Genomic DNA, 57671 nt, shown 5'->3' with positions numbered 1-57671 from the left:
AGAGTAGGGCAAATGAGAAAGGGTGGCGGAGAAAAGTGGTGAAAACTTGACGCCGTCGGGGGTGACGGCGTCCAGTGATTATTCAGGAGTGCCGGAGCGGTAGTTGCGGCGCCATCCTTCCAGCAGCACCAACGCCGCGCCAATGGCCCCGGCAACAAAATGTAGATAATTCGGGGAATTGGGGAACAGCTGAACCAGGGTCGGGTCGGTTATCATCATTGAACCGGCAATCCAGCCAATCAGCGCGCCGCCCAGTAATACGACCGAGGGAAAGCGAGTCAGGATTGCCAACACCAGCTTACTACCGGCGACAATAATCGGAATGCTGATTAATACCCCCAGCGCCACCAGTAACAGATGGCCTTTACCGGCGGCGGCCACGGCCAGTACGTTATCCAGCGACATGATGACATCGGCGACGGTGATGGTGACGGCGGTGCGCCACAGGCTGCTTGAGCTGCTGATATCGCTCTCTTCTTCTTCGTTGGCGACCAGCTTAATGCCAATCCACAGTAGCAGTAACGCGCCGACGATTTTTAGCCACGGCAACGACAACAAATAAATCGCCACCGCCAGCAGCGCGACCCGGGCGATAATCGCGCCGAGAGTACCGATAACAATGGCTTTGGTGCGCAGATGCGCCGGCAGCTTGCGGCAGGCCATGGCGATGACCACCGCGTTATCGCCGCCTAATAACAAATCGATGGCGATGATTTGTAGCAAAATAACGGCGAAGTCCCACTGACTCAATATTTCGTTCATGCCTGGCTCGTATTGCAAATAATGTCGATCAAAAAAAGATGGGCGCAGGGTACTCCCGTTCTTCGCCCCTGACCACCCTTCAAGCCGTAGGGAGAATAGTGGCGTCTGACAAATAAAGTTACGAATCAATGCATAGACTGACAATGATTCGCCGCCAAAGGATGATATTTTGTTCGATTAGGCTCACCTGCCGTCTACTTTTTCGTAAGGACTTTTCAATATGTCTGGCATCAAGAATTTACTTATTCTCGCCCTGGCGGGCGCTTCCCTGCTGCCGGCGCTGGCCAGCGCCGCTGACGCGCCGGCCGCGACTTTCACCGCGGAGCAGGAAGCGCGCATCGGCAAAATCGCCGCTGACTACCTGGTCGCCCATCCGGAAGTGCTATTGCAGGCCAGCCAAAAGCTGCAGCAAATTCAGGCGGAGCAGCAGGCCAGCGCCGCTACTCAGGCGGTAATCAAGAATGCCGACAAGCTGACGCAGGATAAGGCCACGCCAACCTACGGCCCGGCTAACGGTAAAGTCACCGTTATCGAGTTCTTCGATTATCAATGCATCTACTGTAGCCGCCTTGCACCGGTTATGGAGCAGGTGATTAAAGATCATCCGCAAACCCGTTTTGCCTTTAAAGAGTGGCCGATTTTCGGCAGCCGCTGGGCAACCTCGCTGGACGCGGCGAAAACCGGCCTGCAGATTTATCAGCAGAAAGGGGCTGAGGCCTATCTGACTTACCACAACGGCGTTTACGCTACCGGGCATAACGAAGGCAAACTGACGGCGGCGGACATCCAGCAGCAGGCGAAAAAGGTGAACTTTGACGCCAAAAAAGCGGCGGATGTCGAACCGGCGCTGGAAAACATTAACCAGCTGGCGCAGGAGATTGGCTTAAGCGGTACGCCTGGCGTGATTGTCATGCCGACTACCGGCGCGACCGAAGCGACCATTACCGTCTTCCCGGGACTGGCCGACAAAGCCTCGCTGGATGCGGCGATTAAGAAAGCCGGCGGTCAGTAATCTCACCGGGCTGAAAGAGGAAAGGCCGCGCGTGATGCGGCCTTTTTTGGGGGGCCGTTACCGTTCGACCTCCTCGTTCTGGTTGATTTTCAAATCAATAATTCTGCCAATCTGATCATGGTATACCGTCAGCAGGTTATATTGGCTCATCTCGGAAATGATCTGCGGCGCGATATTAAAGCTCTCCGCCAGCTCTTCATGGCGCAGCGAGGCCATGCTGCCGTGCCGCCGGGCGTTATAACGGCGCAGATTGTACTGATACCACAAAATCAGCAGCCAGCCGTTAATTGCCGCCACCAATAAATAGACCAGCACGGTATTAAACGACGCCATAATTGCGTCCCAGCTGTCGTTACCGCGCTCGGTAAACTGCATCAGCAGGTTGGCATACAGAAAAAAGGCGAAGCCGGCCCACGCGATGGCGGTTAACACGCCGTCAAAGATCCGCGGCAACATGCGATGCTCGGTTAATATCAGAGTTTGTTCGTTCATGACATTCTTCCTTTACCTCTATCAGGGCTGACCCAGCGAGCCCTGGCGCGTTTACGTTTCAACATGACTTTGGGGAAGGCGACGATGGTGGTTAACAGGCCGATCATCCAGTACACCATCGGAAACCAGATCACCCAGAACAGCGAGCCGGCGACGCCGCGTTCATAGCGCCTTTCGATGTACAGGCTGGCGATAAACTGCAGCAGACACATCACCCCCAGCAGTAGCCCGGTAAATTCCGGCGGAAAAAGGCTGCGGACGGTCAGGTTCTCCGGCAGCGGGGCAAAATGGCTGGCGATGAACAGAAAAATGGTGACCGCATAGGCGAAGGCCCACAGCGTGGAGAGCGCATATTCGAGGAACAGCGGCCACATCCGGTGGTGTTCCCAGCGAAACAGGCGGCGCAGATTGACCAGGAAAACCTCGGCGCCGCCCTGCGCCCAGCGTAAACGCTGTTTCCACAGTCCCTTCAGCGTTTCCGGCATCAGGATCCAGCACAGCGCCCGCGGCTCGAAGAAAATCGCCCAATGACGTAGCTGCAGCTTCCAGCTGATATCGATATCTTCGGTGATCATATCCGGGCTCCAGTAGCCAACGTCCGCCAGCGCCTGGCGACGAAAAGCGGCAATCACTCCGGAGACGGTAAACACCCGGCCGTAAATACGCTGGGTGCGCTTGATCAGCCCGATTATCGAAGAGAACTCGCCGACCTGAATGCGGCCAATCAGCGTCGAGCGGGTACGAATACGCGGATTACCGGTCACCGCGCCGACGTGGGGGTATTGGATCAGCGGCGCCACAAGGTAGGCGGCGGTATCGCGGTCGAGCAGGGCATCGCCGTCGATACACACCAGTAAGTCCCCGCGCGCGGCGGCAGCGCCGGCTTTCAGCGCTACCGCTTTCCCCTGATTTTCAGCCAGGTGAATCACCCGCAGCAGAGCGTACTCTTCCGCCAGTTGATTAAGCACCCTGGCGGTATCGTCGGAGGAACCGTCGTTGATGGCGATCACCTCAATGTTGCGATAGCGCTGCGCCAGCGCGGCTTCGATGGTCTCGCGGGCATTTTTCTCCTCGTTAAAACAGGGAATCAAAATGGAGATCAACGGATCGCCCGCAAGCTCCGGCGGCGGCGTCTCTTTACCCCATGGCCAGTGGCGCTCCAGTTGAAACCAGAAGTAGAGCCCGCCGGTTATCCACAGCACCGACATAAACAGCGGCCAGAAGAAGACGAAATCCAGTATCAACTCGCCGGTGAAAACGGCGGCCACGCCCAGCGGTAGCCCGAAAACCAGGCATAAAATCGAAAATGCGATAATGCGATCAGTCATTGTTGGGATACCAGTACGATGAAAACAGGGGCCTGATTTTTGAGATATCAGGCTGATTATTAAGAAAATCGTCGGGGTAGTAGCCGTAATTGTTGACGCCGTTGAGCTGTAACGTCCGCATCCAGTCAACCAGCTGTTGGTCAGGGATGGCGTTCTGCTGCGGGAGAGTCCAGTCTTTAGCCTGCAGCTCAAAAATGGTTTTCTTCAATGCGCCCGGTCTGGCGCTGACGGCGCGCACCAGACGCGCCAGCCACGCATCGCTTTCCGCAACCGGAACCGATTCCATCAGCGGCATCGCCATCGGCACCGTCCAGTCGTAGGCCGTCAGAAAATCATCGAGATTCTGCGCGAACCAGGCCTCGCTTTCCGGCTGCAGGATCGGCAGGGCAAAGATATTGCGCGCGGTTCTCACCTGCGGGCCGCGGATCTCTTTTACGCTCTGGCTGAGCGTGCGGGTGAAGTCGATAAGCGCCTGGCTTTTAAACCGCGTCCAGGCATGCAGCGTGGCGGGATTTTGGCGGATCTGCGCGATATCCTCCCAATGGCCCGCCGCCCGCCAGGCGGCCATCGCCCCGGCGCCGGCATCTTCATAATCCGTCAGCACCGCGTCGTCGTGGAACAGCACGCCGTCAAAGGTCGCGTAGCGGGCAAGGTCTTGATAAATATCGCGGATCTGATCGCGCACCTGGCTATTCCATGGCGATAGCCGTACATAGGGGCGAGTGGCCTGGCGCAGCGTGTTGCTCTGCGCATCCCAGCGCTGTACGCGCGGTAGCGAACCGTTCAGATCGAACGCCAGCACCGGCATCCACGCATACACTTTGGCGCCGCCGCGCGTTTGTAATTGCCAGGCGACGAAGTTGAAGAGATCGGCGCGCATCGGCAGGCGGCGGTTGGGGAAGTAGAGCGCTTTCACCGTGCCGTCGCCGAGCGGATCGGAAAAGGCCTGCAGGAAAACGTGAGTGATTTTCATGTCGTAGACACGCTGGATCAGCTTATCGATATTTTTGCGCTGCTGAACCGGGTCTTTATCGTAGACATAATCGAGATCGACGTGCATCACCCGAACCGGCTCACGCTCCTGGATTTGCGTCACCTGGCTGGCGAAGGCCTTGATCGACGGATTGCCGGAGATAAGCAGACGGGGAATGTTATCCAAATCCCGCACATCGCCCAGACCATCGCCGAGGGTAAACGCCAGTTGATAGCCGCGGCTTTTCGCGATAGCCAGCGATGTGCCGTTGGCGGCGCCGTAGGGCCATACCCAGGCGCGCGGCGCTTTGCCGGTGACGTCGGCGATTTTGTCGCTCACTTTGCGCACGTCGGTATCGATGCGCTGGTGAAACTGCTGGTCGCTTTCGTAGCGTCCGCTGGCCTTATCATAAAAACGGTTGGCAACCGCCGGTTCGCGGCTACCTTGCGGATTGGCCTGAATACCGTAGTGCGAAGCCCAGGTATGCGCGCCGATTTCAACCAGCGGCGATTGCGCGAGCTCGCGCACCATCTCCCAGGTGGCGAAACGCTCGCGCGGAGTCATCAGACCGCCGAAATCGACTTTTTTCTGCTCCGGCGTATCGACCCAACTGCCTACCGGCGCCCATAGTGCCGGGACGTTCCAGGCTTTTAACAGCGGCCAGACCCGGGTGTAAAAACTGCTGTAGCCATCATCGAAACTCAGCAGAAATGCCTTTGGCGGCAGCGTGATTAACCCCGCGTTGGCGTCGAGAATATTTTGCACGCTGACGGCCTTATAACCATTGTGCAGCAGCCAGCCGATTTGATCGTTGAGCGCGCTGGTACGCACCGCCAGATAACGCTGATCGGCGGCATCGTCTTCTACATCGTGATAGGCCAATACCAGAAACTTATTCTGTGGCCAGGGCTTATTCGCCTCAGGCTGCGGCCGCGCGTCCGGCGGCAGAAAAGGAATCGTTTCTGCGCGAAGCGCGCAGGTCATCAGGAGCCAGCCGATAACCATCAGGCTGATGCGGATACTTTTGTTGACCATGTTTATCCTTAAAACCGTAAATTCGCATCAAGGGCAATGGAGAGATTGCTTTCGCGTTTGCCGTCGTAGGGACGCTTGTCCCAGTTCAGCATCACGCCGGTGTCGATCACGTTGTTCCAGCGAATACGCTGGCCGTAGCCGAGCATGGCGATAGCGCCGGTCGAATACGCTTTTTGCCAGTAGGCGCCGCCGCCTGCCGCAAGCTGCTGGCTCCAGACGGTATCGTAGTGCTGATACATGACGTGATCGGCGACCAGCGCCGAGGTGGCGGCGAAGTCGCGTTTCGGGTTGTAGTACAGGGTATCCGCCCGGCTGTTGACGCTGGCGGAGAGCCCAGGTTCCAGATCGAGCGTGATGGTTGGCGATTGCCAGAGCCGCTCTTTGCCGGAGATTGTATATTCCTGACGACGGTTGTGGTCGGAGAAGCGGGTGGCGGCGGCGCTGAAGCGATATTCGCGTCGTTCGTTTTGATACCAGCGAACCCAGCCCTCGCCGCGGTTGGCGCTGATACCGTTACGCAGCGCGCGCAGCGGCGTCTGCCGCGACAGACGTTCGACCTCGCCGCCAATTTGCCAGTTGTCGTTGAAGCTTTGCCAGGCGGAAAGTCGGGCGCCGGGTTTGTTGTCGCCGGCGAAATTGTTGTTGGAGATTTCCAGTTCAGCCCAGGCATCGCGCGGGCGCCATTCGATGCCGCCAAATAGCTGGCGGCTGGAGCCTTTTCCTTCATCAAAATTCCCTTTGGCGAAGCGATTACCGGCGAAAAGTCGCCAGTTATCCGCGATTGGCGGGCCGTAAATCGCCGCATCCCAGCTAAAGTCGTGGCTACCGCTGACCGGGTTATCCGAGTGGATCCCTTGCGTGCTGTTAAGGCGCAGTTCCGACATATGGTGCACCTCGCGAGCGCGAGCTAATTTTTGCGTGCTCAGGTCTTCGGGGCTGCGCGCCAGCAGGTCATCGGTTAATAGCTCCATCTGCCGCCACTCCTGAAGATCCATCGCCACGTAGGCCTGCTGACGTTCGAGGGGGATGTTCGAAGGCTCCAACGCTTCCGCCGCTTTCAGTTCCCGTTCGGCGGCGCGGGGTAAACCACGCGCCTGTAGTATCGCCGCGTAGTCAATGCGCAGCCCCTGATTACCGGGCGCGGTGGTGGCCAGTCGGTCGGAGAGCCGTTCGGCTTCCGGCAGCGCGTTAGTACTCAGTAGATACTGTACCTTCAGCGATTGAGCGTTCAGCCACGGGTCGTTTGGCTGCGGCGTCGGCGAGCCGTAAAGGCGGCGGGTGTAGGGAACGCCATTCGTCACTTTAGCGAGATACTCGCGGGCGGCCTGATACTGGCCGCTATCCAGCAGCGCATAAAATAATTCATGCTGATCATCTTGCGGGTCCGGCCGGTAAAGTGGATGTTGGCGGGCGATCGCCAGCGCGGCCTCGACGTTTTGTTGTGCAAGATAAGAGGAGATAACCCAGCCGATGGCCCAGTCAGGGACGGGCTGTTGAGCGGCGGTCAGCGACTGATATTCCTTAATGACTTGGGCGTAATAGCCGCGGGTGTATAGCGCGCCGAGGCGGTCAATACGCGCGCGGGCAAGATCCTCTGCGGCCTGCGGCTCCTGACGCCAACGGGCGAACAGCGCGTCGTAGCGGTTGAGCGCCGTTTGCGCGAGGCGAAAGCGCTCCTGTTCACCGCGGGCCGGGGTGTGCGCCAGCCGTACCCACTCCGCCGCCGCGTCCATTTCTAGCTTTCGCTGCTGCGCGGGCGTTAAGGTGGTTTTCGCTGACCATTGCAGCGCAGGCGAATTGATGCGATTGCTGCTCAGGCTATCAATCAGGCTATTGAGCGTTTCTCTGTTTTGCGGCGCGAGTTCCTGCGCGCGCATATCGGTGAGCAGCTGGTCCCAGCTTTTTCCCTGACGTAAATAGACGTAGGAGAGCGTCTGCAGGTGAGCGGCGCTGGGGGTGGTGGCGACCAAGCGGCGGGCTTCACTTAGCGCCTGCCCGTCATGGCGCGCATCGGCCAGCGTTTTAATCCGACCAATAAGATAATCGTCGTTCATCGGCTGCTGGCCAATTGCCTGATCCCAGAGCGCCAGCGCTGAAGACCACCGTTTTTGATTACGGAAAGCCTGTGCCGCTGCCGCCGTACCGCGTGCCGGTAGCGCCATATAAACCTGATAACGCTGCCAGACCTGGATTACTTCCTCATCACGTCCAGCCCAGGAGGCAATTTGAAGCCAGTCGGCGACTTGCTCAGGCGTCAAAGCATGTTGTTGTTGATATTGCTGAAGATAATCGAGAAAAGGGGAGTAATTACCTTCACGCGCCTGTAGCACATGCCGATCATATATCGACTCAGCCCCCTGAGCCAGAATAGGCGTTAACAACAATAAACTAATTGAAAGCGAGAATGTCGTGCGGCGATAAAAGAATAACTTATTGAAACGAGTTGATCTTCCCATAACTATTTACCATATGTCCATCAAGAATCCATTGCACAACACGTCGGCCTTTTAGCTGAATGCAAAAGGATGGGGTAATGAGTTTTTACCTGACGGTACGCGACTGCGATTACTTATTTAAGGTAATAAAATATCTCCTCGCGATAACGGGGTGGCGATTAATGTACACCTGATATGTTTGCCTGAAAATATGCCAAATAATAGGCCTGTAGTTTTAAGATAAATCTGGAAATTGACCTTTAATGAATTAATTAATTGTCTTATGTTACGCATAACTTACTGAATTGAAAAAAGTTAAATGGTGTCCGAAATTCTGTTTTAATGTTTTTGGTTGGCTTTTTCATGCATAATGTCAGGCGGTTGCTGTAGATATTTAAGACGATTTTTGACAAAAATTCTCAATAGTAGAAAAGCTTCTTTTTTGTGCGAGTTTTTTATTTATAATTAGCCTGAGCACAGATAATTAAGAAATGACGTAAGGATAGTGGAGTGGAGCGTTCACTATAGATGGAGAGATTGGGGGATTACTAAAAGACAATCACATGCTTTATTTGGCTCGCCATAGTCAGCACGCTACCAGGCGCTGTGCATATTCTCCCTGGAGGGGTTTTGTTGCTTTATTGTTAAAGGGATGATTTGTGGCAACGACAATGTTTTTAGTAACTCAGGATCACTATCTCTTTGAAGGGGTGAGGATTTTCTTTCCAGATATCATCCAGTTACATTCGATAGAGCGTAAGCTTTTTGAGAGTGATGCCGAGGAGTTTTCGGTGCTGGTGGATAGTCGGGCGCCGCTTTGTTTTTACGATTATCTTATTCCTGGCGCAGCGGAAGCGGGTAAACGTATCTGCTGTATTATGCTTGATATGCGCCATCGGGAAGAGCATTTGCTGAGCTTAAAGTGGTTTCTCAACATGTCTTTGACGCCGACGGATATGGCTAATTTATTTAGCCTGTTTCTTGACGTGAAGAGTAAGCGATTGACCCGAGAATGGCTCAAGAATTTCAGCCTGAAACCGCAGGAACATATGACGTTGACTTTACTCAGAGCGGGGATGACCATGGAGCAAATAGCTGGGGTACTTAATACTTCGGTGAAAAGCCTGTATCGCAAGCGCATTGAGCTTTATGAACGTCTGGGGCTGGCTAACTTTAATGAAGCCTGTCTGTTTATTTTTAAAAATAGACTGCTCGAGTGTCCCGCGCCGAAGCGATAAAAAGGGAAATGAATGCAGAGTAAGCTATCTACATACAAGCCACTAAACAACGGTATTATTTTAATTTAATCAATCATTGATAGGTATAACCGTAGTTCAGGAATGACTCAGATGATAACCCGCGGTATATGATAAAAATGCTCTTTGGAAGTACTTACTGCTTCGGCAGTTTTAATGCACACAGCAATTAATATTATAAATGCTCTCAATATTGAGTTGGCATAGATTTATCGTGGATCAAATTACCGGGGTTTTCTTTCATTATTTCTTCGAATGGCGTGGTTATATTTATATACGCAAATTAGCTAGCATACGTGAGAGAAATTATCGAATGATCAAGGACAGTATCGCCGAATCTCTGGAAGCTCGCGGATTGTATCGCCGGGCTGCTTCGCGCTGGGTGGATGTGATGCAGACGTGCGTCGATGACAACGATCGCGAATGGATAAGGATGCACCGCAATAAATGCCTGAAAAAAGCGAAGCTGCCGCCGGCGCGTAAAGAGGAGTTTGCTGATATCCATAAGGCTGCCAGAGAGACGCAGTACCGTATGGGGATTGCCAAGCCGAATGGCGAAGTGTTCCGCCTTCCTGCTAAAAAGAAAGCGACGCGGCGCTAGCGTTTTCGGCGACATCTCGCTGAATCAGATCAAACCGATAGTGTGGTAAGGAAGCCGCGGGTTACTGACGGCCTGTCGGCTCCGCCTCATTCAGGGAATGACTAATTCTATCTCTTACCCGTTTCAGGAAGCTAAGGGCATCTGTTCCCCACAGGTGAGGATCAAAGTCTGAACCATAGCGCATCCTGAATTCCTCTTCCGGGTTATCTGCTTCCTTCAGCAGAAGGTCAATGTCTGCGATAAGGCCATACTTTATGGCGAGATGACTATCGGCGATAAATGCGTCAATTTTGGGGTCGATCTCATCACTATCATCGATAAGGTCATAATCCTGCCCGAAGTAAACCGTGATAAAGCCGTTAAGTTCATTCAGGTTCATTTTTGTCATGTACAAACCGTGTTCAGGGTAGAGGAAAGGCTGTCAATACAAAATAGGGTTTTCCATGCCAGTGCGCAAACTCGATGACCACCCGGACTTTGTAGCAAGTAGTTACTTCTTTCGCACCTTTGAATAATAATATTCCCGTCTGGTTCGCAAATATGCGATCCAACTGCATTTTTGCATTCATCCCAGGTGGTAGATGTCTTACCCACATCTCTATCTGAGTTTTATTGTCCTGAATAACGGCTGATACTAAGCGCTCAGCTTCACTGGTACTTTTGAAACTACTGACAGACTTTAATCGGGGAGTAGTATCCAGTCTCATTCTCAGCCCTTCTGGCGTTTTGCCAACATGATTTTGGAGAGTATGGCCACCTGATGAGCGACTCCTCAAAAATTCATGTTCAGCCAGTTTTATCCGTCCTCCACGTATAGAAGCAACGCGGATAGCACCCATTGTCAGCGCAAATCCCATAGGAATTGCAAGATCCAGAGTCATTCCAACGTTCACGGCAGTTTGGTGATCGGAACCCAGACTTTCGGCCAGAGATACTACAGAATTGTATGTATCGGTACTGACCTGCCTACCGGTCCATACCTGACGAAAGGAAGCCTGTATCGTATCCAGGCTGTGGGTTCCCACGATGACACACCCGATTTTAGTGATCATTGTTGGTTCGGGGGCTATGCACATGACTCCGGCACCAAACATTTCAACCAGACCGTTGGCCAATCCTAGACCTCCCCAGAGGCGATTACTAAGTGTTTCCCCCTCACTGACGGATTTATCGGCCAGAACGGCGGCTAGTTGTACGGGAGAAAGAGCCATTCTTATTCCGTTATTCTCTTGCATATCACAGACTTCCTGTTGTGATTAAATATTCGACACAATCATAACAGTCATTAGCATGAATTTTCATTACCGGATAAGCTACTATTGCTCTTATTTTCTCAAATACGTTCTGATTAGAGTGGGTTGAAGATAAATTGGCACTATTATTTTGCGTAAGTGGCTTATAAAGAGGGGCGGCTGAAACGAAGATTCATCTTAACGTTTTTATGTGACTCAATGCAGTATGTCACATCCGAACTGAAGGCCTGCGTTAGTGATGAATAACCGATGGCTGAAGTTAAAGGTAAAAACGATGGGCATTGAATGCCTAATGGCGCTGTGCTTATCAGGCATACGGTTCGCGGTAGGCCGTAGAAAAGCAAAAACCCAGCCATAGGCTGGGTTCTCTGAATAAGTGGTGCCCGGACTCGGAATCGAACCAAGGACACGGGGATTTTCAATCCCCTGCTCTACCGACTGAGCTATCCGGGCAACGGGGCGCATTAAACCGTAATCCGCCCACTGCGTCAATGAAATTTCTCTATTTATTGTTTGATTGCTTATCTTTGCGGCAATTCTGCGCCAAAAGGCGCGTTTTGCTTAAAATCACATCACTCCATTATCGCCTTCGCGAACTTTCCAGCCGCTGGTGATGGCGATGGCATGGCGTTTTCCGGAGATGTCGTAATCGCCAACGATCTCTTCATCATCTCGTGGCGAACTGATGGTTAGGATGGCATCCACTCCGTGGCGATAGGCGCCATGATGGCTGAAGATCGTGCCGATAAAGCATTTATCGTTGAGCCACACCGGGATCCACGCCACCGTTTCAACGGTGTAGTGCCCCGCAACGCCGCCATAGTAGTTGTCCGCATCATCTTTAGCGGTACCGGGGGGAACAGGACAAATCGGCTCATCGTTATCGTCAGCAGGTTTATCCTTTAGCAGGCTACCTTGCATGACGTCCAATGACTTCAATAAGCCCGCTTTATCTTTATCGTTTAAGGCTGGGGTGGGTGACTGCTCGTTTTCCGCAGCGCTGATGATATTGAGGTTATAACGGTAGCGGATGGTGATGGCCGGCGTCAGGTCGCTCTGGTTAAACGGACGCAGCAGATAGAGATTATCTTCCCCAAACACGCCGTTAAACCACAGGACGTAAACCTGGCCGTTGATTCTGACCCAGCGGCCCCACTGGTTCGCTCCGCGATCGTTAATAGAGTAAAGGGCGCCGGGCACGCCGGCATCGAAGTTATCGTCGTCATTGCTGTCGGCATCGTTCACCGATTCAAAGGCGCTATCGCCGCGTTTCAGCACGCCGGTATAGCTGAACAGGCCGGTACCGCCAACATAGCTATCGATGATGAGGTCGCGTTTGCCGTCGCCGTCGAGGTCGATAAGCGTGAAGCTGACTTTGCCGTTTTCCGAATCGGCGCTGATATCGGAATGTAAAAACGCCTGCCACTCATCGTCGCTGATATCCGCCGCTGGCTTGGTGGTTGAGACCGGCGCGTCGTCGGCATAGGTGAGGGTAAAGTGGCTGATGTGTCCGCTGAGCGGAAACTGTTCCGCAATGTTCTCTAATGCGAGTTCCGGATTGCGTTTTTGCTCTTTTAGGAGCGCGTCGTGCAACGTCTTCAGCGCGAGTATATCGGCCTCTCGTTGCTTGCGGGGAATAACCTTGCTGACGAAGGTGGGAAGCTGCCAGGTTCCGCCAGGGGTGATTTCCCGACACATGCCGGTGCTGTACTTGAGGCTTTGCACAAAGGTTTTGCCATCCCACACACGTTCTTCCCCATTAACGCAGTCGGCGACGCTGCGCCCTTTGTTGAAGAAGGTCATTACGCCATCGTTATAGCTGGAGGCATCAGTGGTTATCAGCTGTGGCCTGGCGGCCTGTGTGTTATCGACAACCCACATCGCGTAGCCGTCGTTATAGGCGGCGCGCCAGCACAGAGTCTGCAGCAGCGAGTGATTTTTATCCAGCGGGGTGACGGTGATCTGCCGTTCGCTGGCCGGAATATCGGCGTTTTGCCAGTCATCACAACGGCTGTTGAGCGCGCTTTCCAATTGCGGCAGCCATTTCTGCTGTTGTTTAGCTGTTAACGCAACGGGCTGGGAGTTGTGAATAAACGGCGCGCTAAGGATCTCCGGCGCGGGAATGGCGTGCAGGACGGCACTCTCATCGCTGTCGCCTTTACGTAACAGGGCATCGGCGGTGCCAATCCGCTGCTGGAATTCATCGACCTTAAGGAATACCGCGCTGCTGCCCGCGTTAGATAGGCGTTTGCGCTGGCCATTGAGCGCCAGTTCGATTTTCGCGTTTTGCTCCAGGGCGGTAATAAGCGCGCTGGTTTGCGTACTGTCAAAGTGAAAATGGTTATCGTCGATAGCCTCAAGCGTCCCACGATCGCTATCGTTGATAAACAGATTTACGCTGGCATCTGGCGGAATATCGTGCTCGGTCTGCGCAAACGTGACCTGCGCGGTTACCTGCCGCCCGGCGCCTGCACTGCGTGTCAGCAGGACGCTGACTTCGCCCATTGTCGCGCCATAGCCCGCAGCCCGGCAGGTGCCGGTATTATCGCAGGCGACTTCCCAGTCTTTGTAGGCGAAAGAGAAACCGCGAGGAGGGGCGGCCATCAGCGAGGTCGAACAAAGCCCCAGTACGGCGGCCCAGAGAAGTGGACGCATAGAAATCCCTGCCACAGAAAGTGTCAGGGAATTATATGCGCCTTGCAGGGGTTCGGAAATCCGAATTACGTGAGCGCGCCGCCCATCCGGCAGCGGGCAAAGCGCAGAATATCTTCCGCCAGACGCTGGGCGGTATCGACGTCGGCCTGGCTGCGCTTGATCAGCATGCGGCTCAGGCAGCCTTCGACGATTAATTCCATCTGCTTGGCGACCATTTCCGGATCATCCACCTCAAGCAGGGTCAGCAGCTCGTGCGTGTAGGCCAGTGACGCCTGCTTCTGCTGTTCCGCTAACTGGTGAATCGGGTGCTGAGCATCCGGATAGAAAGTACAGGCGGCGATAAACAGGCAGCCCGGATAGCGGTGGTTGCTGACGCATTTGGTCAGCGCGCTATAGCGCGCCAGCAGCTTTTGTTCTGCGCTCAGCGTCTCATCCAGCAACAGTTGGCGACGCCAGGCGTCTACCTGCTGGCTTAAATAACGCAGGGCGTCATAGAGCAACGCTTCGCGATCGGGCCAAAAGCGCTTGAGGTCATCAAGCGGATATGCGACGCGGTCGGCGACCATTTCCAGCGTGGTGTTGGCGATACCCTCGATTTCGAGAATTTGTATGGCTTCACCCAGGACATCTTCACGTTGCACGGTAGTCTCCTCCATTTATCCTCCTCAAGTGTCGTTCACGGTTGCCAATCGCGCAAATGGGCGCTGAATGCCGCAGCATTCATAAACCCGGTGACGCGCTGCGCGGGCTGCTCTTCTCCCTGCGCGTTGAAGAACAGAATCGTCGGCAAGCCGAGCACCTGTAAATGCTTCAGCAGGGCCGCGTCTTGCGCGCTGTTCTTAGTGACATCCACTTGCAACAGAACGGTCTCTTTTAGGGCCTGTCGCACTTCAGGAGCGCTAAAGGTATATTTTTCGAACTCTTTACAGGCCACGCACCAGTCAGCATACAGATCGAGCATGACCGGTTTCCCTTTGGCCTGCGCTAACGCCTGGTTGAGTTCATCCACGGTGCTGACGCGGGTAAACTCCAGATGCGCCTGCTGCTGGACGGCCGGTGCGCCAAAGGCCCAATCCTGCAGCGGACGCGCGCTAACCAGCGCGGCGCCCAGCATGACGATTTGCACCAGCCGTAGCCACGGTTTGCTCGCGCCAAGCGAGGTGATAAACGCCCAGCTGAAGAAGGCGACGCCAAGCAGAGACCACAGGCGTAAACCCCAGGCTTCGCCGATCACGCGCTCCAGTAAAAAGACCGGCAGCGCGAGGATCACGAAGCCAAACGCGGTCTTGACGTGAGCCATCCACGGCCCGCTCTTCGGTAGCAGACGGTTACCGAACACGGTCACCAGGATCAGCGGCAGCCCCATTCCCAGCGCGTATAAATACAGCGTGCCGCCGCCAAGCCACAGATTACCGCTTTGAGCGATATACAACAGAATGGCGCTAAGCGGGGCCGTAGTGCAAGGGGAACAGATAAGCCCGGCGATGGCGCCCATTGCAAACACGCCGCCAGGCGAGCCCCCCTGGCGCTTGTTGCTCATTAGCGTCAGTCGGGTTTGCAGCGATGAAGGCAGCTGCAGCGTAAACAGGCCGAACATCGACAGCGCCAGCGCGATAAATACCACTGACAGCCCAATTAATACGTAAGGGTGCTGCAGCGCGGCCTGAAACTGCAGACCGGCGGCGGCCACGACCAACCCCAGCGCGGTATAGGTAACCGCCATCCCCTGGACATAAATAAAGGCCAACAGCAGGGCGCGTGCCGTTGATAAGCGCTGCTTACCGCCGAGGACAATCCCGGAAATCAGTGGATACATTGGCAAGACACAAGGCGTAAAGGCGATACCGATACCAATCAGCAGCGCCCATAACGCCGAAAATGGCAGCGACGCGGGCTCCGCGCCGGTTTGGCTGCCGCTGGCCGGGAGCGCGGCGGGCGCTGATGGTTTGGCCGCTTGCGCCTTGTCGGAATCGGCGAGCACCGCGCTGAGCGGCACGACTTTGGTCTCCGGCGGATAGCAGAACCCGGCGTCGGCACAGCCCTGATAGGTGACGGTCAGCGTGGCTGCTTTGCTGGCTTCCGCAAGGGTAATCGGCAAGGTCAGGCGCTGACGATAAATTTCGCTTTTGCCGTAAAACTCGTCTTCATGCCATTCGCCAGGCGGTAGCGAAGGTTCGACGATCGCCGCATCTTTTGCCGTCAGCGTGATCTGCTTACGGTAGAGGTAGTAACCATCCTTGATGCGCCAGCTCAGGTTGAGGTCGTGTTGATTCTGCTGAAAGTCAAAGGCGAAAGCCCGATCGGCAGGCACGAAGTTTGAGCGCCCGGGGGCGTCAAACAACCCGGCGCTGGCCGATGCGCTGCACAGTAGCAGGATCAGCGTAATGATGCGTTGAGCCATGAGAGGTAATCGTTGTCTCCGTGAGTAACCGGCAGGACCAGTAGTTCGGGGGTTTGATACGGGTGATGGGACTTCAGGCAGTCCAGTAACGCCTGCTGATGGGTCTGATTGGTTTTGAGCAGCATCTGGACTTCATACTCCTGCTCAAGCTTCCCTTCCCAGTAGTAGAGCGACGTCGCTCCCGGCAGGATGGTGGCGCAGGCGGCGAGTTTTTCTCCGAGCACTTTGGCCGCCAGATCCTGGGCGGTCGCTTCATCCGGCGCGGTACAGAGTACAACAACAGCATCAGGCGTAGTCATCGTGAACCTCGTATCAGCGAAAAGAGGCACTATAGCATGCATGATGCGGAGAGATTAACCAAAGGGGCCAGTTACTTCACTGGCCCCTTTTTAACGATCTTACAGCATGAGGCCGCCGAAGATGAATCCGAGGATCACGCAAAGCGTAATGGCGATGACGCCCGGGATCAGGAAGGCGTGGTTAAAGACATATTTGCCGATACGCGTGGAACCGGTGTCGTCCATTTCGACCGCGGCCAGCAGGGTCGGATAGGTTGGCAGCACGAACAGCGCTGAGACCGCGGCGAATGAGGCAATTGCCGTCAGCGGGGTGACGCCGAGCAGCAGTGCGGCGGGCATTAACGCCTTGGTCGTGGCGGCCTGTGAATAGAGCAGCGTAGCCGCGAAGAACAGCACCACCGCCAGCAGCCACGGATAGTTGTGCAGCAGATCGCCCGCCACCGTCTGGATATCGGCAATATGTGCTTTGACGAAGGTATCCCCAAGCCAGGCGACGCCGAGCACGCAGACGCAGGCGCTCATCCCGGACTTGAAGGTGCTGGCGTTCAGCACTTCGCCGGTATCGATCTTACAGGTGATGCTAATCAGCGTGGCGATGGTCAGCATGAAGACCACGATCGCTTCGTTACGCGGCAGCACCGGGTTCTGGATCAGGCCGACGGTGTCGCTGATGGCGGTAGCGTAGAACATGACCGCGACAATGCCCACCAGGAACAGCAGAACGGAGCGTTTAGCATGCGGCTTCAGCTCGAAGACCTGACTGCCGCGCAGGCTCACTTCCCCTTTTGCCAGTCGCTCCTGGTATACCGGGTCGTCTTTCAGCTCGCAGCCGAGGAAGTTACAGACGACGGCGGTCAGCATGACGGCAATCAGGGTAACCGGCAGGCAGATCGCCAGCAGCGTCAGGTAGCTGACGCCAAGCGGTTCGAGAATACCGGCAAAGAAGACCACTGCCGCGGAGATCGGCGAGGCGGTAATCGCAATCTGCGAAGCGACAACGGCGATGGAGAGCGGGCGGGAAGGGCGAATACCCTGCTCTTTCGCCACTTCGGTAATCACTGGCAGGGTAGAGAACGCGGTATGACCGGTGCCTGCCAGCACGGTCATAAACCAGGTGACCAGCGGCGCAAGGAAGGTAATGTACTTGGGATGGCGGCGTAGCATACGTTCGGCGAGGCTGACCAGATAGTCCATCCCTCCGGCGACCTGCATCGCGGCGATAGCGGCGATAACCGCCATGATAATTTCAATGACGTCAAAGGGGATTGCCCCGGGTGGAATTTGAAAAATTAAGGTTAAGACGAGGACGCCGAGGCCACCGGCAAAGCCGATACCAATGCCTCCCAGACGGGCCCCCAAATAGATTGCCAGCAAGACAACCACGAGCTCTGCACCAAACATATATGCCTTCCTTGTTTTTTAACAAGTTGATATTGAATTGTTGTCGTTTCGTAAACCCAAAAAAGCAAAAAGGCATGTCATTACTGACATGCCTTTGGTTAGTTTACCCTGAAAGCTTACTGTTCGCTTTCATCGGTATACCGTTTTGCTTTATAAGCCGGATGCATCAGGTTTTGCGGAGAGAAAATGTCGTCCAGCTCGGCTTCGGTCAGCAGCCCGCGCTCCAGTACCACTTCACGTACGCTCTTACCGGTTTCGGCGCAGATCTTGCCGACGATATCGCCATTGTGGTGGCCGATGAACGGGTTGAGGTAGGTCACGATACCGATGGAGTTGTAGACGTAGCTTTCGCATACCGCTTTGTTGGCGGTAATGCCGTTCACGCATTTTTCCAGCAGGTTGTAGCAGGCGTTGGTCAGGATGTGGATAGATTCAAACATCGCCTGGCCAATCACCGGCTCCATAACGTTCAGCTGCAGCTGACCGGCTTCGGAGGCCATGGTTACGGTGGTATCGTTGCCGATAACTTTGAAGCACACCTGGTTAACCACTTCTGGCACCACCGGGTTAACTTTTGCCGGCATGATGGAGGAACCGGCCTGCAGTTCTGGCAGGTTGATTTCATTCAGCCCAGCGCGCGGGCCGGAAGAGAGCAGGCGCAGGTCGTTACAAATTTTGGACAGTTTGACCGCCAGGCGTTTCAGCGAACTGTGAACCATCACATACGCGCCGCAGTCAGAAGTCGCTTCAATCAGGTCTTCCGCCGGAACGACCGGCAGGTTGCTGACTTCCGCCAGTTTCTGTACCGCCAGCTGCTGATAACCGTCAGGGGTGTTCAGGCGAGTCCCGATAGCGGTCGCGCCGAGGTTCACTTCCAGCAGCAGTTCTGCGGTACGCAGAATACTTTTGGTTTCTTCGTTCAGCAGAACGTTAAAAGCGTGGAATTCCTGGCCGAGGGTCATCGGCACCGCATCCTGCAACTGCGTGCGGCCCATTTTCAGGACATCCTGGAACTCGACGGCTTTTGCCTGGAAACCTTCGCCCAGCTGTTTGATGGCGTCGATCAGTTTGAGAATCGAAGCATAGACCGCGATGCGGAAACCGGTTGGGTAGGCGTCGTTAGTGGACTGGCATTTGTTGACGTGATCATTAGGGTTGAGGAACTGGTATTCACCTTTCTGGTGGCCCATCAGTTCCAGACCGATATTCGCCAGCACTTCGTTGGTGTTCATGTTGACGGAGGTGCCCGCGCCGCCCTGGAACACATCAACCGGGAACTGGTCCATGCATTTACCGTTGTTCAGCACCTCATCGCATGCGGCGACAATAGTGTTCGCTACGCTTTTAGGAATGGTTTGCAGTTCCTTGTTAGCCAGCGCGGCGGCCTTCTTCACCATCACCATGCCCCGAACAAACTCAGGGATGTCGCTAATCTTGTTGTTGCTGATGTAGAAGTTTTCAATCGCTCTCAGAGTATGAACGCCATAGTATGCGTCAGCTGGAACTTCCCTGGTGCCCAACAGATCTTCTTCGATACGAATGTTGTTTAACATGTGAACCTTCTTTTTCAAGCTGCCAATGAATTCACCAAATACACAGAATTTATAGGATTTAGCGTATTTTCAGACCGAAGATTATTTCCTTAACCGGCCCGGTGCCCACGATCATATGCTGATGATAGCGAAGTTCAGTAACCTTGATCACTTATTATATAGCGCGGCGGATAAGAATTATTAATCTGTGAAATGAGTCACCGCTTTACTATTTTTGAAAAAAATGCCGTTGCCGTTGATTGAAAAATGGCGCGCCAACCCCACATTCCTATGACGCGAATAGCAAATTTATCACTACGGGCGTCTGCGACGACGGCCGATTGAAGGAGACGCCGGTGCGTTGGATCCCATTTATTGCCTTTTTCTTATACGTTTACGTCGAGATCTCGATCTTTATCCAGGTCGCGCATGTGCTCGGCGTGCTGTTGACGCTGATCCTGGTTATCTTTAGCTCGGTGGTGGGGATGTCGCTGGTGCGCAACCAGGGCTTCAAAAACCTGATGCTGATGCAGCAGAAAATGGCGGCTGGCGAAAGCCCTGCCGCAGAAATGATTAAAAGCGTGTCGCTGATTATCGCCGGGCTTCTGCTGCTGATCCCAGGCTTCTTTACCGACTTCCTCGGCCTGCTGCTGCTGTTGCCGCCGGTGCAAAAGCTGATGACCTTAAAACTGATGCCGTATCTGCGCTTTAGCCGGATGCCGGGCGGCGGTTTTAGCGCCGGCGCCGGCAACGGAGACACCTTCGAAGGGGAGTTCCAGCGCAAAGACGACGAACGCGACCGTCTGGATCACAAAGACGACCGCTAAAACGACAAAACCGGCCTGCGCCGGTTTTTTGTTATCTGTTTGCTGAAGGTGAGCGTGCTGGCAAGGCGAACCACAGCACCGCCAACATGATGATGGCGTACAAACTCTTCCAGCCGACCATGGCCAACAGCAGCAGGCATAGCACGCTTCCCACCGTGGCCAGCACACGGTATTTACCGTGCAGGAGTCGGCATCCCGCCAGCATGCACAGCAGATAAATCATGATGAAAATGCCGTTGGCATAGACGATAAGCGCATCGAGATTAATGTTCAGCCAGTAAATGCACAGCGTACTGAGTACGCAGCAGCCTAAGACCGCATTCAGCGCGTTGCGCGGTACCTGGCGCGGCGACAGGCGGGCCAGATAGCTCTCCGGTTTGAACTGCGCCTGCGACCAGACCAGGCGGGCAAAACTTTGGATATAGATATTAAGGCTGGCGAAGCAGGCGAGGTAGCCGATTACGCAGGCAACCCACAGCGCCTGCACGCCGAACAGTCGCACTACGATGTTTGGCAGCGAAGCCGCCGCCGCCATTTCCTCACCGAAGGCGCGAAAATGCAGAACGACTACCGTACAGCCCCAATAAACGGTGCCAGCCAGCACCAGGCCAATCATCAGCGCTCGGGGGAAGTCGCGCTCCGGACGTTTAAACTCTGATGCCAGATGAGCAAAGGCTTCCAGGCCGACGAAGCACCAGAACATCACCGATAGGGCCGCAAACAGCTGCGACGTGTCGACATCTTTAGGCTGCGGGAAAGGGATCTGCGCCGGGTTTATGCCGCCGCGCCACCAGATGGCGACGATCAGCGCGACAATCATTACCGCAACCAGCGTCTGTAGATTGGCGCTGGAACTGGCGCCGCGTGAACCCACCCACCAGACGATCGCCAGCGTGCCGAGTTCGGCAAGCAGCAGCTGAGTATCGTGCCAGCCGAACAGCGCCTGGCCAAAACCGGTGGCGATATGCAAGGCGGCGGGTAAGCCCACCGGGATCACCGATAAAAACAGCCAACCGGTTACCCGCGCCAGACGCGGGCCGAACGCCATATCCACAAAATGAGCCACGCCGCCAGCGCTGGGAAAGTGGCGCCCAAGCACGGCAAACACGATAGCGATGGGAAAAACCAGCAGAATCAGCGCCGGCCACGCCCACAGGCTATTATCGCCTGCGACCAGCGCCGCCAGCGCCGGTACGGCGAATACGCCGGTTCCCAGTAGTGATGTTGAAAGTAACCCGACTCCCTGACCTAACCCCAGCTCCTGTTTTAAACCACTCATGACTCAATCCTGCGCGCGGCAAAAAAACGATGTTATCACAACCCCTTGCGCCAGAAAGCGCGGCCGACACGCGAATATTTTTGCGCGTCAGCGCACAGGCGGAAATTTTTTTTTAATTTTCCCCTTGAAGCGGTAAATGGCCATCCCCATCTCTCTCTGCACTAGTCGGAAACCGTTTACGGCCCGGCGCCATCCATAACTGATAATGACTTTCTCGAAGGAGAGCTATCAATGAGTATTCGTCCGTTACATGATCGTGTGATCGTCAAACGTAAAGAAGTTGAAACCAAATCTGCAGGCGGCATCGTTCTGACCGGTTCTGCGGCAGCTAAATCAACTCGTGGCGAAATCATCGCTGTCGGTAAAGGCCGCATCCTGGAAAACGGAACTGTGCAGCCGCTGGACGTTAAAGTTGGTGACATCGTGATTTTCAACGATGGTTACGGCGTGAAGTCTGAGAAGATCGACAACGAAGAAGTGCTGATCATGTCCGAAAGCGACATTCTGGCAATTGTTGAAGCGTAATTCGCACGACCCTGAACGAATTTGAGGAATAAAAGAAATGGCAGCAAAAGACGTAAAATTCGGTAACGACGCTCGTGTAAAAATGCTGCGCGGCGTAAACGTACTGGCAGATGCAGTTAAAGTGACCCTGGGCCCGAAAGGCCGTAACGTTGTTCTGGACAAATCCTTCGGCGCGCCGACCATCACTAAAGATGGCGTATCCGTTGCTCGTGAAATCGAACTGGAAGACAAATTCGAAAACATGGGCGCGCAGATGGTGAAAGAAGTTGCCTCTAAAGCGAACGACGCTGCAGGCGACGGTACCACCACCGCAACCGTACTGGCTCAGGCTATCGTTAACGAAGGCCTGAAAGCCGTTGCTGCGGGCATGAACCCGATGGATCTGAAACGTGGTATCGACAAAGCTGTCGTTGCCGCCGTTGAAGAACTGAAAGCGCTGTCCGTACCGTGCTCCGATTCTAAAGCGATTGCTCAGGTTGGTACTATCTCCGCTAACTCCGACGAAACCGTAGGTAAACTGATCGCTGAAGCGATGGATAAAGTCGGTAAAGAAGGCGTTATCACCGTTGAAGACGGTACCGGTCTGGAAGACGAACTGGACGTGGTTGAAGGTATGCAGTTCGACCGCGGCTACCTGTCCCCATACTTCATCAACAAGCCGGACACCGGCGCCGTTGAACTGGAAAGCCCGTTCATCCTGCTGGCTGACAAAAAAATCTCCAACATCCGCGAAATGCTGCCGGTTCTGGAAGCCGTAGCGAAAGCCGGCAAACCGCTGGTTATCATCGCTGAAGACGTTGAAGGCGAAGCGCTGGCGACCCTGGTGGTTAACACCATGCGCGGCATCGTGAAAGTTGCTGCGGTTAAAGCGCCGGGCTTCGGTGACCGTCGTAAAGCTATGCTGCAGGACATCGCGACTCTGACTGGTGGTACCGTTATCTCTGAAGAGATCGGTATGGAGCTGGAAAAAGCGACTCTGGAAGACCTGGGTCAGGCGAAACGCGTTGTTATCAACAAAGACACCACCACCATCATCGATGGCGTTGGCGAAGAAGCGGCGATTCAGGGCCGCGTTGCTCAGATCCGTAAGCAGATCGAAGAAGCGACCTCTGATTACGACCGTGAAAAACTGCAGGAGCGCGTGGCTAAACTGGCCGGCGGCGTTGCGGTAATCAAAGTCGGTGCTGCTACCGAAGTTGAAATGAAAGAGAAAAAAGCGCGCGTTGACGATGCCCTGCATGCGACCCGTGCTGCGGTTGAAGAAGGCGTGGTAGCTGGCGGCGGTGTAGCGCTGGTTCGCGTTGCGGCGAAAATCGCTGGCCTGACCGGTCAGAACGAAGATCAGAACGTCGGTATCAAAGTTGCGCTGCGCGCAATGGAAGCGCCGCTGCGTCAGATCGTTTCCAACGCTGGCGAAGAGCCGTCTGTTGTTGCTAACAACGTGAAAGCTGGTGACGGTAACTACGGTTACAACGCGGCAACCGAAGAGTACGGCAACATGATCGACTTCGGTATCCTGGACCCAACTAAAGTCACCCGTTCTGCGCTGCAGTACGCGGCATCCGTTGCTGGTCTGATGATCACTACCGAGTGCATGGTGACCGACCTGCCGAAAGGCGATGCGCCTGACTTAGGTGCTGCTGGTGGTATGGGCGGCATGGGCGGTATGGGCGGCATGATGTAATCGTGCGCTATACGGCATAAAAACGCAGAAACCCCCGGTCAGAAATGGCTGGGGGTTTTTCTTTTTGCTGGCTTTTTAGTATAAGGTTTACATCCGGGCCAGTGCGTCCAGCTCATTGGGGAATAACATGCAGGTAAAATATTTAGCAGGGATTGTCGGCGCAGCATTATTGTTAGCGGGTTGCAGTTCCAGCAACGAATTAACCGCAGGCGGCCAGAGCGTGCGTTTTGTTGAAGATAAACCAGGAACGGAATGTCAGCTGTTAGGGACGGCTACCGGCACGCAAAGCAACTGGCTGTCAGGCCAGAATGGCGATGAAGGCGGCTCTATGCGCGGCGCGGCGAATGCTCTACGTAACCAGGCGGCGGCTATGGGCGGTAACGTCATTTATGGCGTGAGCAGCCCGACGCAGAACCTGCTGTCGAGCTTTGTCCCGACCGATAGCCAGATGAACGGCCAGGTTTATAAGTGCCCGAACTGATGCGTTAAGCACTCTCTGCCTGCGCAGAGAGTGCTTAACAATTTATGCCTCAAGCGATGCTCTGGTCGCCACGTAGAATTCACGCAGCGAAAGCATACATTCATCTCTGGTTAGCATTTGTCCCGGGGCGGATGGAATCACCTTACTGAAGATTTGATACGGCGTATGCTGGCTGTGGACCTGTTTTAGCTTCTGACTCTTTTCAAGCAGACGCAGCACGATACTTTTTTCAAAATCTGACTGATGCGCGGCGCTGGTTTTAATCACCGCGCCAGAGAGTACTTTTTTACCTTCTTCCTGCTCGTAGCTGTATAACACGGCCAGATGGTGGCTAAACAAATTCAGCTTCCACTCTTCCTGAGCATATTGCTGGTACTCAATGTTTGGTTGGGTCGTTAAATCGACGGTATACAGCAGCACATAATCCAGAGCCAGCGCCAGATACTCATTTAATTTCGTATCAGCAACCATTTTTAGAGATTGATTGATACCCAGAATCAATGCCTCTACCTGTCGGTCTTCAATGCGTAATGTCGCGATTTGCTCGTTCTGCAGCATCAGGATCAGCGTTGACTCATTTACCCCCGGTTTCAATGTGATCGACATGATCCGCAGCTCCGGATTCGGGTTTTGTACCTCTGCCATATCGACTGCTGGGGTATTGGCGATGAGCTCATTATTGTAGGCAATAAGTTCCTCTTTCAGCGTGTCGTCGCTTTGCTGCAAGCGTTGTAAGAAAACAGACATTCGAGTTGTCAGGACCATAAGCAGGTCAGCCAGCGCCGGCGCCTGTAAATAGAATGTCCGACACAGGCCATTCTGGTTTTGTACTTTCAGCAGCAGCGCCATGAAATGGTCTTCATAGGTAATTCCGGCGGTGTTAAAACCAATAAACGTTCCTTGCATATTATTCTCCTTACGCTGGCATTGGTATTTTGGACTGCGACAAATCAATAACCCGATCGGCAGAGGCGATGGTTGACGGGCGGTGGGCAACGATGACGCGGGTAATACTGAGCCCTGAAATCGATTGGTTGATAACCGACTCATTTCTTAAATCGAGATGGCTGGTGGCCTCATCCATAAATAGAATGCTCGGCTTACGATAAAGCGCGCGGGCAATCAAAATACGTTGCTTTTGGCCCCCGGAAATCCCTAAACCTAGCTCACCGACGATGGTTTCATAGCCCATCGGCATTTTCATGATTTCGTCATGGATGTTGCAGCGTTTGGCGCATTCGACGACAAAATCCAGATCGGCGTTGTCTTCAAAGCCGCTGATATTATCAATAAGCGAACCGGAAAAGAGCCTGTCCTCCTGCAATACGCAGGCGGTTCCCTGGCGATAGTTATTTAAACCTATTTTCTGGATATCGAGATTATCGGCAAACACATCGCCGCTGGTGGGGGAGAGCAGCCCGCACATCACTTTCAATAGCGTGGTCTTACCGACGCCGGACGGGCCGACCAGCGCGACGGATTCACCGGGCTCAACGGTGATGTTCAGGTTTGAGAAAATCGGCTGTGAAAATGGATCGTACTGATAGCTAAGATTTTTGACTTCAAGCCTGGCGCCGGCATCTTTCGAAAAGACGTCCCGTGATGGCAACTCTTGCTCGGGTTCGCTGAAGACGATTTCAGAAAGACGTTCGTTATGCAGCGAGAGCATGCGCAGCTGCATGGTCAGGTCAACCAGGCTGGATGCGCGCTGGGAGAACTGGCCTCGGTAGGCGTTAAAGGCCATAAACATACCGAGGGTCATTTCATTATCAATGACCATAATGGCGCCCAGCCACAGTACCGCTACCTGATCGATAGCGGTAATGAAGGTATTGATACCGCTAAACATCATGTCGAAACGGGTCTGTTTGATCCCCGCATTACAGGCGTCGATGTTGATATTCAGCCAGTGCTGAGAGCGGCGTTCTTTCAGGTTCAGCGCTTTGATGGTCGAAATACCGTACAGCGACTCCATAAAATGTGAACTGGAGCGCGCGCCTTTGATTACCTGTTCTTCAGCAACGCGGCGATAGAAGCGATAAGTTCCCAGACGCATAAGGGCGTAACATAAGGTAAAGCCAACGACGACCCATGTTAGCCAACCGCCGTACAGGGTGAGCATAATCAGAAGGCCGATCGTCATGATCGAGTCGATAATGCCGCTGACGATGCTATTAGTGAACGTGGAGCGAATGGTATCCAGCGATGAGAAACGGGACTGAATATCCCCCAGATGACGCTTTTCGAAAAATGCCAGCGGCAGGCTGGCCAAATGATCGAAGAGAGTGGTTTTCCACTGAATGTTGGTCAACGTGTTGAGCGTCAGTGAGGTCCATGCGCGCAGCATGCTGATAAAGGTGCGAAAGAGGGTAAAGAAAACCAGGCCAATACAGATCACCGAGAGCAGGCTCTGATCGTGGGCCATGATCACGTGGTCAGTGACTAACTGTGTGCCTATCGGCAGCAGTAAGCCGATGGCTTCAACGACGACGGAAAAAGCGAAAATCTTCAGCAGCGCAGATTTTAAGCCAACGATATTGCGCATCAGGTCTAACAAACGCAGGCGAGATTTGGCTTTTTCCTGCTGGAAGTTCTGATCGGGCCATAGCTCTAACGCGATGCCGGTAAAATTATTCGACATTTCCTGGATGCCGATAATACGTTTACCCAGGGCTGGATCGTGGACGATAAAGCTGGATTTACGCACTTTGGTCAAAACGACATAGTGGTTCATTCCCCAGTGGATAACACAGGGCAGCTTTAATTGTCTGATCTCATCCAGATCGAGCGATAGCGCCCGGCTCTTTAAACCTGCATGCTCTGCCGTTTTGCTTAATGACATCAGCGTGACCCCCTGAGAGGGGCTGCCAAAGCGCTGGCGGAAATTGAAGAGATCGATATCGAGACCATAATGGCCGCAAATCATCGCCAGGCAGGCAATGCCGCACTCGGCGGCTTCAGATTGCAATATTACCGGCGTCTTTTTCAAGATTGAAAAATTAACTTTCGCCGTAATTTTTTCAAACAGTTCATTAGTCATGAATCGGGCCGCTCACGCTTTGAGTAATCTTATAAACCGGAGTAAACATCCACATGTAGAGAGGGCGTTCTTCAAGGAAGACGACTGCCTGTGCTTTAAGCCCGTTGGACAGACTTAGCGTTTTTCCGTCATATTCGAACTGTTTATCTTTAATTTTGACAATCGCTTTATACAATGCCAGTTCTTGCTGCTGAGGTGTTCCATTATTGACGTTGGTATACTCAGACATTTCCTGTCGTGATGCCGGCATAGAAGATATTGATATTATTTTTCCTGGGAACTGACCAAACTTATCCGATGGGAACGCATCATAGCGAATATTAATAGTATCCCCGGTTTTTAAATACGGGATGGTATTATTTGGCAGCCATAGCACAAGATAATACTCAACATTACCAGTCGGCTTGATCTGAGCCAGGCTGCTACCGTTATCAACCGTCTGACCCAGTGTCGCTGAGAGCGATTCAATTCTGCCATCACTGGTCGATTTGATAATAATATTGCCGTTGGCATTGGATTCGACGAGTTGATTTTTAAAATCATTGGACTGGTTGTATTGACTGGATATTTGGTTGTCAAAGTCGGCTGCTTTAGTGATTTTATCACTGTTCAGCTGCGTGATTTGCGATTCCAGTTGCATCTTTTGACTCACCAGCGACTGATAGGCGCTCTGTTGCTGGAAATATAGAGAGTGCTGATAGTTATATTGGTCTTTAGTTATCAGGCCATTGTTAAGGTATTTATCATAGCTGGAAAGATTATCGTGCATTTTTTTCAGACCTACCTGGGTATTGACCAGCATACGGTTGGTCTCCTTCAGAGAGGCTGTGGTGGTTTTTAACTGCGCATTTAACGCATTTAATGTCTGATTTTTGTTATCTTCTAGTTTTTTAATGATGTCATCAGAGTTAGCAATCTTTTCATTGATGACTTCAATTTGCGCTGCACTGACATTGCCGCTGGTGGTGCTGCGTGAAATATCAATTTCGTAAAGAGGTTGGTTTTTTTTAACAATATCGCCTATTTTAACATGTTGTTTAACGATAAAGCCTTGCTGAGGCGCAAAAACATTTATAGAGTGAGGAAGGGTAATGACTTCGCCCTGAACATCGACACGTTGAGTAAATATGCAAAATATCAATGCGCAAATAAGTGCGATAAGAAATAATGCCGATAACAAAGTGATTAACCAGGCAGGTAAACCGGCGAGCAACAAGGCTTTCCCTTTCCAGTGATTTCTTTTGTATTCGATCGCTTCCTTGCGATATAGACTATTAGCCATGATTTTTCATATTAGTGATAAGTGAAATAAAAAGGCTCAGTAATTTTGAGCCTTTAGGTCTTACCTCGTCTAAGGTTAAATAGACTATTAGGACTGGCCCCACGGAATAAAAGTACCCTTAACTACCGCCTCGAATGCTGCATTTGAGTATTCTACAGATTTTTCCCATCCCAGAGCGGCGTAAGTTACTGCGCCACCTACGGCGCCGACAATTAATCCCCAGACCATCCCTACAGCGTTGCCGATCAGACCGAGGCCAAGGATGCCCCCATTATTCCCGGATTGGGTGCCGCCTAATAAAGTCCCAAACGCTCCCCAGGTAACAGCGCCAAGAACTGCTGAGGCGACAGCCTCAGCGCCATTGCTTACCAGGCTAGTGATGCTTGACTGTATAGAAGAAAAGTCCCAGCTATAGCCCCCGGATACCGCTTCCATTTCGAAAACTGTAAGTTCTTTCACAAATCATTTCCTTTGATTAAAAATATTATTGCAGGCTGTTAAATGCATCTTGCATATCAATAATTAGCTTTTCCAGGGCATGAAGGTGCCAGCCAGCAGGCCTTGAATACCCTCTTCAACCAGAGCGACAGAGGCATCCCATCCCATAACAGCACCATTAACTGCCCCGGTGACTCCACCCACGATTAATCCCCATACCATCCCGACGGCATTGCCTAGCAAACCAAAACCGAGAATGCCGCCATTTGCTCCAGATTGGGTACCGCCAATAAGCGTTCCCATTGCCGCCATGCCAGTCCCCAGTAAAACGGCTGAAGCGACAGCCTCAACGCCATTACAAACTATACTGGTAATACTGGATTGAAATGAGGAAAAATCCCATGAGTAACCACCGGAAATACTCTCCATTTCAAAGATAGTTAGTTGTTTCATTTATATATCCTTTTTGTTGTATTATGAGTCCATTGATACTCGAACGGTTCTGATTAGCAGCAAGAATATAAAAATAACTGTTCGACTATTTCAATGTGATGCATTGTGATTATTTTATGAATTATTATTTCATATTCGTTGTTTTTATATGTAAGCGGCACGCATAGTAAAGTTTTATTTTCCTGTGCGTGTCGCGCTGTGTTTATTGTTCCTGGATTACTACTTCTAACATCGCTTTAACTTTACCGTTTGTGATACTATCGACGCTATTGCTCTGACGATAATAATCAGCGGTCAGGTTGATTATTTGTGATGCGGCAGCGCTATTGAAACTATAGCTATCCATATCATAAAATACCAGCGGAGTTCCTGTCTGTTTGAATATGATGCCGACATTTTTAGCGCCAGAGCTATCGGTTATCATATTATCAATGATACCATCGCCAGATGTGCTGGCCGTTCCTACCGGGTTAAACCAGTACATTAATGTATTACCGATGGAACCCGCTGGGCAGCTAATCGTTAATAAAATGTTTTTCTGCTCGGGGGTGACTCCACCGCGGGAGACAGACATTAAGGTGCTTTTCTTTATCCTGTTCAATGTTATTTGTGAACTGGATGGCGATATGTCACAAGATGTCACCTGGTATTTGGTGCTTTTGAGTTTTATATTCGTCGTATATAAGAGTTTTTCGGTAGTTCCGGGGTTAGTTGTGGGGTTGCCGACAGAAAAACTGATTGACGGATTTGAATCCGAACCTGAAGTGTCGATGACCTGTTTGGTTTTGATAAACCACACGGTGATGAATTTATAGTAATTATCTGAAGTATTCTCAAACGGTACCAGAACTGAGCCTGCCACGGCAGGAACTAATGCGCCATTTCTACTTTCCAGCAGATCGGAAACCTGAAAGCCTATACCATCGATACCTGTCTCATAAACCGGTTTTCCCTGTATTCCCGTGACTCCAGAAACGACAGGTGTACTAATTTCGGTGATGTATTGATCGTTAGTATTCTGATTGCATGAAAAATTTTTATAAGTTTGAGTACCATACTTTGTTGAATATAACACGCTCCCTACGGGAATTGAGTCATCGGTAGGGATCTTCGCGTTGATGGTAAAAGCTTGTCGACGAATACTCCCTGTATAGGTACATTTTGCAGCCGCCTCGCTGCAAATTAATAGAAGCGCGAAGAGAAAAAATATTCTTTTCATCAATATCTGTCCTTAAATGATGATTAGCGGCAAACCGCTTCAACCTGACTTAAACCAGCGGTTTTGCCTTCCCGCGGTGGCAGCGTGAATGGAGCGTTACATTGTTGGTTAGAACTTTTTCCCCACTGCACGTTGAGCGTTCCGGTTGGTTGCAGCCCGGACATATAGACCATCCCGGCATCGCTGACGATACTGGCCTGGCTTTTCGTATCACCAGCCAGTAAGACCATAGCGCCATAAGGAACATCATTGCCGCTGACAGTTTTCAGGTGAATAAAGGCGCGCTGCCCAATCTTGCCGTCGTAGTTGGCCCGCACGATAGCGCCGCGAGTCGGCACCACGGTTTGCGTTGTTTCCGGTAGTTCCATATCATCGCCAAGCGTGGCGGTGTCGAGTGTGATATCGGTGCGACGATAAGGGGTAACATAAGGCACAATGGCATAGCCGCGATAGTCGGTTGAAATGGTGTTATCGGTGCTCAGTTTGACGTCATCCAGCCCTGGAGCCTTAACCAGTACGGCTGCATCGGTAATGTCCTGACCTAAAGTGATGCCGTCGGCGTGCGCGACAATACTGCCGTTGGCACCATAATCAATACGTTGGCTATCGCGATCGTAGCTATAACCGGCGTTAACACTTCCTTGAGAACTGTTATAAGTGGCGCGCATGTCGCCGCTGTAATATTCGCGGTTGCTGTATCCTTGCTGAATACTCCAGTCCAGACTATCGTTTTCCAGTCCGACGCCGCCGATTGCAACCGATTGATCCGTTGAGCCTGGATTGCTATTTGTGAGCTGGTAGCTGGTATAGGTGCCAGGAAGCCAGTTGCTGATCGGTAGGGTAACGGTCAGGGTTATACGCTGATCGTCCTGGGCATCTTTATTAGAGCTATTGCCGCCCCAGGTGTAGCGGCTATAGCTATAACCCAGGTAGAAGTTCACGTTTTTAAACCCACCGTTATAGCCAACGCTGATAGATTTATTGGTGCGTTTATCATCCCAATAATCCTCTACCAGACCACTAATAGAGAGGCTTCCGAGCCCTTTACCCAGGCTTTGGTTGAGTGTCAGGTTGGTTCGATTGCGTAATGAACGGGTGGTATAGCTACCGTCATTAGCATAGCTATCCAGCACCTCGGATAAAGTGTTAAATCCCTCAGTAGAGTACCGGTAGCCAGCGATGGTAATGTTGGTTCCGGTATCAAGGATGTTTTTACCGTAGCGGATTCGCCAGGACTGTCCCGAAGTCTTTTCCCGATCCTGCATTTTTGACCAGGCCTGGGTGACATCCGCTGACGCGGCGCCGAAATCGCCGAGGTTATAGCCGAGACCGGATGACAATGCCTGATAATGTGAGGCCATTTGCATCCCGCCGTAGGCCGTCAGGCTACTGGATACACCGTAGCTTATCGTTGCTTGGGTGAATGGCGTTTCATGGACACCGTCATCATATGGACGATATTTACCTGAAGTGATTTCATATTGCAGCTGGCCTTCGCGTACCATCACCGGCAGCGTGGCGAACGGCACGATGAATTCTTGCTTTGAGCCATCCGATTCTTCTACCGTAACGTACAGATCGCCACTACCGCCGCTTGGGTACATATCGGTGATTTCAAAGGCGCCGGGCGCGACGTAGGTCTGATATACCTGGTAGCCATTCTGTTTAACGATCACCCTGGCGTTGGTTTTTGCAATCCCACGGATAATTGGCGCATAGCCGCGAAGGCTCTCCGGCAGCATGGAAGTATCCGTTGCCATTTGAATCCCGGTAAACGGCACGCTATCAAAGATACTGGAAAGCGAGGAGCTTTCACCCATTACCAGATTACTATTAAGAGGGCGAATGCTGCGCTGCATGTACAGGTAAGCTGATTCCCAGTTGCTGGATTCACCTTTCGTTTTATTCCATGTGCTCAAATTTCGGATACGCCATGGACCAAGATTTAAACCGGACTGGAGGTTAAGGCTATAGTATTCATCTTCTGATTCGAAATCATTCGAGCCGCTGAACTGGTAATTCATTAACAGCGCGTTAATACCTTCATCAAATTGATCTTCCGGAATAAAGCCTTGCACGACGGTGGATAATGCTGCCTGTGGTATAGAGATATTTAACCGTTGTGCAGTAAAATCGAAATCCGCTTTTGTATCCGGTATTGCTGTTAGATTAACGCAGTTATTGGCATCTTCTTTCAGCGCTGGGAAGGATTTCACTCTGACGCCATATTCCGCCAGGTCTTTAAGAGTGAAACAGGGGGCTAATTTGATATCATCACTCTTGTCGGTAGTATGACTATCAATAACAAACTTGATGGTACGGGTATCCAGATATTGGCCATTGAAGACAATATCCACCCGATAATCCCCGGGTGCCTGAGCGTTCCTGGCTTCAAAAATAGATAAATCTGGGGCGTTTGAAGGATCGCTACCATTCAATGAATTGATGAATGAGGGATCGAAGAAATCACGTGCTTGCGCTTTGTTATCCAAACCACAAAAAAACGCTGGCAACAAAGTGATGCAGAGCGTTGATAGTTTGAATAGCTCTTTATTTTTATTTTGCATAAACACATCCCTATAACGTTAATAAAAGTTCCCAATTACAACGGTGATGAATAGAGCGATCCAGCCCCACCAAAATCATTAACTATTTTCCATGTCACGCTTGATGCGTTTATATTTCCCTTTAACGTTACTTCTTTTGTTTCCATCGGTGGGACCGTGTTTACTTCATTTTTTATTTCGGCACTGCCAATTTTTATTGTGTTGAAGTAATAGAAGAAAGGTGTCGGGTTTTTAATGAACAATTTATTGCCTGATTTACTCCATTGGAGTTTTGCCGCTTCCTCATTCGGTTTCATATCAAACAGCGATTTTGGCCGATACACCAGACGCATACGGTGGCGAACAGCCAGCTGAATCGTATTGTTTTTGGCGTTGGTCTCATCAGCGGGCGGGATAGCCATAACGTTGAAATAAAATACAGATTCACGATCGGTTGGCGCTGTGACATTATTGGTTGAAAACAAACGCACGGTATTTTGCTGTTTTGCTTCAAGTCGGAATAGCGGCGGAGTAGCCGTGAAAGATGGTGTTTGCCCTTTTGGGGTCTCAATCCAGGACTTAATTAAGTAAGGAATACCGTCTTTGTTCTCTATCTGGGCGGTGATTTCGCGGGCACCCTCTTTGTAGAGATAGCGAGTTGACTCGATGACGATGCCAGCATGTGCAAAACCGCTAATCAATAAAAAAAAGGGAATGAAAAGTTTAAATACGGTGCTTAACATAGCATTTCTCTAAACGGAAAAAAGGGCTCGCCAGACGGCGAGCCCTTTAAAATAGAATTAGATGGTGTAATCGATAGTAAAGGTTGCAACGCCTTTAACTGGACCTTCGGTTACAGCAGTTGTGGCATTTACTTTCACATAACCAGCATAGTAGTTCAGGGAAGTGACGGAACCATCAGTGTAGGTTTCAGACATGGTGCTGGAACCATCGAACTTAACACGAGAACCGTCGCTTACTTTCGCGATACCGATACCGATACCAGCTGCGCCGTCGTCAGCGGTGTTGTCCAGAATGGCCGCATCGCTGCTGGTTGTACCAGTAACAGCAACAGTCAGGCCAGTTGCCGGATCGCTGCTGCCTTTGGCGCAATCAGAAACATCAAAACCAAACTTCTGGCTTTTGAAAAGGGTGTTTGCAGCCTGCGCGTTCGCTTCGCTGGTGGTAACAGAAGTCAGACGAACGATGCCGTTGTTCAGAGTACCTGTCGGGGTGACTACGCAAGAAGAGGAGGAGTCATTGACTTCACCCAGAACGGTCACTTCAGCAGTGTTAGCTGCCATTGCCTGAGCGCTCAGAACTGCAGATGCAGCAACCATAACAGCTACGATTGTTTTTTTCATTTATGTGTCCATGTATAAATACGTAATCCTTGAAATAGATATCGCTCTAATTGCTAATTATTGGTTTGTCTAATTATCCGATAATTGCCAAAGAACTACACTATCCCATCTCTGTACTCCTTGTTGTCCCTTAGGCTAATAAGCAGATGGTGGCCTGCATTTAGCTTAAGACGGGAGCACTGAGGAATCTAATTCGCCGTTAGGGAAAATGCATGTGAATTTTAATTGAATAAATTTTTTAATGTTCAAAGGAACGATTCACATTTTTATTTGAACTATAAGTGATAGCGTTGATTCGATGAATGTTGTGCGGTGTCTCTGGCTTCCATTCAGTTTAAATATCATGTTAGTCTTATCCTGGATGCAAAATCGAGACTCAATGATTGATATGTGAAGCCATCTAATAGCAGGCCTGTTCAAGGCTATTCGCTCAACATTAAAGATGGAATTTCATTAATTTCATGTTTATTTCACATAGCTAATGAAAAAGGGAAGACATTATGGCATTTAGTGAATTCATCATTAACGATGAAGTTATTTTTGATGTGAATATGAGTGAGTTGCGAACTGTTAATGAAAATGGCACTACCGTTAACTTAAATGGGCCGACCGCTCGTTGTTTATTGTTGCTAATAGAAAGTAATGGAAGGATCATTTCACGTGAGGAATTTCTGGAAACAGTCTGGAAAACAAGGGGTGTAATAGTTGCGCAAAACACCTTTTACCAAAATATATCATTGCTCAGAAAATCACTGGTAAAGGCTGGATTATCTCAGGATATCATTATTACCGTCAGACAACGCGGATTTATCCTTGCTACGGATGCAGTGATCACACCAGTGACCAAAGCGGAAGAGGTGAAAGCGAGTCCATCGGCGAATGTAGAGGATCCTGTAAGTGATAGAGAGTGCGAGGAGAGTGAAAGGTACGAAGTTATAGATACTGTAAGTGATAATCGAATCGAAAGTCGCAGAGGGACAGCATTTAAATTACCCAGATGGATTGTGGTGATGTTTATTGTTATGGTTGCAACCAATATACTTTCACTGCTTTTTTAGATGTCTTATTAGCGCATCATTTAATAGATACGCGTATATATAATTATAAATGTTAAGCAAACACTGCCTTCTGGATAACGCTGGTGAAAAATTTTATATCTATTATTTGCCAGGAAAACGCATTTGTCATTTAGGTATCTGCCGGACAGGGCCGGCAGAAAAACTTAGTTTTGTTGCTTTAAACCTAAATCCAGCGGCGTTTTACTCGGTTCGCCGCCTATTTCACGTGCCAATCTTGGCACCATATATCCGGATACCAGCGTTAATAGCTCACGCATGATGGCACGAGCTTCCTCGTCTTCTACCATGAAATGAGCCGCGCCCTGGACTTTATCGAGCACGTGCAGGTAGTAGGGCATTACCCCGGCATCGAACAGCGCATTACTGAGATTCGCCAGGGTTTGTGCATTGTCGTTAACACCGCGCAGCAGGACGCTTTGGTTGAGCAGCGTCACGCGCGCTTGCCGTAGCAGCGCCATTGCCGCCCGGAATTCCGGGCCGATCTCGTTGGCATGATTGATATGGTTAACTAACAATATCTGCAGCGAGGAGGCGCTAAAGCGAGCCGTCAGCCCTTCGGTGATCCGCGCCGGAATGACAATCGGCAAGCGGCTATGGATGCGTAACCGTTTAATATGCGGGATAGCTTCCAGTTGCGTCAGCAGCCAATCCAGTTCGTGGTCTTTCGCCATCAACGGATCGCCGCCGGAGAAAATAATTTCATCTAATTGCGGATTGGCGGCAATGTACTCCAGCGCCGCCTGCCAGTTGCGTTTATTACCCTGGTTCTCGGCATAGGGGAAGTGACGGCGGAAGCAGTAGCGGCAGTTGACCGCGCAGCCGCCTTTCACCAGCAATAGCGCCCGGTTGCTATATTTATGCAGTAGGCCGGGCACCACGCTGTGTTGCTCTTCCAGCGGATCGGTGGAAAAACCAGGAGCGGCAATAAACTCTTCTTGCGCGGTAAGTACCTGACGAAGAAGAGGATCGTGGGGATTTCCTTTCTCCATTCGTGCAATAAACGCGCGCGGCACGCGCAGCGCGAAGAGACGCTTCGCATCACGTCCCGCCAATAGGTTTGCATCTGTTTCCAGATCTAAAAGATGCAATAGTTCATCGGGACTGGTCACAACATCGGCAAGTTGCGTGATCCAATCTTCTCTGGATGGGGTATTTAGGGTTACAATATGCGCCATTTTGTGGCTTAGCTACCAAGTTAAACAATTTCAGAGGGCCTTATGGCGACTTACTATAGCAACGATTTTCGTGCTGGTCTTAAAATCATGATGGATGGCGAACCGTATGCGGTTGAAGCCAGCGAATTCGTTAAACCAGGTAAAGGTCAGGCATTCGCACGCGTTAAGCTGCGTCGCCTGCTGACCGGCACCCGTGTAGAAAAAACTTTCAAGTCCACCGACTCTGCAGAAGGCGCGGACGTTGTCGATATGAACCTGACTTACCTGTACAACGACGGTGAGTTCTGGCACTTCATGAACAACGAAACCTTCGAACAGCTGTCTGCTGATGCTAAAGCTATCGGCGACAATGCTAAATGGCTGCTGGATCAGGCTGAGTGCATCGTAACCCTGTGGAACGGTCAGCCTATCGCAGTGACCCCGCCTAACTTCGTTGAACTGGAAATAGTTGAAACCGATCCGGGTCTGAAAGGCGACACCGCAGGTACTGGCGGCAAGCCGGCGACTCTGTCCACTGGCGCTGTGGTTAAAGTTCCGCTGTTCGTTCAGATTGGCGAAGTCATCAAAGTAGATACCCGCTCCGGCGAATACGTATCTCGCGTGAAGTAATTCATGCTTTGAGACGGTGGGCGCAGCCTTGCTGCTGCGCCTTCAGTTTCGCGCCAGAACTAACATGAACCAGATGCTCAAACTTCTTGCCTTGCTGCTGCTCAGCGGCGCGCTGCTTACTGGATGCAATACCGCCCGCGGTATTGGCGAGGATATCCAGGGGCTGGGGCACGCGATTTCTCACGCCGTTAGCTAGTCTCATTTCATCTGCCTTCCCTGCAATTCATTTTGCTCAGTTCACCCTGAACCTCTTTTTCTCTTAAAAAACGCGACTATCCCTTCATTCTGAATCAGTTTGGCTATGCTTATAGGGCAAGAAAACAAAAACTGTTTATAAGGATGATATTATGGTGAAAAAAACGATTGCGGCGTTCTTTACTGTTTTGGTCCTTTCCTCTGTGCTCACCGCATGTAACACCACGCGTGGTATCGGTGAAGACATCTCTGACGGCGGCAGCGCTATCTCTGGCGCGGCGACCAAAGCTCAGAATTAAACATTACCGGTACGGCCTTGCGCCGTACCGGTCTTCACATTCACGGCGCCGTTGTTTATAATCCCGGCGTTTTCAACCACCTTGCGGGACGACCCGTGAGCGTATCTCATTCGGGGACGGCCCCATTACTGGAGCCTTATGTCCTGGATCATTCTCTTTATCGCCGGTTTGCTGGAAGTCGTGTGGGCCGTCGGCCTCAAATATACCCATGGATTTAGCCGTCTGCTGCCAAGCGTGATTACTATTGCTGCTATGGTCGTCAGTATGGCGCTGCTATCGTGGGCGATGAAATCACTGCCGGTGGGTACCGCCTATGCGGTGTGGACCGGGATCGGCGCCGTTGGCGCAGCGATAACCGGCATTGTGCTGCTGGGTGAATCCGCAAGCCCGATGCGTATCGCGAGCCTGGCCTGTATTGTGATCGGCATTATCGGGCTGAAAATGAGCGCGCATTAATAGCGCTGATTAACCCAAATCAGTTTGCTTACGTCGAAGCCCTGTCGGGTGGCGATATCCAGCATCTGCTGTTTCACCTGCGGCGAAATCTTCGGCGTGCGCGCCAGTAGCCACAGGTAATCGCGATCCGGCCCGCAAACCAGCGCATGGCGGTACTCTTTATCCAGCGCAATGACGTTGTAGCCGCCATAGAAGGGGCCGAAGAAAGAGACCTTCAGCGCCGCGCGGTTGGGATCGCCGGTGAACCAGGCAACGCCGTCTGTTTTCTGCCAGATGCCGCGGTCAGGGTTATAACCTTTATTGACCACATCAATGCCGCCATCGCCGCGCAGGCTGTAAGTCGCCGTAACCTTTTCCAGCCCGCTTTCGAAATGATGATCGAAGCGGGCGATTTCATACCAGGTGCCGAGGAAGCGTTGGCTTTCAAATGGGCTGACGACGGTCACGCCAGCGGGAGGAACGGGATTGCTGCACGCAACGCTCAGCAATGACGCGATAACCACGGTTAACACTGGCAGCAGACGCATAGGTATTTTCCTTACCGCTTTTTCTCTAAGTGTAGATAGCGGCAGGAAAAAAGTAGGGTGATTTTGTCGATAAGCGAGCCCGGTAACAGATTGCTACCGGGCGAGATGTTGCATCAGATAAATAACACGCCGACCAGGGTGACGACGGTTAAAATCGCCGCCAGGCCATAGAAGACCCATTTGCCGTTCGGCACGTGGATTTTCAGGTCATGCATCGCATGGTGGATACGGTGCAGGCCGCACCACAGCGGCAGAACAATCATCAGGAAGATAAAGAGGCGACCGATGAAGCTATGGGCGAAGGCGTAAACGCGTTCGTAGCTGAAAGCATCGCCAGGCGCGAGCCCCAGCGGCAGTAGAATGCCGACCAGCAGCACCATCACCGGCGCGATAATCGCCCCCCACATACCGCCTGCGCCAAATAGCCCCCAGAACACCGGTTCATCGGAACGTTTTGGATTGGGATTAATCATATCAGCCTCCTTACCAGAACAACGCGACAAACAGGATCACGATGCTGACCAGCGCCGTAACCGCCCACAGCCCTTTAATCAGCGGCTCAGGCCCCATTTTCTCGCCTTTAACAATGATGTTGGCGGCTTTCGGCGCCAGCTCAAACCAGGTTTTGGTGTGCAGCAGCGCGGCTGCGAGGGTGATCAGGTTGAGGATCACCACAATCGGGTTTTGCAGGAAGGCCACATAGCCATCCCAGCTTTCGGCGCCGTGCTTGAGGGCGAACAAGCCGTAAATTAGCACGATGCTGAACCAGACCGTCGGCACCGCCGTCCCTTCACGCAGCATATAGAAGCGATAAAACGGCAGCTTCTTCCACCAGGTGGAGGTCATGGGCCGCACGTAGGGTTTGCGTTTAGTCGTCATAGTGCACTCCTTAGCGTGGTTTCAGGGTGGCGATCAGGAAGTCTTTCGAACTTTCTACCTTACCCTGCTGAATGGCGGCCGCCGGGTCGACATGCTTCGGACAAACTTCGGAGCAGAAGCCAACGAAAGTACAGCTCCACACGCCGTTCTGGCCGTTGAGCTGCGCCATACGTTCCTTTTTGCCGTGGTCGCGGCTGTCTTCGTTGTAACGATGGGCGAGGGTGATCGCCGCCGGGCCAATGAACTCCGGATTCAGACCAAACTGCGGACAGGCGGCATAGCACAGACCGCAGTTGATGCAGCCGGAGAACTGATGGTATTTCGCCATCTGCGCCGGAGTTTGTTTATTTGGCCCCTGATCCGGCGTGCGGTTATTTCCGATGATATACGGCTTAATCGCTTCCAGGCTTTCGATAAAGTGGGTCATATCGACCACCAGATCGCGCTCAATCGGGAAGTTGGCCAGCGCTTCGACCTTCAACCCTTTGGTATAATCGCGCAGGAAGGTTTTACAGGCCAGTTTGGGCACCTTGTTGACCATCATGCCGCAGGAGCCGCAGATCGCCATGCGGCACGACCAGCGGTAGCTTAAATCCGGCGCAAGGTTATCTTTGATATAGCCCAGCGCGTCGAGCAGCGAGGTTTGTTCGTCGTAGGGGACTTCATAGAAAGCGCTGTGCGGCGCGGTGTCGACTTCCGGGTTGTAGCGCACCACTTCAACTTTCAGTTTGTTCATCTCAGCCATGGGTCGTCTCCTTCTTCTCAGCGGCTTCCGCTTCGGCGCCATAGACGCGTTTAGCAGGCGGCAGAGTGGTAATCTTCACATCGCCATACTCCAGGCGCGTGCTGCCGTCGGCCTCACGGAAGGCGAGCGTATGCTTGAGGAAATTGACGTCGTCGCGTTCAGTGCAGCCTTCATCGAGGCGCTGGTGGGCGCCGCGTGACTCTTTACGCGCGATAGCGGAGTGCGCCATACATTCGGCGACGTTGAGACCATGGCCCAGCTCAATGGTGTAGAGCAGGTCGGTATTAAACACGCTGGAGGTGTCGGTGATACGCACGCGCTTAAAGCGCTCCTGCAGCTCGGCCAGCTTATCGATGGTTTTCTGCATCAGCTCCGGCGTGCGATAGATACCGCAGCCTTCTTCCATCGACATACCCATTTCATCGCGGATTTTGGCCCAGTTTTCATTGCCCTGCTGGTTAACGAGATCTTTAAGACGGTTTTCAACGTCGTTGACCTGCGCATCCAGCGCCGCGTTGTTGGCTTCGCCCGCGGCCATTGCGCGCTGCATGGCTTGCTCACCGGCAAGGCGGCCAAAGACCACCAGCTCGGCGAGCGAGTTGGATCCCAGACGGTTGGCGCCATGGAGACCGACGGAGGAACATTCTCCGACGGCGAACAGGCCCTTGATGCGGGTTTCGCACTGTTGGTCAGTTTCGATGCCTCCCATCGTGTAGTGGGCGGTCGGGCGCACCGGAATGGGCTCTTTCACCGGATCGACGCCAACATAGGCTTTCGCCAGTTCGCAGATGAACGGTAGGCGTTCAAGCAGTTTCTTCTCGCCGAGATGACGCAGGTCGAGATAAACCACGTCGCCGCGCGGCGTCGGAATGGTGTTGCCTTTGCGCCACTCGTGCCAGAAGGCTTGAGAAACTTTATCGCGCGGGCCGAGTTCCATGTATTTGTTTTTCGGCTCGCCGAGCGGCGTTTCCGGCCCCATGCCGTAATCCTGCAGGTAGCGATAGCCGTTCTTATTCACCAGAATACCGCCTTCGCCGCGGCAGCCTTCGGTCATCAGGATCCCCGAGCCCGGCAGGCCGGTTGGGTGATACTGGACGAACTCCATGTCGCGCAGCGGGACGCCGTGGCCCAGCGCCATGCCCATGCCATCGCCGGTGACGATGCCGCCGTTGGTGTTATAGCGATAGACGCGGCCAGCGCCGCCGGTAGCCATGACGACCGCATTGGCGCGAATTTGCACCAGCGTGCCTTCCATCATATTCATTGCCACCAGGCCGCGGGCCTGGCCGTCATCGACCAGAATATCCAGCACGAAGTGCTCGTCGAAACGTTGAATTTGCGGGAACTGGAGGGAGGTCTGGAAGAGGGTATGCAGCATATGGAAGCCGGTTTTATCGGCGGCGAACCATGTACGTTCGATTTTCATCCCGCCGAAGCGGCGAACGTTGACGCTGCCGTCCGGGCGGCGGCTCCACGGGCAGCCCCACAGCTCAAGCTGGGTCATTTCCGTGGGGCAGTGGTGTACGAAATAGTCTACGACATCCTGTTCACAGAGCCAGTCGCCGCCGGCGACGGTGTCGTGAAAATGGTATTCAAAGCTATCGTGATCCTGCGCGACCGCCGCAGAACCGCCTTCAGCGGCGACGGTATGGCTACGCATTGGATAGACTTTTGAAATCAGTGCGATTTTGGCTTTTGGATTAGCCTGCGCAGCGGCGATGGCTGCGCGAAGACCTGCTCCGCCTGCGCCAATGACGACAAGATCGGCTTGAAAAGTTTGCACGACATTCCTCCAGTTTTTGTGTATTTCGCCGCCGGGCTGGCGAAAAAGTATCACTGCTCCTTTATAGGTAAATGAGTATAGCCATAGGGATGTTGGGGAAAATTGACGCGTTCGATTTTTTTATCAATCCGTGCGCTGATTTATCAATTTTATTTATGCAATTAAGTTAGCAATAAATTATCAGGATGTAATATCGCCGCCGGATTGCACAAAATTTGTTTCACTCGACGGTTGCGAGTAGACTTCGTGCCCTTGTATGAAATCGGAGAAAAGTACCATGAGCGAGACGGCAACCTGGCAGCCGAGCGCATCCATTCCAAATCTGTTAAAACGTGCGGCTGTAATGGCGGAAATTCGCCGTTTCTTTACCGACCGCGGCGTGCTGGAGGTGGAAACGCCTTGTATGAGTCAGGCAACGGTGACCGATATCCACATGTTCCCGTTTGAAACCCGTTTCGTCGGCCCCGGCCACTCTCAGGGTCTGAATCTGTATCTGATGACCAGCCCGGAATACCACATGAAGCGGCTGCTGGCCGCCGGGTGCGGGCCGGTATTTCAGCTGTGCCGAAGCTTTCGCAATGAAGAGATGGGCCGCCACCACAATCCAGAGTTCACCATGCTGGAGTGGTACCGTCCGTGCTACGACATGTACCGTCTGATTAACGAAGTTGACGATTTACTGCAGCAGGTGCTCGAGTGCCAACCCGCGGAAAGCCTCTCTTATCAACAGGCCTTCCAGCGCTATCTGGAGATCGATCCGCTGTCGGCGGACAAAACCCAGCTGCGTGAAGTGGCGGCAAAACTCGATCTCAGTAATATCGCTGATACGGAAGAAGATCGCGATACGCTGCTGCAGCTGCTGTTCACCATGGGCGTAGAGCCGCACATCGGTAAAGAACGTCCGACTTTCGTCTATCACTTCCCGGCAAGCCAGGCTTCGTTGGCGCAGATCAGCACCGAAGATCACCGCGTCGCCGAACGCTTTGAGGTCTACTACAAGGGGATGGAGCTGGCGAACGGTTTCCATGAACTAACCGACGCGCGCGAACAACAGCAGCGTTTTGAGCAGGACAACCGCAAACGTGCGGCCCGCGGCCTGCCGGAGCAGCCCATCGACTATAACCTGTTGGCCGCGCTGGAAGCCGGCCTGCCGGATTGTTCCGGCGTCGCGCTGGGCGTAGACCGCCTGGTGATGCTGGCACTGGGGGTAGAGACCATCGGCGAAGTGATCTCGTTCACCGTCGATCGCGCCTGATTAACTGCGCTTCCCTTTCATGAGGAGAGGGAAGCCGTTTCCCGTCGTTAGCGTTATCCCCTTCATTCAAAGATTTTTACAGTTCTCCCGACTGCATTAGCCCTAATAACCACAATTTCAAACTGGAATATTGCTAGGATCCGCGTTCTATTTCTGCTTACCTGGCGACGTCGTTCGGCGACGCTCACGTTTGGATCGGTTTATGCCTCAACAAATCAAGAAGATGAGCCTGATTGGGCTGATATTAATGATCTTCACTTCGGTGTTTGGCTTTGCCAATAGCCCTTCGGCGTTTTATCTGATGGGTTATAGCGCGATGCCGTTTTATCTTTTCTCGGCGCTGTTTTTCTTTATTCCTTTCGCCTTAATGATGGCGGAGATGGGCTCGGCCTATCGTAAGGAAGAGGGCGGGATCTATTCGTGGATGAACCGTAGCGTCGGGCCGCGCTTTGCATTTATTGGCACCTTTATGTGGTTTTCATCCTATGTGGTGTGGATGGTCAGCACCGCGGCGAAAATTTGGGTCCCGTTTTCGACCTTTCTGTTCGGCGCGGATAAAACTCAGAGCTGGGCTTTTGCCGGCTTAACCTCGACGCAAACCGTCGGCGTACTGGCCGCCTGTTGGATGGTGCTGGTGACGCTGGTGGCGGCGAAAGGGATAAATAAGATTGCCAAAATTACCGCCGTCGGCGGTATCGCGGTGATGTGCCTGAATCTGGTACTGCTACTGGTGAGCGGGGTGATTCTGCTGCTGAACGGCGGTCATTTCGCCCAGCCGCTGGATTTCACCGCGTCGCCGAATCCAGGATATCAATCGGGTCTGGCGATGCTGTCTTTCGTGGTGTTCGCCATTTTCGCCTATGGCGGGATTGAAGCGGTCGGCGGGCTGGTGGATAAAACCGAGAAGCCGGAAAAGAACTTTGCCAAAGGCATTATTATCGCCGCGCTGGTGATTTCGATCGGCTACTCGCTGGCCATCGTGCTGTGGGGCGTCAGCGCCAACTGGCAGCAGGTATTGAGCAACCACAGTACCAACCTCGGCAATATCACCTATGTGTTGATGACCAGCCTTGGCGCAACGCTTGGACAAGCGCTGCATCTGTCGCCGCAGGCGGCGGCGCTGACCGGCGTATGGTTTGCGCGCATTACCGGGTTGTCGATGTTCCTGGCCTATACCGGCGCATTCTTCACCCTGAGCTATTCACCGCTGAAGGCGATTATTCAGGGGACGCCGAAAGCGCTGTGGCCGACGATGATGACCAAAGTCAACGCCAATGGTATGCCGGCTAACGCCATGTGGCTGCAATGCCTGCTGGTGAGTCTGTTTATTCTGCTGGTCTCTTTCGGCGGCGATACCGCCTCGGCGTTTTATAACAAGCTAACGCTGATGGCTAACGTCTCGATGACCTTGCCGTATCTGTTCCTGGCGATCGCGTTCCCGTTCTTTAAGGCCAAAGCCGAGCTCGATCGTCCATTTGTGATGTTCAAAAGCCGCATAAGTACGCTGCTGGCAACGACGATAGTGGTACTGGTGGTAGCGTTCGCCAATATCTTCACCGTTATTCAGCCGGTGATGGATTCCGGTGACTGGAACAGTACGCTATGGATGGTCGGCGGGCCGATTTTCTTCTCGCTGTTGGCATTAGGGATCTACGAGAACTATCGTCAGAGAACGGCGGTACAGGTAGCCCTGGCGGAGGGTTAAGAAAGAGAATGCCCGGTGAATCGCTCACCGGGCTAGTTAGTGCTTACAAACTTCCTGGGGTACGGCTGCTTTTACCCGCTGAGTTCAGCGGCTGACTGCTGCGCAGACCATCCAGGCTTTCCAGACGCATCTGGAACGGTGGGAACGGCATGTCGATGCCGTGCGCGCGGTAACCGGCAAGAATCAGTTGATGCAGCTCATGACGCAGCGGCATACGGTGGCCCATCTCGGCGGCGTAAATACGCAGCTCGAAAATCTGAATCCCCTGCTGCAGGTCAACGAGAAACGCTTCCGGCGCCGGGGTATCAATCACCAGCGAGCAGCGATGAGCGGCGGTCAACAGAATCTGTGTAACCTCTTCCGTATTGGCCTCCGCGGGCGCCGGGATAGTCAACACCACACGAGTGACCGAATCCGACAGCGACCAGTTGATGAACTGTTCGGTGATGAACGCTTTGTTCGGCACGATGATTTCTTTACGGTCCCAGTCGCTGATGGTGGTGGCGCGGGTATTTATTTTCGTCACGCTACCGGTCAGGCTACGGATAGTGACCGTATCGCCGATACGGATCGGTTTCTCAAACAGGATAATCAGGCCGGAGATAAAGTTGGCGAAGATTTCCTGTAGACCAAAACCTAGACCGACGCTGAGCGCCGCCACCAGCCACTGCAGTTTCGACCACTCAATACCAATCATCGAGAAGCCAACCAGTCCGCCGATCAGCATCAACAGATATTTGGTGATGGTGGTGATGGCGTAGCCGGTACCCGGCGTCAAATCCAGATGTTGCAGAATCGCCAGTTCCAGCAGCGCCGGGAGATTGCGCACCAGCTGGGTGGTGATAATCAGCACCAGAATGGCGATCAATACCGCGCCGAGGGTAATGGGCTCAAGACTTTCGACGCCCTGTACCGTGGAGGTCACGTCCCACAGCGAGATATTTTCGAGGAAGCCGAATGCCGAGTGAATTTCCGACCACAGGATAATCACCGACAGCAGGGCTATCAGCATCAGCAGCGAACGGACCAGGCGCAGGGACTGGGTACTGATGGCGTCGAGGTCGACTTCGCTGACTTCCGCTTCGACCGAGCCTTCGGTGCTGGTGGAGTGGGCGGTATCTTCTTCGCCGCGGGCGCGCTGGGCGAGGATTTCCGCCCGGCGGTGTTTGGCGCGATCGAAGGCCAGACGCCGACGCTGAATCAGCATCCAACGGCGGATGATATGGTAGACCACCAACAGCAGGAACCAGATGGCGACCGAGGTTTCCAGTCGCGCCAGTAGCGCCTGCGAGGTGGCAAGATAGCCCACTGCCGCCGCCAGCATCGCGATCAGCGGCGCGCCTAGCAGCAGGTTCCACAGCAGACGGTTCACCATGTTCTCGCCGTCGCCCGCTTTATCAAGATACAGCGGGATCCCGGCGTGCTTCAGGCTCAAGGTAACCAGCGCCAGCGCGCCGCATATCAGCATGAAGCACAGGCGGCCCAGAGAGGCCGAGAATTCACGGTCGTTGAGATTATCGAACATGATCAGCGCCATAATCAGCGGTACGATCAACCCGATGCTCATCAGGTAGTAACGCATGGCTTTGGCGACGCGGTTGCGTGGCCAGCCGAAGTGGGCGATGAACAATCCATTCGGCCGGGCGAAGGTGGCGCAAATCATCACCACCCATAGTAGCGGCACGGTGGCGGTCACGCCGTCGCCAATGGCGACCGCCAGCGGGAAGGGCCAGGCCGCCTGCAATCCATAGCCGAGCGTCATCCACAATACCGGCAGCGGAGATGCCACCAGAATTGACCAAAACACGGTACGCAGCGTCAGCCAGAAGTGATCCTGAGTCACCTTGCCGATCCGCGCGCTGGAGCGCTCAAGGAAGCGGGTAAAGTGGCGGCGCGAATAGATACTGAAGCCCACCAGCACCAGCGCGCCAAACAGCGGGAACAGCGTCTCTTTGCTGGTCAGCATCATGACGCTGGCCTTGCCGAGCTGGTTGATGGTATCAAGCGAGATCAGACGACGCAGATCCTGCACTACTTCCAGCGGCCAGGAGAAGCCAATCGGGCTGACGTCCGAGGTCCAGAACAGATAGCGGTGGGTTGCTTCGTTAATCTCTTTCAGCGCGTCTTCTAACTGGCCGTTGGCGACCTTCAGTTTCGTCAGTTCGAGCAGCAGGGTATCGCCGCCGCGCAGCAGCGAGTTAAGCAGCTCGCTCTGGGTACGCAGCTGCGCCTGCAGGATGCGGTTTTGTTCCGCGGTGAGCGGTTCGCCGTCGGCCTGGCGAATCAGACGTAATTGCGCCTGCTTGCTGAGCAGGTCTTCGTAATGCAAGCGCTGCACGCGCAACTGGGCCGTTTCAGTATCCAGTTGCTGGGGGCGCGGGCGCTCCGGCAGACGGGCGACCTGGGCGCGAAGCGCTTCGCCGAGTAGATTCGATGATCCCAGCCACTGCGACTGTTCGCGTAGGGTGTTCAGCGCCTGGCGCACCTGGAGCGTTTGATTGGTTGCCTGCCGCTGCTGCGAGGCAACCAGATCAAGGCGCTGGACCTGCTGGTTGAGCGCCTGCGATAGCTCGCGGTTAATTTTGAACTGGTCGATGATCCCCGGCGGCAGGTTTTCGCTGTTTTCCGCCAACAGCTCGGTACTCTCCAGCGCCTTTTCCGCTTCGCGTTGGCGCTGGCTGTTCTGCTGATTGCGCAGCGCCTGCAGGTAGGCATCGAGTTGTTCGCTCTGTTTCTGCGCCAGCTCAGAGCGGATGCGCGACAGCTCCTGGCGGTTGTTAGCGGAGAGTTGGGCCAGATCCAGCTCGTCGACCAGCGCTTTCAGACGCGCGGATTCCGCCTGCAGGCCGAGATTTTGCGCCTGCGCCAGCGGCGTATTGCCGGGCTGCGCGCCGATGCGGCGTTCAATTTCGTTAAGCTTGCGGCGGGCGTCGGTTTGCTGTTGAGGCAATTGGTTGAGAGAGTCGGCAATTTCCCGCGCCCGATCCTGCTCCTGCTGCGCCTGGCGGCTGGCTTCCAGAAGCTGGCTGCTGACCTGCAGGATCTCCTGATTCAGCGCGTCGGCGGTGAGGGCGGTAGGTACCTGGTGCGGCGTTTCGCTGACATTCGCTAACTGGGTGCGGAGAGTTTGAAACAGTTTGGGGAAATTATCGATAACATCCTGGTACTGGCGAGCACGCTCAACGGAGGCATTGCGTTCCTCCAGCGCATTCAACGCGGCTTGCAGGACCTCAACGGTTTCAGGCTGGGCGGGTTTCGCCGCCTTCGCCTGTTCCAGTTCCTGGGTGATTTGTTTGACGTCCGGGGCCGTCGCTGCGTACGCCCCGAAGCTGAGGCTCAAGGCCAACAGAAAAGTGTATATCAGGCGCACGGCGTAACCCTTTGTCGTCAGGAATTAACCTTCGTCTTGTTTGTCGTCAACCCGCGGGCTGGCGCGATGTTCGGCGCGGATTTCTTCTTCCGGCAACGGCGCAGGTTCCGCGGATATGTCCGCTTCTACGGCCGTCGCCAGCGGTTCGCCGATTTTGGTGACTGACAGGCTTTGCAGCTGTTCAACCAGCTTCACCTGGCCTGGCGCAAACAGGTTAATCACCGTTGAGCCCAGCTTAAAGCGCCCCATCTCCTGCCCCTTCAACAGCGCAACGGAGCCTTCGCTTTCGCCCGCAGGCCAGGTCCAGCGCTTGATAATGCCTTCGCGTGGCGGCGTCACGGTGCCGGACCAGACGGTCTCGATGCTGCCAACAATCGTTGCGCCCACCAGAATCTGCGCCATTGGACCGAATTCAGTATCGAACAGGCAGATGACGCGCTCGTTGCGGGCAAACAGGTTCGGTACGTTTTGCGCCGTCAGGTGGTTGACCGAGAACAGATCGCCCGGAACGTAGATCATTTCGCGCAGGATGCCGTTGCACGGCATATGCACGCGGTGATAATCGCGCGGTGACAGGTAGGTGGTGGCGAAGCTACCGTTACGGAACAGGTCGGCCATCTGGTAGTTACCTGCCAGCAGGGCCTCCAGGGTGTAATTGTGGCCTTTGGCCTGCAGAATTTTGTCATCTTCGATAGCGCCAAGCTGGCTGATAACGCCGTCAGCCGGCATCACCAGTACGTTGGGATCGGTGTTGAGCGGGCGAACGTCATCACGCAGCGGGCGGACGAAGAAGTCGTTGAAGGTGCGGTAAGCGGCGGTATCCGGCTTCTGCGCCTCTTTCATATCGACCTTGTAGTATTTGACGAACAGATCGATAACCAGTTTAGTCAGCCAGCCTGCTCGTTTACTTGCCCCCCAGCCTGCGAGGCGGGTGAGCCACAGTTTAGGCAGAATGTATTGCAGTGAGAGTTTAAACGAGTTTAACAAGGTAGCCTCCAGGCCGTTAATTGTCGTTCCTGACCCCGCTTTGGCGCGGGGTACTGAAAAGGGGGACGATTCTATACGTAAACTTCAGCGAATTGTATCCGCGCCGTCTTGCTGGCAAAGCGAGTACGTATAGCGACGACAGCTTAAATGTCAGTCGTCGGTTGATGAAAAGCTTTTACGCGTTTTTACCTGCACCTGTTCCATACTTTCCAGGATGCGGTGATAGTTGGCGAAACGGCTTTCAGCGATAGCGCCTTTTTCTACCGCTTCGCGAATGGCGCAACCTGGGTCGGTGTCGTGCTTGCAGTCGCGATACTTGCAATGGCCTAAATAATCATGGAATTCGACAAAGCCGTTGGTGATTTGTTCCGCATCAAGATGCCACAGCCCGAACTCGCGCACGCCCGGAGAGTCAATCACATCGCCGCCGTGCGGGAAGTGATAAAGACGCGCGGCGGTGGTGGTGTGCTGGCCGAGCCCTGACACATCGGAGACGTCGTTCGTCAGGATTTGCTCATCCCGCAGTCCCAGCAGCGTGTTCAGCAGGCTGGATTTACCCACCCCGGACTGGCCGGCAAAGATGCTGATGCGCCCGGTCAGCGCCTCTTCAAGCGGCTTCAGGCCGTCCTGAGTATGGCTGGACACCATCAATACCGGATAACCGATCTGGCGATAGATATCCATCTGCTCGTTGACGAAGGCCATGCCGTCATCGTCCAGCAGGTCTATCTTATTCAGTACCAGTAGCGGTTCGATATTCTGCGCTTCGCAGGCCACCAGATAGCGATCGATAATATTGAGCGACAGTTCGGGTAAAATGGCCGAAACCACGACGATTTGGTCGATATTTGCCGCGATAGGCTTCACGCCGTCGTAAAAGTCCGGGCGCGTTAACACCGAGGCGCGTTCATGTACCGCTTCGACGATACCTTTGACGTTGACCCCGTCGGCGGCGTCTTTACCTGGCCGCCAGACCACGCGGTCGCCGGTCACCAGGGAACGAATGGTCCGGCGAATGTTGCAGCGGTGGGTCGTGCCATCCGCGGATTCGACATCGGCATGCATACCAAAACGGCTGATGACGATACCTTCAGAAGGCTCGCCAAACAGGTTGTCATCGTAGTCGGCCTTCTCCGAAGTCGTTTTCAGGCGGCGCTGGTGGTTGGCCTTGACGCGGCGCTGCTGGCCTTTGGAGAGCTTATTTTTACTCAATCGAACTGGCTCCTGGTCGCCCTGATGGGGCAAAACCTCTATGATACACGCTATTTTAGATGAATATAGTCACGCAAGAAGGGTGGAAAATAGCATGAGTGCAGATGAAAACAACCTGATTTGGATCGATCTTGAGATGACGGGGCTGGATCCCGAGCGCGATCGCATTATCGAAATCGCCACCCTGGTCACCGACGCGAATCTTAATATTCTGGCAGAAGGCCCGACCATTGCCGTGCACCAGTCTGATGCTCAGCTGGCGCTAATGGACGAATGGAACGTGCGCACTCATACCGGCAGCGGGCTGGTCGATCGCGTGAAGGCCAGTACCGTGGGCGACCGCGAAGCGGAACTGGCCACTATTGAGTTTCTCAAGCAGTGGGTGCCGGCGGGAAAATCGCCAATTTGCGGCAACAGCATCGGTCAGGACCGCCGCTTCCTGTTCAAATATATGCCGGAACTGGAAGCTTACTTCCATTATCGCTATCTCGACGTCAGCACCCTGAAAGAGCTGGCGCGCCGCTGGAAGCCGGAAATCCTCGATGGCTTTAAAAAGCAGGGCACTCACCAGGCGATGGACGATATCCGCGAATCCGTCGCCGAACTGGCTTACTATCGCGAGCATTTTATTAAGCTCTGAAGCGTAAACGGGGCCGACATGGCCCCGTTCTTTTTGCTGCCTTACTTAAACCATTTCTGTTCCATCTGCTGGAACTCCGGCGACGCCTTCACTGCCTCCAGCGCGTCGTTAATCTGCTTAAGCAATTCCGGGTCGTCTTTGCGTACCGCGATCGCATATTGTTTGCCGTAGTAGGCCGGGTCGGTGGCGCGCTCTTTCATCTCGGCGTAATCAGGATTATCCGCCAGCCACTGGTCCATCGTCGCTAAATCGCCGATCGCGCCGTCGACTTCGCCGCTTTTCAACGCCGCCAGCGCGTCGCTATCGTTGCCAAAGGCGACGGTTTGAATGCCTTTTTGTTTATCGCGTAGATAACGCTGGTGGACGCTACCTTTGACGACGGCGAGCTTTTTACCCTGCAGGTCGGCAAACCCGTGGGCGGCGTCTTTTGCCGTGACTACCACTCCGGAGAGCTCCTGGCGATAAGGTTGGCTGAAGGCAACCTGCTTTTCACGCATCGGCAATACTTCAACGCCGGCAATAATAGCGTCGAACTTTTTAAAGCGTAGCGCCGGGATGAGGGTATCAAAGCGCTGCGGCGTGAATTTGCATTCCGCCTGCATCTGTTTACACAGCGCATTGGCCAAATCAATGTCAAAACCCGTAGGTTGACCTTTGCCTTTGACGGTCTCAAACGGCGGATTGGCGGTTGTGGTGCCAAAATGGAGCGTCTCGGCGGAAGCCGTTCCGATAATCGATGTGGTCAGCAGCAGGACGGAAAGCGCTTTTTTCATTCTGAATCCCTGATAGTCGTCATGGTGGACCTTTTCGCGGATAGCCACCGCGGTGTCATGCGGGCGATTTTGCGCCATTCGCGCGGGGGGAAAAAGATATTTTGCTAATTATGGCGGTTATTTATACAATTCAGTGGGCTGTGTGGCGAGAAAATGTCCATTCAAACAAAAAACGAAAAAAAGTGCTCGCCAGGGGGTTGCAGGTGAATCGAATTCTCGTATAATGCGCCTCCCGTAACGACGCAGAAATGCAAATTACGACGCCATCGAAATATGGCAAAAAAGCAGTAACGCGGGAATAGCTCAGTTGGTAGAGCACGACCTTGCCAAGGTCGGGGTCGCGAGTTCGAGTCTCGTTTCCCGCTCCAAAATTTGAAAGCAGCACCATACCAAAACATAGTTTTCAGGCTACCGGCAGGTAGATTGAAAGCCGATGTAAGCGGGAATAGCTCAGTTGGTAGAGCACGACCTTGCCAAGGTCGGGGTCGCGAGTTCGAGTCTCGTTTCCCGCTCCAAAATTTGAAAGACACACCATACCAAAGCATAGTTTTCAGGTTACCAGCAGGTAAATTGGAAACCGATGTAAGCGGGAATAGCTCAGTTGGTAGAGCACGACCTTGCCAAGGTCGGGGTCGCGAGTTCGAGTCTCGTTTCCCGCTCCAAATTTCTTCCTTTATCCAATTTATCCACAGTGCGAAATCGCGCCGGGGATGATTTTCATTGCCTATCCCAAAATACTGTAAACAGAGTTATCCACAGGCTGTCGTTTGGCTGACTGCGCGACAAATGCTTCACTTTGTAAATAGTATTGTTGTATCTGATTGAAATTTAACATTTAAATTTCATTTCAAACTGTTAATTCGATCACTTGACGTACGTCTGCCCGTTGAAACGCAATGTGTTTTTGTTTTTATTCACAGCCTGTGAATGAATCAGGCGTCGCGCGGCAATCCTTTCTCGACCACCCGGACCAGGCGTAGTTTCTGCGGCAACTGCACTTCGACAACGTTGGCATTTCGCTTTTCGATCTGCTGCGCAACCGCCCATTCAATGTGTTCATCGAGAAGTGGGTGCTCACCTCGGCGACTTTCCAGCGCCGCCAGATTGGCTTCATTCCACGGGGCATTACCGATCGCGACGGCGATATTGCGTAGCCAGCGTAAGTGGCCGATACGACGTATCGCCGACCCCTCGGTGACTTTCAGGAACCAGGCTTCGCTCCAGGCGAACAGCTCAATCAGCTGCGGCGCATGTAGCGCTTTACGCGGGCTGAAGTCCTCTTCATCGGTAAGCTGCGAAAAACGGTTCCACGGACAAATCAACTGGCAATCATCGCAGCCGTAAATACGGTTGCCGATCAGCGGACGAAATTCTTCCGGGATGGCGCCTTCCAGCTCGATGGTCAGATAAGAGATGCAGCGCCGCGCGTCGACGGTATAGGGCTCGACGATGGCGCCGGTCGGGCAGATAGTCATACAGGCGACACAGCGCCCGCACTCTTCGGCAACCGGCTGGTCTACCGGCAGCGGAAGATCGATGAGCAATTCGCCGAGGAAGAAAAACGATCCGGCGTCGCGGCTTAAGATAAGTGAGTGCTTACCTGTCCAGCCAAGCCCCGCTTTTTCAGCGATGGGCCGCTCCAGGATAGGCGCGGAATCGACAAACGGTCTAAAATTGAGCGAAGCACACTGTTCCTGAATCATCTCGCCAAGTTTTTTCAGGCGGTTACGTAGCAGCTTATGATAATCACGCCCCAGGGCATAACGGCTAACGTAACCCAGCGCGGGATCTTTCAGGGTGCTGGCGAAAGCAGCATTGGCGGGCAGATAGTTCATACGCACGCTAATCACGCGTAGCGTACCGGGCAGCAGTTCATGCGGCCGGGCGCGCATCATGCCGTGGCGAGCCATCCATTCCATTTCGCCATGGTATTGTTTATCCAGCCATGCCTGTAACTTAGGTTCGCTGGCGCTGAGATCGGTATCGGTAATACCAACCTGCTGGAAGCCAAGCTCGGTGCCCCATTGTTTGATTTGTTGCGCTAACTGATTGAGATCGAGGGGCTGTGACATGATGGACCATACAATGACGAAAAACCCTGACAGTATACCACACATCGTATGGTCAGCGGAGACGCTGCGCCAGGCGGAAAGAGAGGCGGCGGATAGTCTCGGGCTGACGCTTTTTGAACTGATGCGCCGCGCCGGCGAGGCGGCGTTCCAGCTGGCCCGCAGCCTTTATCCCGCCAGCCAGCGCTGGTTAATCCTCTGCGGCCACGGCAATAACGGCGGCGACGGCTACGTGGTCGCGCGGCTGGCGCAGGCGCAGGGCATCGTGGTAACGCTACTGGCGTTGGAAAGCGATAAGCCGCTGCCGGAAGAGGCGCAGGCCGCACGGGAAGAGTGGCTCAATGCCGGCGGCGTCATCCACGCCGCCGATAGCGCCTGGCCGGATGATATCTCATTGATTATTGACGGGCTGCTCGGCACCGGCCTGCATAGCGCGCCGCGCGCTAATGTCGCCGGGCTGATTGAACTGGCGAACGCCTACCCCGCGCCGGTTATTGCGCTTGATATTCCCTCCGGGCTGAACGCGCAAACCGGCGCGACGCCTGGCGCGGCGATCCACGCCGCCCATACCCTGACGTTTATCGCGCTAAAACCCGGTCTGCTGACCGGTAATGCCCGCGACGTTGTCGGGCGCTTACATCATCATGCGCTCGGCCTGGAGCGCTGGCTTGCCGGGCAAAACACCGCTATTCGCCGTTTTTCCGCGGCGCAGCTGGCAGGCTGGCTGCCGCCGCGTCGTCCGACGTCGCATAAAGGTTCGCATGGTCGGCTGGTGATTATTGGCGGCGATCGCGGCACCGCTGGCGCCATTCGTATGGCGGGTGAGGCCGCTCTACGTGCCGGCGCGGGTTTAGTACGTGTGCTGACCAGGGCGGAAAATATCGCGGGCATTGTGACTGCCAGGCCGGAATTGATGGTCCATGAGCTGAACGGTGACTCTCTTACCGAAAGCCTGGAGTGGGCGGATGTCGTAGCGATTGGTCCCGGTCTTGGGCTAAGCGAGTGGGGTAAAGCGGCGCTGCGACAGGTAGAGAATTTTCGCAAACCGATGGTCTGGGATGCCGACGCGTTGAACCTGCTGGCAATCAATCCCGATAAACGTCACAATCGCGTGTTAACCCCGCATCCTGGCGAAGCCGCCCGTTTATTGAATATCAGCGTGGCAGAAGTTGAAAGCGATCGCTTACATTCTGTACAGCGTCTGGTAAAACGGTATGGCGGCGTGGTGGTGCTAAAAGGCGCAGGAACCGTAGTGGCGAATGACGCGGGCGAAATCGGTATCATTGATGCCGGTAATCCCGGAATGGCCAGCGGCGGGATGGGCGATGTGCTCACCGGCATTATCGCCGCGCTGTTGGGACAGGGGCTGACCCAGTATGATGCCGCTTGCGCAGGCTGCGTGGCGCACGGCGAAGCCGCAGACCGGCTGGCCGCCAGAGATGGTGCCCGCGGGATGCTGGCGACCGATCTTTTTTGCACGCTAAGGCGTGTTGTTAACCCGGATGTGATTGACCTAGACCATGATTAACCGTGTGATTCCTTTACCCGACGAGCAGGCGACATTAGACCTTGGCAACCGCGTAGCGCAGGCCTGTAGCGGCGCGACGGTTATCTATCTGTATGGCGATTTAGGCGCGGGTAAAACCACCTTCAGCCGCGGTTTTCTACAGGCCCTTGGCCACCGCGGCAATGTCAAAAGCCCAACGTATACGCTGGTGGAGCCTTACACCCTCGAAAATCTGATGGTGTATCACTTCGACCTGTACCGCCTGGCGGATCCTGAGGAGCTCGAATTTATGGGGATCCGCGATTACTTCGCTAACGATGCCATCTGCCTGGTGGAATGGCCGCAACAAGGCGCGGGTGTACTGCCTGACCCGGATGTCGAAATTCACCTGGATTACCAGGCGCAAGGGCGTGAGGCGCGCGTAACGGCGGTCTCTTCATTGGGTGAGTCTTTATTGGCGCGTTTAGCCATTTAGCCTAAAGGATGACGGGATGAAGTATCGTATAACCAGTTGGCTGGCCGCCGCTCTGATGCTGTTCGGCACTCAGGCATCCGCGGCAAGTTTATCCGATATCCAGGTCTCAAACGGCGATCGGCAGGCCCGGATAACGCTAAGTTTTGTCGGCGATCCCGAATATTCCTTCACCCCGCAAGGTAAGCGCGTGGTGGCGTTGGATATCAAACAAACCGGGGTGCTTCAGGGGCTGCCGTTGCAGTTTAGCGGTAATAACCTGGTCAAAAGCATTCGCTCCGGCTCGCCTCAGGATACGCAATCTCTGCGTCTGTTGGTCGATCTGACGGAAGATGGAAAAACGCGGGCGGTGAAGCAGCAAAACGGCGCCAACTATACCGTCGTCTTTACCATTAATGCCGATGTGCCGCCGCCACCTCCGCCACCGCCAGTGGTAGCGAAGCGGGTCGAAGCGCCGGTAGTGTCGCCGCGTCCGAGCGAGCCGCCGCGCAATCCGTTTAAAAGCTCAGGCAGCGACAGAACCACGGTGGTGACCAGCAGTCAGCCGGCGATGACCAACAACCAGACTATTACCCGTCCGGCGGCGCGTACCGTCTCTTCTGACGATAAGATTATTATCGCTATTGATGCCGGGCACGGCGGCCAGGATCCTGGCGCTATCGGGCCTGGCGGCACCAAAGAGAAAAACGTCACGATTGCTATCGCCCATAAACTGCGAGCGTTGCTTAACGACGATCCGCAGTTTAAACCGGTGTTGACCCGTAATGGCGACTACTTCATCTCGGTCATGGGGCGTTCGGACGTGGCGCGGAAACAAAACGCTAATTTCCTGGTCTCTATCCATGCCGATGCGGCTCCGAATCGCGACGCGACCGGCGCATCGGTATGGGTGCTCTCTAACCGCCGCGCTAACAGCGAAATGGCCGGTTGGCTTGAACAGCATGAGAAACAATCGGAACTCCTGGGCGGCGCGGGCGACGTGCTGGCGAATAGCCAGTCGGATCCTTATCTGAGCCAGGCGGTACTGGATTTACAGTTCGGCCATTCCCAGCGCGTCGGTTATGATGTGGCAACCGATGTACTGAGCCAGCTGCAGCGGATCGGCAATCTGCATAAACGCCGTCCGGAGCACGCCAGCCTTGGCGTTCTGCGCTCGCCGGATATTCCGTCGATCCTCGTCGAAACCGGCTTTATCAGTAATAACGGCGAAGAGCGCCTGCTGGGTAGCGATGATTACCAACAGCAGATTGCAGAGGCGATTTATAAAGGGCTGCGTAACTATTATATGCAGCACCCGCTGCAATCAGCGCCGCGCGGCACGGCTGCGCAAACCGCCAGCGCCAGTTCGCCTGGCGGGTCGT

52 protein-coding genes and 4 tRNA genes (1 of these 56 only partly in view) are annotated in these 57671 nt (G+C 53.5%); 21 read left to right on the top strand and 35 right to left on the bottom strand.

All coding sequences use genetic code 11. The annotated features are described in order from the left end of the window. Positions 1–78: 78 nt before the first annotated feature. Positions 79–762, bottom strand: coding sequence for a TerC family protein (locus tag PGS10_RS15890; RefSeq protein WP_316423238.1), 684 nt, complete (start codon positions 760–762; stop codon positions 79–81). Between the two features lie 220 nt (positions 763–982). On the opposite strand from PGS10_RS15890, the gene PGS10_RS15885 reads away from it, so the two are divergent. Then, on the top strand, positions 983–1774 hold the full coding sequence (locus tag PGS10_RS15885) for a DsbA family protein (RefSeq protein WP_015704089.1): 792 nt from the start codon (positions 983–985) through the stop codon (positions 1772–1774). Between the two features lie 57 nt (positions 1775–1831). Here the strand turns inward: PGS10_RS15885 and pgaD are convergent, their stop codons facing one another. From pgaD to pgaA, 4 genes are read right to left on the bottom strand one after another with little or no spacing between them, the layout of a single operon-like run. Next, positions 1832–2266: a poly-beta-1,6-N-acetyl-D-glucosamine biosynthesis protein PgaD gene (gene pgaD / locus PGS10_RS15880; RefSeq protein ID WP_045396482.1), complete on the bottom strand. Its 435-nt coding sequence runs from the start codon at positions 2264–2266 to the stop codon at positions 1832–1834. Next, entirely contained in the window at positions 2263–3594 is a 1332-nt protein-coding gene (gene pgaC / locus PGS10_RS15875; protein WP_047078506.1) for a poly-beta-1,6-N-acetyl-D-glucosamine synthase, read from the bottom strand. Before pgaC ends, pgaD begins: the two co-directional genes overlap by 4 nt. Then, entirely contained in the window at positions 3587–5572 is a 1986-nt protein-coding gene (gene pgaB, locus PGS10_RS15870; protein WP_380377833.1) for a poly-beta-1,6-N-acetyl-D-glucosamine N-deacetylase PgaB, read from the bottom strand. Before pgaB ends, pgaC begins: the two co-directional genes overlap by 8 nt. Positions 5573–5610: 38 nt before the next feature. Continuing rightward, positions 5611–8058 (bottom strand): poly-beta-1,6 N-acetyl-D-glucosamine export porin PgaA, encoded by a 2448-nt coding sequence (gene pgaA / locus PGS10_RS15865; RefSeq protein WP_316423234.1) that lies wholly within the window; start codon positions 8056–8058, stop codon positions 5611–5613. A gap of 650 nt (positions 8059–8708) precedes the next feature. On the opposite strand from pgaA, the gene PGS10_RS15860 reads away from it, so the two are divergent. Then, positions 8709–9275, top strand: a complete 567-nt coding sequence (locus tag PGS10_RS15860) for a helix-turn-helix transcriptional regulator (protein WP_045396469.1) — start codon at positions 8709–8711, stop codon at positions 9273–9275. A gap of 199 nt (positions 9276–9474) precedes the next feature. Continuing rightward, entirely contained in the window at positions 9475–9894 is a 420-nt protein-coding gene (locus PGS10_RS15855; RefSeq protein ID WP_316423233.1) for a PerC family transcriptional regulator, read from the top strand. A gap of 61 nt (positions 9895–9955) precedes the next feature. On the opposite strand, the gene PGS10_RS15850 is transcribed toward PGS10_RS15855, so the two are convergent. From PGS10_RS15850 to aspA, 9 genes are all read right to left on the bottom strand, one after another. Beyond that, on the bottom strand, positions 9956–10282 hold the full coding sequence (locus PGS10_RS15850) for a contact-dependent growth inhibition system immunity protein (RefSeq protein ID WP_316423232.1): 327 nt from the start codon (positions 10280–10282) through the stop codon (positions 9956–9958). Between the two features lie 13 nt (positions 10283–10295). Then, positions 10296–11129, bottom strand: a complete 834-nt coding sequence (locus tag PGS10_RS15845) for an RNase A-like domain-containing protein (RefSeq protein ID WP_316423231.1) — start codon at positions 11127–11129, stop codon at positions 10296–10298. A gap of 395 nt (positions 11130–11524) precedes the next feature. Further along, positions 11525–11600 (bottom strand) — tRNA-Phe (locus PGS10_RS15840). Between the two features lie 114 nt (positions 11601–11714). Next, the gene (locus PGS10_RS15835) at positions 11715–13802 is read right to left on the bottom strand and encodes a DUF1176 domain-containing protein (RefSeq protein WP_316423230.1); all 2088 of its coding nucleotides are present in this window, start codon (positions 13800–13802) and stop codon (positions 11715–11717) included. A 65-nt stretch (positions 13803–13867) separates the two neighbouring features. Further along, positions 13868–14443 carry a transcriptional regulator gene (locus PGS10_RS15830; RefSeq protein ID WP_045396541.1) on the bottom strand — a complete coding sequence of 192 codons (576 nt, stop codon included), beginning with the start codon at positions 14441–14443 and terminating at the stop codon, positions 13868–13870. Between the two features lie 35 nt (positions 14444–14478). Further along, complete coding sequence (locus PGS10_RS15825) at positions 14479–16203, bottom strand: protein-disulfide reductase DsbD (RefSeq protein ID WP_316423229.1); 1725 nt, start codon at positions 16201–16203, stop codon at positions 14479–14481. After that, positions 16179–16502 (bottom strand): divalent cation tolerance protein CutA, encoded by a 324-nt coding sequence (gene cutA / locus PGS10_RS15820; protein WP_045396450.1) that lies wholly within the window; start codon positions 16500–16502, stop codon positions 16179–16181. The genes PGS10_RS15825 and cutA overlap by 25 nt, the downstream gene beginning before the upstream one ends. A gap of 99 nt (positions 16503–16601) precedes the next feature. Continuing rightward, entirely contained in the window at positions 16602–17903 is a 1302-nt protein-coding gene (locus PGS10_RS15815) for an anaerobic C4-dicarboxylate transporter (protein ID WP_015368669.1), read from the bottom strand. A 116-nt stretch (positions 17904–18019) separates the two neighbouring features. Continuing rightward, positions 18020–19456, bottom strand: coding sequence for an aspartate ammonia-lyase (gene aspA, locus PGS10_RS15810; protein WP_045380159.1), 1437 nt, complete (start codon positions 19454–19456; stop codon positions 18020–18022). Between the two features lie 335 nt (positions 19457–19791). Between aspA and PGS10_RS15805 the strand changes: the two genes are divergently transcribed. Next, on the top strand, positions 19792–20262 hold the full coding sequence (locus PGS10_RS15805) for an FxsA family protein (RefSeq protein ID WP_015368667.1): 471 nt from the start codon (positions 19792–19794) through the stop codon (positions 20260–20262). Between the two features lie 31 nt (positions 20263–20293). On the opposite strand, the gene yjeH is transcribed toward PGS10_RS15805, so the two are convergent. Continuing rightward, positions 20294–21541 carry an L-methionine/branched-chain amino acid transporter gene (yjeH, locus tag PGS10_RS15800; protein WP_047050402.1) on the bottom strand — a complete coding sequence of 416 codons (1248 nt, stop codon included), beginning with the start codon at positions 21539–21541 and terminating at the stop codon, positions 20294–20296. A gap of 231 nt (positions 21542–21772) precedes the next feature. Between yjeH and PGS10_RS15795 the strand changes: the two genes are divergently transcribed. The 3 genes from PGS10_RS15795 to PGS10_RS15785 all read left to right on the top strand — a co-directional run bounded on the left by PGS10_RS15795 (position 21773) and on the right by PGS10_RS15785 (position 24231). After that, positions 21773–22066 (top strand): co-chaperone GroES, encoded by a 294-nt coding sequence (locus tag PGS10_RS15795; RefSeq protein ID WP_003855929.1) that lies wholly within the window; start codon positions 21773–21775, stop codon positions 22064–22066. 37 nt (positions 22067–22103) lie between these two features. Then, positions 22104–23750, top strand: coding sequence for a chaperonin GroEL (gene groL / locus PGS10_RS15790; RefSeq protein ID WP_015368665.1), 1647 nt, complete (start codon positions 22104–22106; stop codon positions 23748–23750). 127 nt (positions 23751–23877) lie between these two features. Next, entirely contained in the window at positions 23878–24231 is a 354-nt protein-coding gene (locus PGS10_RS15785; RefSeq protein WP_015368664.1) for a DUF4156 domain-containing protein, read from the top strand. 42 nt (positions 24232–24273) lie between these two features. On the opposite strand, the gene yjeJ is transcribed toward PGS10_RS15785, so the two are convergent. The 9 genes from yjeJ to PGS10_RS15740 all read right to left on the bottom strand — a co-directional run bounded on the left by yjeJ (position 24274) and on the right by PGS10_RS15740 (position 34573). Further along, complete coding sequence (yjeJ, locus tag PGS10_RS15780; protein WP_316423227.1) at positions 24274–25137, bottom strand: YjeJ family protein; 864 nt, start codon at positions 25135–25137, stop codon at positions 24274–24276. 10 nt (positions 25138–25147) lie between these two features. Continuing rightward, positions 25148–27271: a peptidase domain-containing ABC transporter gene (locus tag PGS10_RS15775; protein WP_047046322.1), complete on the bottom strand. Its 2124-nt coding sequence runs from the start codon at positions 27269–27271 to the stop codon at positions 25148–25150. Continuing rightward, on the bottom strand, positions 27264–28553 hold the full coding sequence (locus tag PGS10_RS15770) for an HlyD family secretion protein (protein ID WP_316423226.1): 1290 nt from the start codon (positions 28551–28553) through the stop codon (positions 27264–27266). The genes PGS10_RS15775 and PGS10_RS15770 overlap by 8 nt, the downstream gene beginning before the upstream one ends. Before the next feature lie 87 nt (positions 28554–28640). Continuing rightward, on the bottom strand, positions 28641–29012 hold the full coding sequence (locus tag PGS10_RS15765) for a hypothetical protein (protein WP_047046318.1): 372 nt from the start codon (positions 29010–29012) through the stop codon (positions 28641–28643). Between the two features lie 63 nt (positions 29013–29075). Further along, the gene (locus tag PGS10_RS15760) at positions 29076–29444 is read right to left on the bottom strand and encodes a hypothetical protein (RefSeq protein WP_047046316.1); all 369 of its coding nucleotides are present in this window, start codon (positions 29442–29444) and stop codon (positions 29076–29078) included. Between the two features lie 202 nt (positions 29445–29646). Beyond that, positions 29647–30663, bottom strand: coding sequence for a fimbrial protein (locus tag PGS10_RS15755; RefSeq protein ID WP_063414409.1), 1017 nt, complete (start codon positions 30661–30663; stop codon positions 29647–29649). 23 nt (positions 30664–30686) lie between these two features. Continuing rightward, positions 30687–33230 (bottom strand): fimbria/pilus outer membrane usher protein, encoded by a 2544-nt coding sequence (locus tag PGS10_RS15750; RefSeq protein ID WP_047078497.1) that lies wholly within the window; start codon positions 33228–33230, stop codon positions 30687–30689. 35 nt (positions 33231–33265) lie between these two features. Continuing rightward, a complete protein-coding gene (locus PGS10_RS15745; protein WP_316423224.1) occupies positions 33266–33952 on the bottom strand; it encodes a fimbrial biogenesis chaperone in 687 nt (228 codons plus the stop codon). A 57-nt stretch (positions 33953–34009) separates the two neighbouring features. Continuing rightward, complete coding sequence (locus PGS10_RS15740) at positions 34010–34573, bottom strand: fimbrial protein (protein WP_045396419.1); 564 nt, start codon at positions 34571–34573, stop codon at positions 34010–34012. Positions 34574–35073: 500 nt separating this feature from the next. Between PGS10_RS15740 and PGS10_RS15735 the strand changes: the two genes are divergently transcribed. Continuing rightward, on the top strand, positions 35074–35631 hold the full coding sequence (locus PGS10_RS15735) for a winged helix-turn-helix domain-containing protein (protein ID WP_045396416.1): 558 nt from the start codon (positions 35074–35076) through the stop codon (positions 35629–35631). 164 nt (positions 35632–35795) lie between these two features. On the opposite strand, the gene epmB is transcribed toward PGS10_RS15735, so the two are convergent. Beyond that, positions 35796–36827, bottom strand: coding sequence for an EF-P beta-lysylation protein EpmB (gene epmB / locus PGS10_RS15730; protein WP_063414410.1), 1032 nt, complete (start codon positions 36825–36827; stop codon positions 35796–35798). A gap of 42 nt (positions 36828–36869) precedes the next feature. On the opposite strand from epmB, the gene efp reads away from it, so the two are divergent. The 4 genes from efp to sugE all read left to right on the top strand — a co-directional run bounded on the left by efp (position 36870) and on the right by sugE (position 38386). Continuing rightward, the gene (efp, locus tag PGS10_RS15725) at positions 36870–37436 is read left to right on the top strand and encodes an elongation factor P (RefSeq protein WP_003855940.1); all 567 of its coding nucleotides are present in this window, start codon (positions 36870–36872) and stop codon (positions 37434–37436) included. 64 nt (positions 37437–37500) lie between these two features. Beyond that, positions 37501–37632, top strand: a complete 132-nt coding sequence (locus PGS10_RS15720; RefSeq protein WP_047066041.1) for an entericidin A/B family lipoprotein — start codon at positions 37501–37503, stop codon at positions 37630–37632. Positions 37633–37783: 151 nt separating this feature from the next. Beyond that, entirely contained in the window at positions 37784–37930 is a 147-nt protein-coding gene (gene ecnB / locus PGS10_RS15715; protein ID WP_015368653.1) for a lipoprotein toxin entericidin B, read from the top strand. Positions 37931–38068: 138 nt separating this feature from the next. Beyond that, entirely contained in the window at positions 38069–38386 is a 318-nt protein-coding gene (gene sugE, locus PGS10_RS15710) for a quaternary ammonium compound efflux SMR transporter SugE (RefSeq protein WP_045380130.1), read from the top strand. Here the strand turns inward: sugE and PGS10_RS15705 are convergent. The 5 genes from PGS10_RS15705 to frdA form a co-directional block, all read right to left on the bottom strand. Then, positions 38383–38913, bottom strand: coding sequence for a lipocalin family protein (locus PGS10_RS15705; RefSeq protein WP_047046300.1), 531 nt, complete (start codon positions 38911–38913; stop codon positions 38383–38385). The two genes, sugE and PGS10_RS15705, sit on opposite strands and share 4 nt — an antisense overlap. 113 nt (positions 38914–39026) lie before the next feature. Then, complete coding sequence (gene frdD / locus PGS10_RS15700) at positions 39027–39386, bottom strand: fumarate reductase subunit FrdD (protein ID WP_015368650.1); 360 nt, start codon at positions 39384–39386, stop codon at positions 39027–39029. 10 nt (positions 39387–39396) lie between these two features. After that, positions 39397–39792 carry a fumarate reductase subunit FrdC gene (frdC, locus tag PGS10_RS15695; RefSeq protein ID WP_045396402.1) on the bottom strand — a complete coding sequence of 132 codons (396 nt, stop codon included), beginning with the start codon at positions 39790–39792 and terminating at the stop codon, positions 39397–39399. A 10-nt stretch (positions 39793–39802) separates the two neighbouring features. Continuing rightward, positions 39803–40537 (bottom strand): fumarate reductase iron-sulfur protein, encoded by a 735-nt coding sequence (gene frdB, locus PGS10_RS15690; protein WP_045362546.1) that lies wholly within the window; start codon positions 40535–40537, stop codon positions 39803–39805. Further along, complete coding sequence (gene frdA / locus PGS10_RS15685) at positions 40530–42320, bottom strand: fumarate reductase (quinol) flavoprotein subunit (protein WP_032713498.1); 1791 nt, start codon at positions 42318–42320, stop codon at positions 40530–40532. The genes frdB and frdA overlap by 8 nt, the downstream gene beginning before the upstream one ends. Before the next feature lie 277 nt (positions 42321–42597). On the opposite strand from frdA, the gene epmA reads away from it, so the two are divergent. Beyond that, complete coding sequence (epmA, locus tag PGS10_RS15680; RefSeq protein ID WP_045380118.1) at positions 42598–43575, top strand: elongation factor P--(R)-beta-lysine ligase; 978 nt, start codon at positions 42598–42600, stop codon at positions 43573–43575. Positions 43576–43777: 202 nt separating this feature from the next. After that, positions 43778–45280, top strand: a complete 1503-nt coding sequence (gene yjeM, locus PGS10_RS15675) for a glutamate/gamma-aminobutyrate family transporter YjeM (RefSeq protein WP_316423221.1) — start codon at positions 43778–43780, stop codon at positions 45278–45280. 43 nt (positions 45281–45323) lie between these two features. On the opposite strand, the gene mscM is transcribed toward yjeM, so the two are convergent. From mscM to rsgA, 3 genes are all read right to left on the bottom strand, one after another. After that, entirely contained in the window at positions 45324–48650 is a 3327-nt protein-coding gene (gene mscM, locus PGS10_RS15670) for a miniconductance mechanosensitive channel MscM (RefSeq protein WP_213797877.1), read from the bottom strand. A gap of 24 nt (positions 48651–48674) precedes the next feature. Then, positions 48675–49637 (bottom strand): archaetidylserine decarboxylase, encoded by a 963-nt coding sequence (asd, locus tag PGS10_RS15665; RefSeq protein ID WP_316423220.1) that lies wholly within the window; start codon positions 49635–49637, stop codon positions 48675–48677. 150 nt (positions 49638–49787) lie between these two features. Further along, positions 49788–50849: a small ribosomal subunit biogenesis GTPase RsgA gene (rsgA, locus tag PGS10_RS15660; RefSeq protein ID WP_015368642.1), complete on the bottom strand. Its 1062-nt coding sequence runs from the start codon at positions 50847–50849 to the stop codon at positions 49788–49790. Positions 50850–50943: 94 nt separating this feature from the next. On the opposite strand from rsgA, the gene orn reads away from it, so the two are divergent. Beyond that, on the top strand, positions 50944–51489 hold the full coding sequence (gene orn, locus PGS10_RS15655) for an oligoribonuclease (protein WP_015704162.1): 546 nt from the start codon (positions 50944–50946) through the stop codon (positions 51487–51489). 41 nt (positions 51490–51530) lie between these two features. Here the strand turns inward: orn and PGS10_RS15650 are convergent, their stop codons facing one another. Next, positions 51531–52262, bottom strand: a complete 732-nt coding sequence (locus PGS10_RS15650; protein ID WP_047046396.1) for an arginine ABC transporter substrate-binding protein — start codon at positions 52260–52262, stop codon at positions 51531–51533. Positions 52263–52554: 292 nt separating this feature from the next. On the opposite strand from PGS10_RS15650, the gene PGS10_RS15645 reads away from it, so the two are divergent. The 3 genes from PGS10_RS15645 to PGS10_RS15635 all read left to right on the top strand — a co-directional run bounded on the left by PGS10_RS15645 (position 52555) and on the right by PGS10_RS15635 (position 52924). Next, a tRNA-Gly gene (locus tag PGS10_RS15645) sits at positions 52555–52630 on the top strand. A gap of 71 nt (positions 52631–52701) precedes the next feature. Then, positions 52702–52777: transfer RNA gene (locus PGS10_RS15640), tRNA-Gly, on the top strand. A 71-nt stretch (positions 52778–52848) separates the two neighbouring features. Continuing rightward, positions 52849–52924, top strand: a tRNA-Gly gene (locus PGS10_RS15635). 270 nt (positions 52925–53194) lie between these two features. Here the strand turns inward: PGS10_RS15635 and queG are convergent. Next, on the bottom strand, positions 53195–54334 hold the full coding sequence (gene queG / locus PGS10_RS15630) for a tRNA epoxyqueuosine(34) reductase QueG (RefSeq protein ID WP_045396859.1): 1140 nt from the start codon (positions 54332–54334) through the stop codon (positions 53195–53197). Positions 54335–54347: 13 nt separating this feature from the next. On the opposite strand from queG, the gene nnr reads away from it, so the two are divergent. The 3 genes in view from nnr to amiB are tightly spaced (at most 16 nt apart) and all read left to right on the top strand, a layout consistent with a single transcriptional unit that may run on beyond the window. Further along, positions 54348–55859, top strand: coding sequence for a bifunctional ADP-dependent NAD(P)H-hydrate dehydratase/NAD(P)H-hydrate epimerase (gene nnr, locus PGS10_RS15625; RefSeq protein ID WP_165430619.1), 1512 nt, complete (start codon positions 54348–54350; stop codon positions 55857–55859). Further along, complete coding sequence (gene tsaE, locus PGS10_RS15620) at positions 55852–56313, top strand: tRNA (adenosine(37)-N6)-threonylcarbamoyltransferase complex ATPase subunit type 1 TsaE (RefSeq protein ID WP_032715469.1); 462 nt, start codon at positions 55852–55854, stop codon at positions 56311–56313. Before nnr ends, tsaE begins: the two co-directional genes overlap by 8 nt. A 16-nt stretch (positions 56314–56329) precedes the next feature. Beyond that, a protein-coding gene (amiB, locus tag PGS10_RS15615) for an N-acetylmuramoyl-L-alanine amidase AmiB (protein ID WP_032715470.1) crosses the window boundary here: on the top strand, positions 56330–57671 show its 5' portion. Its footprint extends 11 nt past the window's final position; 1342 of the gene's 1353 nt are visible here — the first part of the coding sequence; the start codon lies at positions 56330–56332; the stop codon falls past the right edge of the window.

It is taken from the genome of Klebsiella sp. 141153 (genome assembly GCF_032601995.1).
Classification (GTDB): Bacteria; Pseudomonadota; Gammaproteobacteria; order Enterobacterales; family Enterobacteriaceae; genus Klebsiella; species Klebsiella aerogenes.
The sequence above is the reverse complement of the archived record's forward strand: the minus strand, read 5'-3'. Positions and strand labels throughout refer to the sequence as shown.

Excerpts from the sequence above, each read along its gene's own strand:
- PGS10_RS15890 (WP_316423238.1), bottom strand. The coding sequence starts at position 762 with ATGAACGAAATATTGAGTCAGTGGGACTTCGCCGTTATTTTGCTACAA.
- PGS10_RS15885 (WP_015704089.1), top strand. The coding sequence starts at position 983 with ATGTCTGGCATCAAGAATTTACTTATTCTCGCCCTGGCGGGCGCTTCC.
- pgaD (WP_045396482.1), bottom strand. The coding sequence starts at position 2,266 with ATGAACGAACAAACTCTGATATTAACCGAGCATCGCATGTTGCCGCGG.
- pgaC (WP_047078506.1), bottom strand. The coding sequence starts at position 3,594 with ATGACTGATCGCATTATCGCATTTTCGATTTTATGCCTGGTTTTCGGG.
- pgaB (WP_380377833.1), bottom strand. The coding sequence starts at position 5,572 with ATGGTTATCGGCTGGCTCCTGATGACCTGCGCGCTTCGCGCAGAAACG.
- pgaA (WP_316423234.1), bottom strand. The coding sequence starts at position 8,058 with ATGGGAAGATCAACTCGTTTCAATAAGTTATTCTTTTATCGCCGCACG.
- PGS10_RS15860 (WP_045396469.1), top strand. The coding sequence starts at position 8,709 with ATGTTTTTAGTAACTCAGGATCACTATCTCTTTGAAGGGGTGAGGATT.
- PGS10_RS15855 (WP_316423233.1), top strand. The coding sequence starts at position 9,475 with ATGCTCTCAATATTGAGTTGGCATAGATTTATCGTGGATCAAATTACC.
- PGS10_RS15850 (WP_316423232.1), bottom strand. The coding sequence starts at position 10,282 with ATGACAAAAATGAACCTGAATGAACTTAACGGCTTTATCACGGTTTAC.
- PGS10_RS15845 (WP_316423231.1), bottom strand. The coding sequence starts at position 11,129 with ATGCAAGAGAATAACGGAATAAGAATGGCTCTTTCTCCCGTACAACTA.
- PGS10_RS15835 (WP_316423230.1), bottom strand. The coding sequence starts at position 13,802 with ATGCGTCCACTTCTCTGGGCCGCCGTACTGGGGCTTTGTTCGACCTCG.
- PGS10_RS15825 (WP_316423229.1), bottom strand. The coding sequence starts at position 16,203 with ATGGCTCAACGCATCATTACGCTGATCCTGCTACTGTGCAGCGCATCG.
- cutA (WP_045396450.1), bottom strand. The coding sequence starts at position 16,502 with ATGACTACGCCTGATGCTGTTGTTGTACTCTGTACCGCGCCGGATGAA.
- PGS10_RS15815 (WP_015368669.1), bottom strand. The coding sequence starts at position 17,903 with ATGTTTGGTGCAGAGCTCGTGGTTGTCTTGCTGGCAATCTATTTGGGG.
- aspA (WP_045380159.1), bottom strand. The coding sequence starts at position 19,456 with ATGTTAAACAACATTCGTATCGAAGAAGATCTGTTGGGCACCAGGGAA.
- yjeH (WP_047050402.1), bottom strand. The coding sequence starts at position 21,541 with ATGAGTGGTTTAAAACAGGAGCTGGGGTTAGGTCAGGGAGTCGGGTTA.
- PGS10_RS15795 (WP_003855929.1), top strand. The coding sequence starts at position 21,773 with ATGAGTATTCGTCCGTTACATGATCGTGTGATCGTCAAACGTAAAGAA.
- groL (WP_015368665.1), top strand. The coding sequence starts at position 22,104 with ATGGCAGCAAAAGACGTAAAATTCGGTAACGACGCTCGTGTAAAAATG.
- PGS10_RS15785 (WP_015368664.1), top strand. The coding sequence starts at position 23,878 with ATGCAGGTAAAATATTTAGCAGGGATTGTCGGCGCAGCATTATTGTTA.
- yjeJ (WP_316423227.1), bottom strand. The coding sequence starts at position 25,137 with ATGCAAGGAACGTTTATTGGTTTTAACACCGCCGGAATTACCTATGAA.
- PGS10_RS15775 (WP_047046322.1), bottom strand. The coding sequence starts at position 27,271 with ATGACTAATGAACTGTTTGAAAAAATTACGGCGAAAGTTAATTTTTCA.
- PGS10_RS15770 (WP_316423226.1), bottom strand. The coding sequence starts at position 28,553 with ATGGCTAATAGTCTATATCGCAAGGAAGCGATCGAATACAAAAGAAAT.
- PGS10_RS15760 (WP_047046316.1), bottom strand. The coding sequence starts at position 29,444 with ATGAAACAACTAACTATCTTTGAAATGGAGAGTATTTCCGGTGGTTAC.
- PGS10_RS15755 (WP_063414409.1), bottom strand. The coding sequence starts at position 30,663 with ATGAAAAGAATATTTTTTCTCTTCGCGCTTCTATTAATTTGCAGCGAG.
- PGS10_RS15750 (WP_047078497.1), bottom strand. The coding sequence starts at position 33,230 with ATGCAAAATAAAAATAAAGAGCTATTCAAACTATCAACGCTCTGCATC.
- PGS10_RS15745 (WP_316423224.1), bottom strand. The coding sequence starts at position 33,952 with ATGTTAAGCACCGTATTTAAACTTTTCATTCCCTTTTTTTTATTGATT.
- PGS10_RS15740 (WP_045396419.1), bottom strand. The coding sequence starts at position 34,573 with ATGAAAAAAACAATCGTAGCTGTTATGGTTGCTGCATCTGCAGTTCTG.
- PGS10_RS15735 (WP_045396416.1), top strand. The coding sequence starts at position 35,074 with ATGGCATTTAGTGAATTCATCATTAACGATGAAGTTATTTTTGATGTG.
- epmB (WP_063414410.1), bottom strand. The coding sequence starts at position 36,827 with ATGGCGCATATTGTAACCCTAAATACCCCATCCAGAGAAGATTGGATC.
- efp (WP_003855940.1), top strand. The coding sequence starts at position 36,870 with ATGGCGACTTACTATAGCAACGATTTTCGTGCTGGTCTTAAAATCATG.
- PGS10_RS15720 (WP_047066041.1), top strand. The coding sequence starts at position 37,501 with ATGAACCAGATGCTCAAACTTCTTGCCTTGCTGCTGCTCAGCGGCGCG.
- ecnB (WP_015368653.1), top strand. The coding sequence starts at position 37,784 with ATGGTGAAAAAAACGATTGCGGCGTTCTTTACTGTTTTGGTCCTTTCC.
- sugE (WP_045380130.1), top strand. The coding sequence starts at position 38,069 with ATGTCCTGGATCATTCTCTTTATCGCCGGTTTGCTGGAAGTCGTGTGG.
- PGS10_RS15705 (WP_047046300.1), bottom strand. The coding sequence starts at position 38,913 with ATGCGTCTGCTGCCAGTGTTAACCGTGGTTATCGCGTCATTGCTGAGC.
- frdD (WP_015368650.1), bottom strand. The coding sequence starts at position 39,386 with ATGATTAATCCCAATCCAAAACGTTCCGATGAACCGGTGTTCTGGGGG.
- frdC (WP_045396402.1), bottom strand. The coding sequence starts at position 39,792 with ATGACGACTAAACGCAAACCCTACGTGCGGCCCATGACCTCCACCTGG.
- frdB (WP_045362546.1), bottom strand. The coding sequence starts at position 40,537 with ATGGCTGAGATGAACAAACTGAAAGTTGAAGTGGTGCGCTACAACCCG.
- epmA (WP_045380118.1), top strand. The coding sequence starts at position 42,598 with ATGAGCGAGACGGCAACCTGGCAGCCGAGCGCATCCATTCCAAATCTG.
- yjeM (WP_316423221.1), top strand. The coding sequence starts at position 43,778 with ATGCCTCAACAAATCAAGAAGATGAGCCTGATTGGGCTGATATTAATG.
- orn (WP_015704162.1), top strand. The coding sequence starts at position 50,944 with ATGAGTGCAGATGAAAACAACCTGATTTGGATCGATCTTGAGATGACG.
- PGS10_RS15650 (WP_047046396.1), bottom strand. The coding sequence starts at position 52,262 with ATGAAAAAAGCGCTTTCCGTCCTGCTGCTGACCACATCGATTATCGGA.
- queG (WP_045396859.1), bottom strand. The coding sequence starts at position 54,334 with ATGTCACAGCCCCTCGATCTCAATCAGTTAGCGCAACAAATCAAACAA.
- nnr (WP_165430619.1), top strand. The coding sequence starts at position 54,348 with ATGACGAAAAACCCTGACAGTATACCACACATCGTATGGTCAGCGGAG.
- tsaE (WP_032715469.1), top strand. The coding sequence starts at position 55,852 with ATGATTAACCGTGTGATTCCTTTACCCGACGAGCAGGCGACATTAGAC.